Here is a 44,855-nt window from a genome sequence, read left to right as displayed (position 1 = left end):
CCGCTCCTACAGCGGCCCCCGGATCGAACCCACCCCCAAGCAACCCAAAGGCCGCTTCATCATTCCGGCAGTCGCTGGACTGGTCGCAGGCTTGCTTGTTTTCGGTACGGGGGGCTGGTTCCTAGGTCGCGCCACCGCTCCTGACAGGGGCACCACCCCGGTAGCCGCGCTCGCTACATCAGCGGCTCCCGAGCCCAGTGCCTCGGCCGGTGCCTACGAGAGCAACCAGATCGCGCTCAACAAGCCGAAGTTCACCGGCCCCCTGAGCACGGTGAGTGAAGGCTGGCTGTCGCGGCTGTCCGGGTGCTCGAAGAATGGGGAAAAGAGCGGTCCCGCGCTGAACAAGGGCGAGAAGGTCCGGGTGCGCTGCGAGATGGACGCGATGAGTGTGATCTTCGTCCAGTACGCCAGCACTGCCGACCGGGACAAGGCCCGGGTTACCACGCTCGGTCAGAACGTTGACGCGCGCAAGTTGACTCCGGGTGTCGGCGCCGTGGCGGAGCGGCCTGCGCCCTCGAGGCGTACTACCGGTAACTACGTGGAGTATGCGTACCAGGTTTCGGGCCGGACGGTAGCCGGAATCTGGTGGGATGACTCGGCCACTCCGGTCGCGGCGTATGTGCTCGCGTACTGGAGAGAGGGTATCGGCCAGAAGTGGGATCCGTTGCGCGAGGTCTGGGCCGACTACGCCTGAAATGCCCGGCACCGGTCTGAGCAGGGCGTGAGCATGTCTGTGCCGTACGTCCCATCCCCCGCCGAATCATGAGTCCTTGACCGAAGCGGCACTCGCGACCTAGCCTCGCGTTACCAAGGTTTGTACGACCATTGCAGGCTAAGCGCACAACATAGATCTCATTACTTTTCAGCATCACTTCCGGTTCCGGACGGTGAGCCCGGCGACACCATCGCCGTCAGCAAACCGCCCCCCGGCGGATCATCCGCCACCGAGGGTAGCGCCCAGCAAGGGCGTCACCGCGATGGCGGCGACCCACCCCAGGCCCAGCCACCCCGGCGAAGCCACGACTCAGCCACCCGGCGAAGCCGCAGCCGAGCCACACCACCGCCAGCACTAACGTCTACCCGCCAGTAATCAGGGCCCGCAGGGGAGGGGGCCAGGTAAGTCCGTGCCGCAGAAGGGCCCCAAACTCCGAACCGGCCGGCCGAACCAGCACCCCAAGGCAGACAGCGGCGGACAAAAGCACCGAAGCGCGGCCCCGGACAACGTAGTCAGGATCGCCGCACCAGCGACAGCGCTCGCCGACCGCACGAGCGCTGGACGAAGCAACGACAAGCACCACCCAGTGGTCCTCCGCCGGCAACGATGCCCCCCGCGCCACTCCCAGCGGCGCCGGGTAGTCGAGCCGTCGGTCGACGGCCCCCGCGGTCAGCCGCCTTTGGTCGGGCATCCCTTACCCGCGTCCAGCGCGGTCCTGCACCAAGCAGGCCCACGCAAAGTGCGAACCTGCAGTCCTGCCAGCCCCGGAGAACCGGGACCGGGCCGGCAGCCAACAGGTACGCGCGGACCCTGCACCAATCGCAGGGTCACAACGACCGGCCGCAACCCCTGCGGCGCGGCGAAGGGAGAGACGGCGAGATGACGGCCCTCATCTGGGTGCTCGTGGTGGCGATCGTCGTTCTTGCCGCTTTTGTGGCGGCCGGGCTGGTTCTGGGGTTCCGGGCTTTGCGGCGGATCCAATCGTCGCGTAGTACCGAGGAGCAGACCCGGGAGCAGGCCAAGGCCAAGGTTGATGACGCGAACGCGAAAGCCGCGAGCGTACGGGCTGAAGCTGCCGCAGCTAAGGCTGAAGCCAGCGCCGCCCGGGCCGAGGCGAAGCGGGTTTTGGAGTCGGCGCATGAGGAAGCCGACACGGTCCTCGAGCATGCCCACCGGCAGGCCGAGTCCGATGCCGAGCAGGTCCGATCCGCCGCACGCCGCAGTGGTGAGCGCGAAGTGGCCTTGCTGAACACGACCGTTAAGGAACAGGCTGCCGAGGTTGAGCGCCGGGCTGCCCGCATCGATGAGCGGGAGCGGCTGCACGCCGAGGAAGTCGAGCGGCTGGTCGATCGGGAGCGCCGGCTGGCGAAGCGGGACGCCGAACTCGCCGACCGGGAAACGAAGCTGGCCGAGAAGGAAATCCAGAACGAAGAGGCCGGCCAGCAGCACAAGAAGGAACTCGAACGCGTAGCGAACCTCACCGCGGAGCAGGCCCGCACCGAGCTGGTCGAGGCCATCGAAAGCCAGGCCAAGCGGGAAGCCGCGATCCTGGTGCGCGACATCGAGGGTGAGGCGAAGAGCACCGCCGACACCCGGGCCCGGCACATCGTGGTCGACGCCATCCAGCGCATCGCCAGCGAGCAGACGGCCGAGAGCGTGGTCAGCGTTCTGCACCTGCCCAGCGATGAAATGAAGGGCCGCATCATCGGCCGCGAGGGCCGCAACATCCGGGCGTTCGAGTCGACCACCGGGGTCAACTTGATCATCGATGACACGCCCGAGGCGGTTCTGCTGTCGTGTTTTGATCCGGTACGCCGGGAGGTCGGCCGGCTCACCCTCGAGAAGCTGGTGCTCGACGGGCGGATCCACCCGCACCGCATCGAGGAAGTGTTCGAGAGTGCCAAGAACGAGGTCGACAAGCTGTGCGAGCGGGCTGCCGAGGAGGCTCTGGTCGACGTCGGCATCACCGATCTGCATCCGGAACTGGTCACGCTCGTGGGCCGGTTGCGCTACCGCACGAGTTACGGTCAGAACGTTCTCAAACACCTTGTCGAGACCGCCCACATCGCCGGGATCATGGCCGCCGAGCTCGGCTTGGACGTCGCCACGATGAAGCGCAGCGCGTTCCTGCACGACATCGGCAAGGCGCTGACCCACGAGGTCGAGGGCAGTCACGCTCTGATCGGCGCCGACTTGGCCCGCAAGTACGGCGAGTCCGATGATGTTGTCCATGCCATTGAGGCCCACCACAACGAGGTCCAGCCGCAAACCATCGAGGCCGTCCTGACCCAGGCCGCGGACGCCTGCTCCGGTGGCCGTCCGGGTGCGCGTCGCGAGAGCCTCGAAGCCTACGTCAAGCGGCTCGAGCGCATCGAAGAGATCGCCGGCGGCAAGGTGGGCGTCGAAAAAGTCTTCGCCATGCAGGCCGGCCGCGAAATCCGCGTCATGGTCCGCCCCGACGACGTGGACGACATCGGCGCTGCGGTCCTGGCCCGCGATGTCGCCAAGCAAATCGAAGAAGAACTCACCTACCCCGGCCAGATCCGCGTGACAGTAGTGCGCGAATCCAGGGTGACGGAGCTAGCAAGATAAGAATCAAGGGCTGGCTGTCGTAGCGGGGTGGGGGGTACAGATCGCTGCTCCCGCCGAGGCCGGGCACGGGCGCCCGAGGAGCTGGCGCTCCAGAACAGCCACCCGCACCCTGCAACGTGCGTAAGCGGTCCCGCTCAGAAGGTCCAAGGAGCCCGAGGACCAGAAGCACAACGCCCGGCCCGAGCCGAAGCCCGAACCGGTCGCCGAAGTGGTGCTCAGGCGATGCCGCCGCCACCGCTCAAACCGCCACCCGGGGCAACCACGGGCGTAGCCTCCTCGGTCGGACCGGCTGCCGCACCCACGCGCGGGGCCTTGCCGGTGCGGCGACTGCGACGTTCCAGGTATCCGGCGAAGAACGTCAGCGACGCGTTCAGCGCGATGTAGATGACCGCCGCCACGAGGGCCGCCGCCACGATATTGCCGAAGTTCGCGCCCACCGTGTTGACGCCGTCCTGCAGCAGCTCGGTGTAGCCGATGATGTAGCCCAGCGCCGTGTCCTTCACCAGCACCACGAGCTGGCTCACGATTACCGGCAGCATGGCCCGCGCCGCCTGCGGGATCAGGATCTCCCGCATCACCAGGCTCTTGCGCATGCCGATCGCGTACCCGGCTTCGCTCTGCCCGCGCGGCACCGAGTTGATCCCGGCCCGGAACGCCTCGGCCAGCACCGACCCGTTGTACAGCGTCAGGCCGATCACCACCGCCCAGAACGGCGGCATGGGCTGCTCGGTCAAAAACGGGATGCCGAAGAAGATGAAGAACATCATCAGCAGCAGCGGTACGGCCCGGAAGAACTCGACGATCGCCCCGGCGGGGATGCGGATCCACCAGTGGTCCGAGAGCCGGCCCACCGAGAAGATGATGCCGAAGACCAGCGACAGCACCATCGCCACCGCTGCTGCTTTGATCGTCGACCACAGGCCCGGCAGGATGTACGAGGTCCAGGTCTCGCCCTCGAGGAACGGCTTCCACAGCGGCGCCGCCCACTGGCCCTTCTCGTCGAACTTGCTGTAGATCCACCACAGCAGCGCGACCAGGGCAATCCCGAACAGGATCGTGAGGATCAGGTTACGGGCCTTGGCCCTGGGTCCCGGATGGTCGTAGAGGACCGCGTCGGTGTTGGCGCTCACCGCTTCACCGCCAGACGGTTGGCCAGCCACCCGAACAGGTAACCGGTCGGGATCAGGACCACTGCGAACGTACCGGCAAAGACCAGGAAGATCGGGATCACCGCGTCACCGTTGGCGTTGATCAGTTCTTTCATCGCCGACGAGGATTCCATCAGCCCGATCGTGCCCACGATGGTGGCGTTCTTTGCCAGCGCGATGAAGATGCTGCCCAGCGGCGCGACCACCGCGCGGCCGGCCTGCGGCAGGATGATGATCCGCAGCGTCTGCAGGAACGACATGCCGATCGCGCGCGCCGCCTCGGCCTGCCCGACCGGCACCGTGTTGATGCCCGAGCGGATCGCCTCGCACACGAACGCGGCGGTGTAGACCGAGAGCCCGACCACACCCAGCCAGTAGTTGTTGGTGTCGATGTCGTCCGACAGTTCGAACCCGAGCGCCGAGTACAGGCCGAAGTAGCAGAAGAATACGATCAGCGTGAGCGGCGTGTTCCGGAAGATGTTCACCCACGCCGTGCCAACGCCGCGCAGCACCGGCACGGGGGAGACCCGCATCCCGGCGAGCAGCACGCCCAGCACCAGCGCGCCTACGGCACCGGCGGCGGTGAGTTTCAGGATCCAAAGAAACCCGGTGACGTACGTGTCGATGTTTGCTGAATCGGAGAAGACGTCCATCGCCCTCGCTTCCTCGCTCCTGAAAACTTGTGATGCGCGGGGCGGGACCGGCGTGTGCCGGGCCCCCCCCCCTTGCAGTGGATGATCAGCTGCTGTTGGTGAGCTTGGTGACGTCCAGGGGGGGCGCCGCCGCGCCGGTTTTTGGTGAAGGGGAAGAGGCCCCCCCCCCCCCCCTTCCCCCCCCCCCGAAACTTGTGATGCGCGGGGGGGGACCGGGGGGGGCGCGCCCCGCCCCGCTTGCAGTGGATGATCAGCTGCAGTTGGTGAGCTTGGTGACGTCCAGGGTGGGCGCCGCCGTGCCGCTCTTGCCAAGCGTGTTGTCCCACGCCGCCTTGTACGAGCCGTCGCTCGCCGACGCCTTCAGGATCTCGTTGATCTTGTTGCAGCCCTCGGAGTCGGACTTCTTCACGCCGATGCCGTACGGCTCGTCGCTGAACTTCTTGCCGACCACCTTGAACTGACCCGCGTACTGGTCCTGAGCGGCGTAACCGGCCAGGATGATGTCGTCGGTCGTAACCGCGTCCACCGTCTTGTTGGCCAGCGCCTGCACGCACTTGGAGTACGAGTCGAACTGCTGCAGCGACGCGTCCTTGTAGTCGGTCTGGATGCGCTTGGCCGGCGTGGAGCCGGACACCGAGCAGACCTTCTTGCCGGCCAGGCCCTCGGGACCGGCGATCGTCGAGTCGGTGCGCACCAGCAGGTCCTGACCCGCGATGTAGTACGGACCGCCGAAGTTGACGACCTTCTTGCGCTCGTCGTTGATCGTGTAGGTCGCGATGACCAGGTCGACCTGACCCTGCTGGATGAACGGCTCACGGTTGGCCGACACCGTGGTCTTGTACTCGATGCCGGACTCCGGCACGCCGAGCCCCTTCGCGATGATCTTCGCGATCTCGATGTCGAAGCCGGTGTAGGTGCCGCCGGTCTGCAGGCCCAGGCCGGGCTGGTCGGCCTTGACGCCGAACACCAGCTTCTTGTCCTTGCTGGCCTTGCCGACGATGCCGCTGGCCGAACCCGACCCGCTGTCGTCGCCGCCACATGCTGCCGCGGCCATCGCCAGGGCGAAGGCCCCAACTACCGCCGTCAAACGGGTGATGCGCATCGTCACGCTCCTCGTGTTTCAAGAATTGCAAACAAACTGACAGTGCACGACCTTTGCGAAGGCCCTGCAAGGTATTTGTCGGAACTACGAAGCTCCGACGTGGAGAGTCAGTGGGTGAGGATCTTCGACAGGAAGTCGCGGGCTCGCTCGGACTTCGGGCTGGCGAAGAACTCCTCCGGCTCGGCCTGCTCGACGAGCTGACCGTCGGCCATGAAGACCACCCGGTTGGCGGCGTGGCGGGCGAAACCCATCTCGTGGGTGACCACGACCATGGTCATGCCTTCGCGGGCCAGCGACGTCATGACGTCGAGCACCTCGCCGACCATCTCCGGGTCGAGCGCGCTGGTGGGCTCGTCGAACAGCAGCGCCTTGGGCTGCATGGCCAGCGCCCGCGCGATGGCGACACGCTGCTGCTGACCGCCGGACAGCTGCGCCGGGTACTTCTCCGCCTGGCTGGCGATCCCGACGCGTTCGAGCAGGCTCATCGCGCGGTCTCGTACCGCTGCGGCTTTTTCTCCCCGGACTTTCACCGGACCCAGCATCACGTTCTGCAGGATGGTCTTGTGCGCGAACAGGTTGAACGACTGGAAGACCATGCCAACCTCGCTGCGCAGCTGAGCGAGGGCCTTACCCTCGGCCGGCAGCGGGCGGCCGTCGAACGTGATGGTGCCGGAATTGATCGGCTCGAGGCGGTTGATCGCGCGGCACAGCGTCGACTTACCCGACCCGGAAGGTCCGATCACGACGACCACCTCGCCGCGGTCCACGGACAGGCTGACATCCTGCAGGACGTGCAGCGGGCCGAAATACTTGTTGACGCCTTCGAGGACGATGAGAGGCTCGCTCGTCGTCACCGTCTGACCACCGTCCTGTCTATGGAACTCACTCGGATGGGGCCACTCTATGGGCGCGGTTGTATCGGAACGCGCCGAGAATGGTCACGGAGCAGTAACACCGCGGATGCGGACCGGAAGGGATGTCCACGATGAGCGGTATGGGTACCGGTGACCCCACCGACGGGCTCTGGAGCTGGAGTTTCGCTGAGAACCTCGAGGTGACAGCCGTATGCGGCGCGGTTTCGACGGTGGTGCAGCGACCCGTCGCCACGCTTGGCGCGCCGGTTGAAGGGGCAATCTTGTGCGATGTGTGGCACACCGGCGGCGACTTCCCGACAAACCTGGAATGTTTCCTCGCCCCCTCGGATCTGCCCGAAGACGCAGTTGCCGGTGCCGTAGCGACCCGCCTGGGCGTCGCCGTCCTGTTTCCCGACGACACCCTCAACCCCTCGCGCTACGTCCGTGCCAGCCCCGACGGAACGCTGCGGGCAGTGCACGTCGACGAGCAAGAGACCGATGACGGTACGGAGAAGCGCCACGCCCGCCCCTGCACCGGCGCCGACCCGGCCTGCGCGGTGGCCCCCGGCTGCACCACCTCACGCTGGAAACCGGACCCCACGCCGGAGACACCCGCGCCGGTGTAGGGACTACCCTGGTCAATTGCCATGACTGAGTTGATTCCGCAGAGCAGCCCCGCCCGCACCTACGATGTGCGCACGTACGGCTGTCAGATGAACGTGCACGACAGCGAGCGCATCTCCGGGCTGATGGAGGACGCCGGCTACACCCGGGCCACCGACGCCGACGAGGCCGACGTCGTGGTCTTCAACACGTGCGCGGTGCGTGAGAACGCGGACAACCGCCTCTACGGCAACCTGGGTCACCTGCGCCCCACCAAGCTCAAGAACCCCGGCATGCAGATCGCGGTCGGCGGTTGCCTGGCCCAGAAGGACCGCGGCGACATCGTCAAGCGCGCCCCCTGGGTGGACGTGGTGTTCGGCACCCACAACATCGGCTCGCTGCCGGCGCTGCTCGAACGCGCCCGGCACAATCAGGAAGCCGAAGTCGAGATCCTCGAGGCGCTCGAGGTCTTCCCGTCCACGCTGCCGACCAAGCGCGAATCCACGTACGCGGGCTGGGTCTCCATCTCGGTGGGCTGCAACAACACCTGCACCTTCTGCATCGTCCCGTCGTTGCGCGGCAAGGAGAAGGACCGGCGGCCGGGCGAGATCCTGGCCGAGGTCGAGGCGCTGGCCAAGGAAGGCGTTCTCGAGGTCACCCTGCTGGGTCAGAACGTCAACTCGTACGGCGTGGAGTTCGGCGACCGCCTGGCCTTCGGCAAGCTCCTGCGTTCAACCGGCGCGATCGAGGGCCTGGAAAGGGTGCGCTTCACCAGCCCGCACCCCAAGGACTTCACCGATGACGTGATCGCCGCGATGGCCGAGACCCCGAACGTGTGCCACTCGCTGCACATGCCCCTGCAGTCCGGCTCCGACCGCGTCCTCAAGGCGATGCGCCGCAGCTACCGCTCCGAGAAATACCTCGGCATCATCGACAAGGTCCGCGCCGCCATGCCGGACGCCGCGATCACCACCGACATCATCGTCGGCTTCCCCGGCGAAACCGAGGAGGACTTCCAGCAAACCCTCGACGTGGTACGGCGAGCCCGCTTCTCCAGCGCCTTCACCTTCCAGTACTCCAAGCGCCCCGGCACCCCGGCGGCGACCATGGAGGAGCAGCTCCCCAAGCAGGTGGTCCAGGAGCGCTACGAACGCCTCATCGCCACGCTCGAAGAGATCACCTGGGCGGAGAACAAGCGCCTCGAAGGTGCCAAGGTCGAGGTGCTGGTGGCTGTCGGCGAAGGCCGCAAGGATGAGCGCACCGGCCGGATGAGCGGGCGTGCCCGGGACGGCCGGCTCGTCCACTTCGCGACCGGCGATCTGTCCCCGCGTCCGGGGGATGTGATCGAGACCGTGGTGACGTACGCGGCCCCTCATCACCTCAACGCAGACGGTGATCCGCTGTCGTACCGGCGTACTCGGGCCGGTGATGCCTTCGAGGCCGGGCGGACTCCCAAGTTGCCTGGGGTTTCTCTTGGGCTCCCCACTCTTGGGGTTCCTGCTCCGCTGCCTGCTGCCGAAGGGTGTGCTCTTTAGCCTGTATCCGGGCTTCTTGCGGTTGACGGCTGAGGGCCGGGGTGGTCGTCATAGGTTTTTACGCCTATGACGACCACCCCGGCCCTCAGCCTTGCGTGGGAGCTGGCTGCGGCTGAGTTTGGTGGTCGAGGGCTGGTGGGTGCATGAGAGGGCAAGGGGGCCACTCCTCGCTGGGTGGTCGGGCTTCCGCGCTGTGGGGATTGTGGGGGAGTGGGGGTACGCAGGCCGGCCTTGGTTGGGGCTGAGGTGCTACCCCTCCCGGCTGGCGTCACCTTTGTTAGCCCCGTGCACTGGCGCCGATAGGTTTGTTGTGCAAACGTGTTGGCATGAACAGTGAACCTGTGACTGCGGGTGGGGATCCTCGCCAGCTTCTGTCGGAGGTGCGTGCTTTGACGCGCCGGGTCCGGCTGGACCAGCGACTGACCTGGGTCACGCTGCTGGTGCTGGCCGTGGTGACGTACCTGGGGATCGTTTCTGACGTGCTCTTGATGTCGGTGGACTGCACGACCGCGGATGTCTGCCGGTTCTCGCGCCAAGGCGTGTTGTTCTACTGGCCGCCGGTCTTCCTGCTGACCTACGCGGGCATCGCTTACGCGTACGTGCGGGTCGCCCGGGCGCGCGGGGTTGGCACGCGGGTCATGCCGTACGCGATTGCCGGCGCCGTGACAACCCTGCTGTTCACCGCGGCGTGGGTGGCGGTGCGGATCTACTGGGCCGGCCGCCCGCTGCCGGAGAACCCTCAGCCGACGTCGCCCTGGCTGCTGCTGCTCGACCGCCTGATCGGACCGTGGGGCATGATCGGTATCGCGCTGCTGGTACTGGCCCGCATCGAGCGCAATCTCGCGTTGTTCGCCTTCACCGTGGGCTACCTGGCCGTCGTGCTGGTGCCGATCAACTTCGGCTGGGTCGGCAATGGCAGCAACGTGCGCACGGCGTGGGTGCCGGACCAGGTCATCAGCGGAACCGTGCTGCTGCTGGGCGCCATCGGGTTCGCCCTGGCTCAACGGCGGCAGCGGTGACCACTTCCGAGGAGGACCACCCCGCCCTGGGCCTGGACGACGTCGTTCACCAGCGCGTACGGCTCGGCATCCTCACCATCACCCACGAAGCCCGCCGCGTCGAGTTCGGCTACCTGCGCACCCAGCTGGAGCTGACGGCCGGCAACCTGTCGAAGCACCTGAGCGTGCTCGAAGAAGCTGCCCTGATCGAGATCGAAAAGGGCTACGAGGGCCGCCGGGGCCGCACCTGGGTCACCCTGACCCCCGCCGGCACCACAGCCCTCACCGAAGAAATAACCCGCCTGAAACAACTGATCGCCCGAGTGCAACCCACCAACCCCGCCCCCTAGGCGGACCGAGCGACACTGTTGAGCCGGAGCGGTATGCCATACCTCTTCGGCTCAGCATGTCCGGCTTGTTGGGCATCGGCCCGCCTGAGGGTGGATTTGAGCCCAAGCCTCCATCTGATCTCGCGGTGCAGTTGCATCTGCTGATCACTGTCAAGGCTGCGGGCTCAACAACAAAGCTCGGTCCGATCCGAACGCGCAGGGCCTCGCCCGGCCCTGCACCGTCCAGGGTGAGAGAAAACCTCAGTGAGCCTGCTCAGCCAACGCCAAGAACTGCTTCTTGGAAGCCAACCCCTGCTCAGCCTCCTTGATCCGCCGTTTGTCGCCAGCAGCCTGAGCCCGAGCCAGCTTGTCCTCAGCCTCAGCCACCTGCTCCCGCATCTGCAGTAGCAGCGGATTGTCCTGCGGAGCCGTCTTGCGCCAAGCCGAGTCCATCGCCACCCGGATGCGCTCCTCGGCGGCGCGCCAGCGCCGGTCGAGGGAGGCCGACGATTCGCGGGGCACCCGGCCCGCGTCGTGCCAGGCGGCCTGGGCGTCGCGGAGCTTGTTCTGGGCTCCACGGGGGTCGGCGTCGATGTCGAGGGCTTCGACCTCGGCCAGGATGGCCTGCTTCTTCTCGAGGTTGCCCTTGTACTCGGCGTCGCGGGCGGAGAAGACCTCGCTGCGGCGGCTGAAGAACGCGTCCTGGGCGGCCCGGAAGCGTTCCCAGAGGCGCTGTTCGGCCTCCTTGGCCGCTCGGGGGGCGGCCTTCCAGTCGTTCATCAGCTCCTTGAGGCGGTTGGCCGTGGGACCCCATTCGGTGGATTCCGACAGGCTTTCCGCCTCCTTGACCAGCTCCTCCTTGGCCGTCTGCGCTTGCTTGCGCTGACCGTCGAGGGTGGCGAAGTGGGCGCCGCGGCGGCGGGTGAAGCCGTCGCGGGCGGCCGCGAAGCGTTTCCAGAGCTCGCCGTCGGTCTTCTTGTCGACGCCGCGGATGGTTTTCCACTCGTCGAGGATTTCTTTGAGCCGGTCGCCCGCGCTCTTCCAGCCGGTCGCCTCGGCCGCGAGGGTCTCGGCCTCCTCGACCAGTGCGGTCTTGCGCGCTACCGCCTCGGTGCGGGCCACCTCGCGGGCGGCCTTGGCCTCGTCGGCCTTGGTGTCGGCGAGCTCGGTCAGCTTGTCGAGCCGGGCGGCGAGCCCGTCGATGTCGCCGACGACGTGAGCTTCGGTGAGTTCGGTGCGCAGGCGCTTGACGCTGCTCAGCGAGTGCGACGCGTCGGCGGCGCCGGACTTGAGCCGGGCCTCCACCAGGTCGACCTCGGTGACCAGGTCCGCGAAGCGCCGGGCGAAGTGGGCAAGGCCCTCTTCCGGCGTGCCGGCCTGCCACGAGCCGACCACCCGGTCGCCCTCGGCGGTCTTCACGTACACCGTGCCATCGGCATCAACGCGCCCGAAGGTCGTCCAGTCCATCATGAGCCCATCCTCGTTCTCCCGGCGTCTCGGGCTTCGTCGCCCGGGAGCGCCGCCATGGCGCAGTCAGATGCCATCATTCCATCGGCATTCTCGTCCGCGCATTGTCACAGGTCCAACCGGGTTCGGGGGAAGCGCCCACGAACGACCGTGACCAGCCCGTTACGGTGGCTGGCGTGCCGTTGCTCCCACCGCCCGGAGTCGTCGCCGTCGTCGGCCCGACCGCTACCGGGAAGTCCGCGCTCAGCCTGGCCCTTGCCCATGAACTTGGCGGCGAGGTGGTCAACGCCGATTCGATGCAGCTCTACCGGGGCCTGGACATCGGCACCGCGAAACTGACCTCCGACGAGCGCGAAGGCGTTGCGCATCACGTCCTGGACCTGTGGGACGTGACGATGACAGCGAGTGTCGCCGAGTATCAGAAGGCGGCCCGGGCGGCGGTCGACGACATCGTGGCGCGGGGTCGGGTGCCCCTCCTGGTCGGCGGCTCAGGTCTGTACGTACGCGCGGTTCTCGAAGAATTTGATTTTCCCGGCACGAATCCCGCTATTCGGGAACGTCTGGAGGCTGAGCTCGCCGAGACGGGCCCGGCACCGCTGTATGAGCGGCTGCGCGCGGCCGACCCGGAAGCCGCCGCGAAGATCCTTGCGTCGAACGGACGGCGGATCGTGCGGGCGTTGGAAGTGATCGAAATGACCGGTTCGACGTTCACCGCGCATTTACCTGAGCCCACGCCGTACTACCCGGCGGTGCAGATCGGTGTGGACCGCGTCACTGCCGCACTTGATGAGCGCATCGCCGAACGGGTGGACCTGATGTGGCAGCAGGGTCTGCTCGATGAGGTGCGCATGCTCGACGCTCAGGGCCTGCGGGAGGGACGCACGGCCAGTCGCGCCCTGGGTTACCAGCAGGCCCTGGCCGAGCTGGACGGCTCGATGACCGGCCCGCAAGCCCGGGAGGACACCACGAGGGCAACCCGTCGTTTCGTACGGCGGCAGCGCTCCTGGTTCAAGCGCGACCCCCGCATCAGCTGGCTCGATGGCGCCGACCCGGATCTGACGCGTGCCGCATTGGCAGTGGCTCGTGGGGCTGCGCGATGATGGACCGCGTGTTTTTCACAAAGGGTCACGGCACCGGCAACGACTTCGTCATCCTGGCCGACCCAGACGGCGCCCTCGACCTGACGCCTGAGCTGGTCAGCGCGCTCTGCGACCGCCACAAGGGGATCGGCGCAGACGGCGTGCTGCGCGTCGTGCGCAGCGCCAAGCACCCCGAGGGCGCGGGTTTCGCGGGCGACGCCGAGTGGTTCATGGACTACTGGAACGCCGACGGGTCGCTGGCCGAGATGTGCGGCAACGGCGTGCGCGTCTTCTCGCATTACCTGCTCACCCAGGGACTCGCCGAGGCCGGCCCCGAGGGGCTTCCGGTGGCCACGCGAGCCGGCGTCGTGCGCGCGGTGGTGGAAAGCGACGAGCGCATTGCGGTGCACATGCGGACCCCGGAGGTGTACGCCGCCAGCACCGCCACCGTCGGCCCGCTGACCGTCGCGGGTATGGCGGTCAACTGCGGCAACCCGCACCTGGTGGCCGCGCTGCCCGATGGTGTCCGGCTGCCGGCCCTCGACCTGCACGTGGCTCCCGGCTTTGACCCGGCCATGTTCACCGAGGGCGTCAACGTCGAGTTCACCACCCTCGGCGCCCCCGTCGACGGCGCCGACCTGCACCTGCACATGCGGGTGTACGAACGTGGCTCGGCCGAGACCCTGTCCTGTGGCTCCGGTGCCCTGGCCGTGGGTGCCGTGGCGTTGCGCGAGGCCGGCAAGTCCGAGGGCACCGTTGCCGTGGACGTACCGGGCGGCCGCCTCTGGGTCACCGCCGACGCCGAGGGTCGCTGGTGGCTGGCCGGCCCGGCCGTGCTCGTCGCCACCGGCGAAGTCGACCTGGCCGCCCTGACCGGCCCGCCGACCGCTGGCGGAGACGCTGCGCCGGCCGGAGCCGCCGCTGGGACGGGCGGGGCCGCTGGCCGGGGTCAGTCGGGGGCGCCTGCCTGATGGCGCAGCTGCACCGCGTGGCGCACCGCGGGTATTCGGCCGTCGCGCCCGAGAACACGCTGCCCGCGCTGGCCGCAGGGGTGCTGGCCGGGGCCACGTTCATCGAGTTTGACGTGCGCACCACGGCCGATGGGGTGCCCGTGGTGATCCATGACCGCACGGTTGACCGCACGACCAGCGGCTCCGGCAAGGTCTGGGAGCTGACCTGCGACGAGGTGGCGGGGCTCGACGCGGGATCGTGGTTCTCCCCGGCGTACACGGGGATCGGGGTCCCGAGGTTGACTCAGGTCCTGGATCTGCTGGCGCCCAGCGAGCAGGTCGAGCTGCTGCTGGAGATCAAGCCGCCGGCGACGCTGGAGCAGGTGAAGAACATCATCGGCCAGGTCACCGACGCCGGGCTGCCGGCGCGCACGGTGGTGCAGAGCTTCGACCCGGCGATCGTGCGGCTCGCCGGCGAGGTGGCGCCCGACGTGCGCCGCGGGCTGCTGCGCGACCCGTTCGACGACGAGCAGGTTGCCGTGGCTCAGGAGCTGGGCATCACCTACTGCAACCCGTCGATGAACGCGGTGCTCGGCTCGCCTGCGACGGTGGCGGCGCTGGCCGGGATCGGCGTGTCGGTGATGCCGTGGACGGCAAACGACATGCTGCTCTGGCCCGACCTGGCGGCGGCCGGTGTGGCCGGCTTGATCACCGACCACACCGGGGAGCTCACCGGGTGGGCTCAGAACGTTTCTTCGGGGGCCTGCGCCAGCTCCGGTTGAGGCGTGGCGGCCTGGTTCTGCGGGGCCGGGGTGCCCTTGACGGTGGCCCGGATCGCCGCTGCCACCGCCGGGGTCACCCGCGCGTCGAACACGCTGGGGATGATCACCGTCGGATTGATCTTGTCCTCGCCGACCACGTTGGCGATCGCCATCGCCGCGGCCAGCGCCATCTCCTCGGTGAACTCCTCGGCGCTCACGTCAAGCATGCCGCGGAACACGCCGGGGAAAGCCAGCACGTTGTTGATCTGGTTGGGCTGGTCCGAGCGCCCGGTGGCCACCACGGCGGCGTGCTTGCGGGCTTCCCGCGGGTCCACCTCGGGGTCCGGGTTGGCCAGCGCGAACACGATCGACTTGTCCGCCATCTTGGCGATGTCGTCGCCGCTGAGCAGGTTGGGTGCGCTCACGCCGATGAAGACATCCGCGCCGGCGATCGCGCCCGGCAGGTCGCCGGAGTAGTTGTCACGGTTGGTGTTCTCGGTCAGCCACTGCCAGGTCGGGTTCAGGTCCGGCATGCCGCGGTGCAGGGCGCCGCTGCGGTCGTACGCGATGATGTCACCCACGCCCTGACGCAGCAGCAACTTCATGATCGCCGTGCCTGCCGCCCCGGCGCCCGACACCACCACCTTGACGTCCGCCAGATTCTTGCCCACCACGCGCAAGGCGTTGGTCAGCGCGGCCAGCACGCAGATCGCGGTGCCGTGCTGGTCGTCGTGGAACACCGGGATGTCGAGCAACTCGCGCAGCCGCATCTCGATCTCGAAGCACCGCGGCGCCGCGATGTCCTCCAGGTTGATGCCGCCGTACGCCGGAGCGATCGCCTTGACGATGGTGACGATCTCGTCGGTGTCCTGGGTGTCGAGCACCACCGGCCAGGCATCCACCCCGCCGAAGCGCTTGAACAGCGCCGCCTTGCCCTCCATCACCGGCATCGCGGCGGCCGGACCGATGTTGCCCAGACCCAGCACTGCCGAGCCGTCGCTCACCACGGCCACGGTGTTGCGCTTGATGGTCAGGCGCCGGGCGTCGGCCGGGTTCTCCGCGATGGCCATGCAGACCCGCGCCACGCCCGGGGTGTACGCCCGGGACAACTCGTCACGGTTGCGCAAAGCGACCTTGGAGGACACCTCGATCTTGCCGCCGAGGTGCAGCAGGAACGTGCGGTCGGAGACCTTGCGGACATCGACGCCGTCCTGCTCCTCCAGGTTCTTGACGACCTGATCGGCATGCGCGGCGTCGGCGGTGTCGCAGGTCAGGTCGACCAGGACGCGGCTGGGATCGGAGTCCACCACGTCGAGTGCTGTCACGATCGCACCCGCCTCACCGACGCAGGTGGTGAGCCGCCCGATGGAAGAGGCGTCGGCCGTAACAGCGATACGGACAGTGATCGAGAATCCTGCGCTGGGCAGGCGGGTGGTCACCACGGATTTCCCTCCGTCGTTGGCGGGTGCGTCCCAGCATTCTCGCCCCTGCGGAATAGCGGCATCCACCGCGGTGGTTACAGATGAGTCAGACACTTACGCGACAACGCCCAGCCAGGTTATGTGGATGCGCCGAAACTCCGGACGTGCCACGATCGGGCTGAGGAGGTTCCCTTTTGCGAACTGAGCTTTTCGAACCCGACGTCACCACCGGTGAGCTGGAACTCGAGGAACGACACTCGCTGCGGCGGGTGGCCGGGCTGTCGACCGAGCTCACGGACATCACCGAGGTCGAGTACAGGCAGCTGCGGCTCGAGCGAGTAGTCCTGGTCGGCGTCTGGACCGAGGGCAGCATCGCCGACGCGGAGAACTCGCTCACCGAGCTCGCGGCGCTCGCCGAGACCGCCGGCTCGGAGGTGCTCGAAGGCCTCATCCAGCGTCGCAGCCGCCCCGACCCGGCCACCTTCATCGGCCGGGGCAAGGTCGACGAGCTGCGTGACGTGGTCATCGCCAGCGGCGCCGACACGGTCATCTGCGACGGCGAGCTGTCGCCGTCGCAGTTGCGCAACCTCGAGCAACAGACCAAAGTCAAGGTCGTCGACCGCACGGCGCTGATCCTGGACATCTTCGCCCAGCATGCGAAGAGCAAGGAAGGTAAGGCCCAGGTCGAGCTGGCCCAGTTGCAGTACCTGCTGCCGCGGCTGCGAGGCTGGGGTGAGTCGCTGTCCCGTCAGGGCGGTGGTGCCGGTGGCGGTGCCGGCGGCGGCGTGGGAACACGTGGTCCCGGTGAGACCAAGATCGAGACCGACCGGCGACGGATCAACCAGCGCATTGCGAAACTGCGGCGCGAGATCAAAGCCATGCGGACGGTACGGCAGACAAAGCGCTCACGCCGTACGTCAAACGGTGTGCCCGCCGTCGCGATCGCCGGATACACCAACGCGGGCAAGTCCAGCCTGCTCAACCGGCTGACCAAGGCCGGCGTGCTGGTGGAGGACGCGCTGTTCGCCACGCTCGACCCGACCACCCGGCGCACGGCGGCCGAGGACGGGCGCGTGTTCACGCTCTCCGACACGGTCGGCTTTGTCCGGCACCTGCCCCACCAGATCGTCGAGGCGTTCCGCTCGACCCTGGAGGAGGTGGCGTACGCGGACCTCGTGGTGCACGTGGTCGACGGTGCGCACCCCGACCCCGAGGGTCAGGTGGCGGCGGTCCGCGAGGTGCTGAGCGAGGTCGGCGCGGACCGGATTCCCGAGCTGCTCGTCGTCAACAAGATCGACGCGGCCGACGAGGAAACCATGCTGCGGCTCAAGCGGGCCTGGCCGGACGCGGTCTTCGCCTCGGCCCGCAGCGGTCAGGGCATCGACGACGTGCACGCGGCCATCGCGCAACGCCTGCCGCGCCCGGCTGTCGATCTGCGCGTGCTGCTGCCGTACGACCGGGGGGACCTGGTGGCTCGGATCCACCGGCGTGGCCAGGTGCTCGACACCCGGCACACCGATGAGGGATCGGAACTGCGGGTCCGGGTCGACCAGCAGCTCGCGGCCGAGCTCGAACCGTTCAAGGCCTGACGGTGTGGCCAGGCTTGATCCACGCGTAACACCGATACGAGACGCCGCATGCGACACTGATCGGATGCGGCGTCTCGTGTTCCCAGCCATCCTTGCCTGCGGGCTCGTGATGGCAGGTGCCGTGCCCGCCTCCGCCACCCCGGCCGCGACGGCGACCACGGCGAAGGCTGCGGCCGGCAAGAAGGTGTGCAAGGTCACCGATCCGCTCCTCAAGGAGCTCTCGGGCATCGTGGCCACCGACAAGGGCTACGTCGTGATCAACGATGGCACCGACGACCCGGCCAAGAAGAAGGTCTTCTTCCTGGACGACTCGTGCAAGATCACGAAGAAGGTCGCCTACAGCGGCAACGGTCCCCTCGACACCGAGGACATGATCGCCGACCCGGACGGCAAGACCATCTGGATCGCCGACACCGGCGACAACGGCGTGCGCGCCAACCCGCCCACGCACCGTGAGCGCGGCATCGCCCTCTGGAGCATGCCGGTGGACGGTTCCGAGGAGCCCAAGCTGCACCGCCTGACCTACCCGTCGGGCGACTACCACGACGCCGAAGCCGTCCTGATCGACGGCGATGGTCTGCCGATCATCGTTACCAAGGAGGTCACCGGCGCGGCCCAGCTCTACAAGCCCAACGGCAAGCTGAAGTCCGGCAGTGGGAGCGCCGGCGTCCCGCTGAGGAAAGTCGGCGAGTTAGCCCTCCCCAAGACCGACACAGCGGGCACGATGTTCGCGCGCCTGGCGCAGGGTGTGGTGACCGGTGGCGCCATGTCCCCCGATGGCAAGAAGGTAACGCTCCGCACGTACCTCGATGCCTTCGAATGGGACATCACAAACGGCAACGTGGTGGCCTCGCTCAAAGCCAAGCCGAAAGCGACAGGCCTGCCCAACGAGCCCTTCGGCGAGGCGATCAGCTACACCCCGGACGGCAAGTCCTTCGCCACGGTCTCCGACTTCGGCGACATCGACGACGACACGGTCAACTACATCCGCACCTACACCCCGGCCACGACGGTGGTGCAGGCCAAGACCGAGTCGGCGAACACCACAAAGGACAGCAGCCCCGGCTGGTTCTCCGACCTCAGCCTCTCCGACATCACCTACCTGGTAGCCGGCGTAGGCATCATCGGTCTGATCCTGGTCGGAGCCGGCGTCTTCGGCATCATGAAGGCCCGCAAGAAGCGCGCCCTCGACCCGCCCGCTGACGACGAACCCGACGACCTGCTGAGTCCGAAGCCGAGCGACGCCAAGACGGAGCTGCTGACGGTTGGCGGTCCGGCTCGGCCGGCTGCTGCGGCTTCGTCTGCGGCTTCCGGGCCGGTTTATGGCGCTAAGAAGGCCGGTGCGGCGGCTTCGGCTGCTGGTGCTGGGGTTTATGGCGGCGGTGGCCGGCCTGGTGGGGGTGCTGCTCCGGCTGGGCGGCCGGGTGGCAATGCTCAGCCGGGACGGCCGGGTGGCAATGCTCAGCCGGGACGGCCGGGTGGGGGACCGCAGGGGCGGCCTGCTGGTGGTCAGCCTGGGCGGCCCGGGGGTGCGCCTTCTGGGCGGCCTACCGGGGGTCAGCCTGGCCGGCCCGGTGGGAGTCAGCCTGGCCGACCCGGTGTGGCTCAGCCCGGTGGGGCGGCACAGCCTTCCCGGCCGGTGCAGGGCGGCGGCCCGGCTCAGCCTTCTCGTGGTGGTGCTCAGCCGCCTCGTGGTGGTGCTCAGCCGCCTCGTGGTGGTGCTCAGCCGCCTCGTGGTGGTGCTCAGCCGCCTCGTGGTGGTGCTCAGCCGCCTAGGGGTGGTTCGCAGCCTCCTCGGGGTGGGGAGCCTTCTCGCGGTAGTCAGGGTCCTCGCGGCGGTCAGGGCCCGCAGGGAGCCCAGCCGCCGCGGGGCGGCCAATCTCCGCGGGGTGCCCAGGGCGGCCAATCTCCGCGGGGTGCCCAAGGCGGTCAGCCTCCTCGGGGGGCCCAGCCCTCACGGGGTGCGCAGCCGCCGCGTGGTGCTCAGCCCCCTCGCGGCACCGGCCAGTCCCCGGCATCCCAGCCCGGCGGCGCCCGCCCAGCACGGGGCGGCGTCTACGGCGGCGGCGCGCAGGCCCCGCAGGCAGGCAACCGCGAGAACCCGGGCTACGACGGCGATCGCTGACCCGAACTGACATACGAAACGGCGAAGGCTGGACTTTGACGTCCGGCCTTCGCCGTTTGTTGTGAGCCAGAAGGATTGGTCTCGTCCCTCGACGCAGCCGGTGCCGTTCGCAGTGTGGGCGCTGCGCCCCTTGTTCTACGCTCGCCCGTGCCACTCAGCGCCCGTTCAATGGGTTCAGCGCGTCAACCGGCATGTCGCTGCTCTCCGGCCCTCAATTCCCCGGCTCAGGCGCGATTTCGCCCTACCGAACAAGGCATTGTCAGGCCCAGCCCAGCCGGGCGGCCTCGCGTTTCCAGGCCCCGCACCACCCCGAACAGCCAGCACCACCCCGAACAGCCGGCACCACCCCGAAAAGGCGGACGCTCTTCCCGGCAGCGGACCCACATTCAACCGCGCGGCGAACGGACGGCTCGGCAAACCAACCGCCGGAACCGTCCGTCCTCAGCGTCAGACGCGCCGCAGGACCGCCACCACGCGACCCATGACCACAGCGTCATCGCCCGGGATGGGATCGAACGCGGGGTTCGCCGGCATCAGCCAGACATGGCCGTCGCGCTGGCGGTAGCTCTTCACCGTGGCTTCGCCGTCGATCATGGCTGCGACGATGTCGCCGACGTTGGCTGTGGGTTGCTGGCGGACCACTACCCAGTCGCCGTTGCAGATAGCTGCGTCGATCATCGAGTCGCCCTTGACCTCGAGCATGAAGACTTCGCCCTCGCCGACCAGTTCCCGGGGGAGCGGGAAGAAGTCTTCGACGGCCTGCTCGGCCAGGATCGGGCCACCGGCGGCGATGCGACCGACCAGGGGGACGTAGGCCGGGGCGGGACGCGCCGAGCGCAGCGCCTCGTCGTCGACCATCTCGTTGGGGGAGCGGACATCTACTGCGCGGGGGCGGTTGGGGTCGCGGCGCAGGAAGCCCTTCTTCTCGAGCTCCTTCAGTTGGTACGCCACGCTGGACGGCGACACCAGGCCGACCGCCTCGCCGATTTCGCGGACGCTCGGGGGGTAGCCGTAGCGTTCCACCCAGTCCTTGATGAAGTCCAGGATGCGGCGCTGGCGGGCCGTGAGGTCGGCCGTCACCACGTCCGGGAACTGGCTGACCACCGGCGTGACCGCACGTAGCTGCGGCGCGTCAGCGCTGCGGGCCCGGGCCGGGGTCCGGCGGCGCATTCCCGCTCTGGTGGTCGCTTCGGGCTTCGATTCCTTCTCTTGCTTCTGCCGGCTCGTCCGGTCGTCGGTCGACACGTCGGCCCTCCCTGTCGGCCAGTGCCACCCGGGCACGTGGTGCGTTCGCGGAAGCCGGACATCCGCCGTGGGGATGACGTTTGGCCGGCTGACCCCTCTTGAAGCAAAACCGTAGTAGTGCGCTGCGACATATTCAAACATCTGTACGAGATTCTCTCGGCGTGTCGCTCGGAAGTGCTCGACTTCCGTACGCGTGTTCTGATAGACCGTCGTACGGGCGTTCGATCGAACGCCCGTACGAGGGATGTCTGCGTGGAGAGGAATATGCCGTGGTAGCGACCGGTGTGCGTCCGTCCCGGCCCGCCCCCTTGCGCCTCACGAGGCGGGGCCGGGCAGTCGTTCTCGGCTTCTTCATTCTCATGGCATCCCTCGCGAGCGCCGTGTTGTGGACCACAGCTTCTCGCGCCGACGACACGCCGTATCGGCCGGCGCCTACCGTCGTCGTGCAGCCTGGGGACACGCTCTGGTCGATCGCGGCACGCGTGGCGCCTGGCCGCTCACCTCAGGACGTGCTGCCCGAGATCCGGCGTCTGAACGGCATCCGGGGCACCGGCATCTATGCCGGGCAGACATTGACCTTGCCCCGCTGAGAGGGCTGACTACCAGAACTTGGCGGCCGGCGGGCCGGAACGGCGAAGGACAACACCGGTAAGGCGTACGTCACGGCATCCATGGGTCTGTGGGTTGGAGCGTGACGAAACGGGCGCCGGAAGATGTCTTGATCAACTGGTTTAGGTGCTGGCCGTGACCGGTGCGGTACCCGTCGTGTTGAGGTAGAAAATACCGCGCGTCGTCGCGCCGGTTGACTTGCGCCGGGGTTCGCAGCGGCATAACGTCGACCCCAACATCTAGTAGTTACAGGGGTGTAAGTCATCCATAGGTTGGGGTTTCGCCCCTACGGTTCTCGGGTTTGCACCACAGCTTCGCGGCGGAAAGTGATCAGCTCGGGGCTGCGGTTTTGCGTGCCCGGAGGTCGGTTCGGGTCCGGGGCAACTGCCGTTGGTGATCAGGTGGTCGACGTTCCTGCGACAGGAGGATTACGGTGCGGTGCCCGTACTGCCGGCACGCGGATTCTCGGGTCGTTGACTCGCGGGAGGCCGACGACGGCCAGCTGATCCGCCGCCGCCGCTCGTGTCCCGAGTGCGGCAAGCGGTTCACGACCGTCGAGGAGGCGGTGCTCGCCGTCGTCAAGCGCAGCGGCGTGACCGAGCCTTTCAGCCGGATCAAGATCATGAGCGGGGTGCGCAAGGCGTGCCAGGGCCGCCCTGTGGATGAGGACTCGATCGCCCTGCTGGCCCAGAAGGTCGAAGAGACGGTACGAGCGAAGGGCGCGGCCGAGGTGCCCAGCCACGACGTCGGGCTGGCGATTCTGAGCCCGCTGCGCGAGCTGGACCAGGTTGCATACCTGCGCTTCGCCAGCGTGTACAAGGCGTTCGACTCGATCGACGCGTTCGAGCGCGAGATCACCGAGCTGCGAGCCGCCGCAACAAGTAGCGCAGCGCTCAGCGACCCGGGCGAGACCGAGCGGGAAACCGCCGCGCGGCACGTGGTGGCCACCCGGCCACCAGGCGGCCGGGCACCGAAGATCAGCGATCGGTCCCCATAACCAACGCGAAGGTCGGCGCGTCAAAGACAAGGCCAGCCGAGGCCGCCTGACAGAGCCATAGCCAGGGCGGCAGCAATAGCAAGACATCGCAATACCGGCGCGAGTACTGCACCGCCGCCACGGGGCGCCGCGCGTACCGGTTCGCTGCGCTATGGGCGTACCGGATAAGGGGTCTTGACCCGAAGGCAGTCGGAAAGTGGATCGCGGTGGGCAAGCCGCGATCGTTCGAGGGGGAGCATCACATGGCCGGTGACGGCATCACAGCAGGTCGGCAACGTAGTCGCGCTGGTAACGGGGGCGCCGCGGTCGGGGGGCTGCGGGTCGAGCGGGTGTGGACCACCGAGGGTGTCCACCCCTACGACGAGGTCGAGTGGGAGCGCCGCGACGTCGTCATGACGAACTGGCGGGACGGTTCGATCAACTTCGAGCAGCGGGGCGTGGAGTACCCGCAGTTCTGGAGCGTCAACGCCGCGAACATCGTCACCACCAAGTACTTCCGGGGTGCGGTCGGCACGCCGGAGCGGGAATGGTCGCTCAAGCAGCTCATCGACCGGGTCGTGAAGACCTACCGCAAGGCCGGCGAGGACCACAGCTACTTCGCGACGCCCGCCGACGCCGAGCTGTTCGAGCACGAGCTGACCTGGATGCTGCTGCACCAGGTGTTCAGCTTCAACTCGCCGGTCTGGTTCAACGTCGGCACGACCTCTCCGCAGCAGGTCAGCGCGTGCTTCATCCTGTCGGTGGACGACTCGATGGACTCGATTCTGGACTGGTATAAGGAAGAGGGCCTGATCTTCAAGGGTGGCTCCGGTTCCGGCGTCAACCTCTCCCGCATCCGCTCCTCGCGCGAGCTTCTGTCCTCCGGTGGCACCGCCAGCGGCCCGGTGAGCTTCATGCGCGGTGCCGACGCCAGCGCCGGGACGATCAAGTCCGGTGGCGCCACCCGTCGTGCGGCCAAGATGGTCATCCTGGACGTCGACCACCCCGACATCGAGGAGTTCGTCTTCACCAAGGCGCGCGAGGAGAACAAGATTCGCGCGCTGCGGGACGCCGGGTTCGACATGGACCTCGGTGGCTCCGACATCGTGAGCGTGCAATACCAGAACGCCAACAATTCGGTACGAGTGAGCGATGAGTTCATGCGCGCCGTTGAGGAAGGCACCACGTTCGACCTGCGGGGCCGCCTGCACGGTGAGGTCATCGACAGCATCGACGCCAAGAAGCTGTTCCGTGACATCGCCCAGGCCGCGTGGGAGTGCGCCGACCCGGGTCTGCAGTACGACGACACGATCAACGACTGGCACACCAACCCCGAGACCGGCCGGATCACCGCGTCCAACCCGTGCTCGGAGTACATGTCGCTGGACGACTCGTCCTGCAACCTGGCCTCGCTCAACCTGCTGAAGTTCCTCAACCCCGACGGCAGCTTCGAGGTCCAGAAGTTCGTCAAGAGCGTCGAGTTCATCATCACCGCGATGGAGATCTCGATCGCGTTCGCCGACTTCCCGACCGAGAAGATCGGCGAGACCACCCGCGCCTACCGCCAGCTCGGCATCGGGTACGCCAACCTGGGCGCCCTGCTGATGGCGTCCGGCCTGCCGTACGACTCCGAGGGTGGCCGCAGCGTGGCCGCCGGTATCACCTCGCTGATGACCGGCACCGCCTACCGCCGCTCGGCCGAGATCGCCGGTGTCGTGGGCCCGTACGACGGTTACGCCCGCAACGCCGAGGCCCACAAGCGGGTCATGCGCAAGCACGCCGCCGCTAACGACGTGATCCGCCCGACCAGCCCGGTCGCCACCGCGTTGGTCAAGGAGGCCACGAAGCAGTGGCAGAACGGCCTCAAGATCGGTGAGAAGAACGGCTGGCGCAACGCCCAGGCCTCCGTGCTCGCGCCGACCGGCACCATCGGCCTGATGATGGACTGCGACACCACCGGCGTCGAGCCCGACCTGGCGCTGGTCAAGTTCAAGAAGCTCGTCGGCGGCGGCTCGATGCAGATCGTCAACCAGACGGTCCCGCGTGCGCTGCGCAGCCTCGGCTACCTCGAGGAGCAGGTCGAGGCGATCGTCGAGCACATCTCCGACCACGGCAACGTGATCGACGCCCCCGGCCTCAAGCCCGAGCACTACGCGGTCTTCGACTGCGCCATGGGCGAGCGCACCATCGCGCCGATGGGCCACGTGCGGATGATGGCAGCGGTGCAGCCGTTCATCTCCGGCGCCATCTCCAAGACGATCAACATGCCGGAGTCGGCGACCATCGAGGAGATCGAGGACGTCCACTTCCAGGGTTGGAAGCTCGGCCTCAAGGCCCTCGCGATCTACCGTGACAACTGCAAGGTCGGCCAGCCGCTCTCGGTGGCCAAGCCGAACAAGGCAGCGGTCGAGCAGGTTGCCGAGGCCGTGGCGGAGAAGGTCGTCGAGAAGGTCGTCGAGTACCGCCCGGTCCGCAAGCGCCTGCCCAAGAAGCGCCCGTCGGAGACGGTGTCCTTCTCGGTCGGCGGCGCCGAGGGTTACCTGACCGCGTCGTCCTACCCCGACGACGGCCTCGGCGAGGTCTTCCTCAAGATGTCGAAGCAGGGCTCCACCCTGGCCGGCGTGATGGATGCCTTCTCGGTGGCCATCTCGATAGGCCTGCAGTACGGCGTCCCGCTCGAGACGTACGTCAGCAAGTTCACGAACATGCGCTTCGAGCCGGCCGGCATGACCGACGACCCGGACGTCCGCATGGCCGCCTCGGTGATGGACTACATCTTCCGTCGCCTGGCGCTGGACTTCCTGCCGTACGACACCCGCGCCGAACTCGGCATCTTCACCGCCAAGGAACGTGCCGCCCAGGTCCAAGCCGAAGCAGCAGCCGAGGCCGCCGGAATCGACCTGGAAGGCATGGCAGCCTCCGCCCCGGTCTCGGCCCCGGTGGGTGCGGCGACGTCCCCGACCGCCGACATCCCGGTAGCAGTGGCGGCCGAGGTGGAGAAGGCAGTCCGCTCCTCGACGGAACTGCTGGAAATCGTGCTCGGCACTTCCGCGGACGCGCCGCTGTGCTTCACCTGCGGCACGAAGATGCGCCCGGCGGGTAGCTGCTACGTGTGCGAGGGCTGCGGCTCGACGTCCGGCTGTAGCTGACATCGAGTCGCGTTGCCTTGATGCAACGCCGAGTTCGTCGATGACGCGGCCCACGGCTGGTGATCGGTGACCTTGACGGTTGCGGAGCCAACCGGCGGCTGAAAGACAGCGACCGCCCGAACCTCCAGGGTAAGGGCGGTCGCTGCGCGTCTGAACCAGGCGGACAATGAAAGCGGCTCGCGCAGACCGCGGTCTTGCCGATCCGCGGGGAGCACGGCATCATCGCAAGCCGCTTACGGCGTGATGCGCTCCGGCTCTCCGGCCGGCGTCGGCAACGGTCGTGCCGCCCCCGAGCCGATCAGCCCCAGCCCGATAGCCACAATCACCACGAGCAACGCCCGCAGCACCCCGAAGTGCTCAGCCAGCAGCCCGATCAACGGCGGCCCGGCCAGAAAAGCGCCGTACCCCACCGACCCGGCCACCGACACCCGGATAGCCGCGCGCACCGGATCGTCCGCCGCCGCGCTCATGCCGACCGGGAAGCCGAGTGAAGCTCCCGCGCCCCAGAACAGCGCCCCGATCAGCACCATCGGCACGCCCAGCCCGGACACCGCGAGCAGCAACCCGACCAGCGCCGACGCGGCCGTCACGCGCAAAGCGACCACCCGCCCCCAGCGTTCGATCAGGGTGCCGCCGAACAGCCGGCCCAGGGTCATGGCCGTGACGAAGAAGCCGAAGCCGATCGCGCCGATGGCTTCCGTGGCGTGGTAGCCGTCGACCAGGCTGATGGCCAGCCAGTCGTTGGCTGCGCCCTCGGTGAAGCCGAAGCCCAGCATGATCACGCCGATCAGCAGGGTGCGGGGTTCGCGCCACGCGTCGCGGACGCGGCCGCCGGTGGCTTCCTCGGGGGTGGGTTCCGCCGGGAGGTAGCGGCGGACCGTGAAGATCATGACTGCGGCGGCCACGACGGCGGTGGCATAGACCTGGGCGGTTGCGGAGATTCCCAGGTACGCCGCCAGCGCGCTGATGCCCGCACCGCCGACCGTCCCCAGGCTGAAGGCGGCGTGGAAGCGCGGCATGACGGTGCGGCCGAGGTGGCGTTCCACGGCCGCACCCTCGACGTTCATCGCGACGTCCCACAGGCTGTTGCCCAAGCCCAGCAGCACCAGGCCGAACCCGGCCACCGGCACCGAGCCCAGCGCGGCCCCGGTGCCCAACCCGATCAGCCCGGCGACCACCGACATGCTGCCCACCAGCACCGCGCGGCTGGCTCCGAAGCGTTGCACCAGCGGGCCGGCGAGCGGGATGGCGGCCACGGCTGCTCCGGACAGGCACAGCAGGAGCAGGCCGAGGCCGGCCGGGGAAAGTCCGAGATCATCGCGTACGGCAGGAGCACGCGCCAGCCACCCCGCGAAGCTGATGCCGTTGATGGCGAAGGTCAGTGCCACGGCCACCTTCGCGGTTTGTACTTGCTCCGTCACCGAGCCAACTTAACCGTTAAAGCGGTCCACTACCACAGTGCCGTTGCGCACCTGGATCGTGTGGTCGTAGCCGGGTCCGGGCTGCCACACGCGGTAGCGCTCGGTCGACACCCCGGTGGCGTGGCGCTGGTCGCGGGGCACGTTGAGCAGGTATGACGCCTGCCCCTGGTACGTGTCGAGCACCCGCCGTCCCGGGCTCACCGCGCTGTCCTCCAGCTTGATCGTGGTGCTGAGCCGGTTGTCGGCCGAGATGGAAATCGCGCCGTTCAGGCCGTACCGGAAACTGGTCTTGATGGTGGTGGGTCTGGCCCGGCCTTTCTTGATCGTGACCCGGGAATTGTCGGTCCATCGGGCGCGCAGGGCGTCCTCGGTCTCGTCGGCGTTCCAGGTGTGGCTGCTGGTGCTGGCCAGGGTGCGGCTGACCGTCGTGGTGACGCGGCCGTGCGAGGTGTCGAGGTAGCCGCTGGTTGTGAGGCTGTGCCCGCCGGTGGTCGTGAGCGTGGGTGCCGTGTAGACCGACGTGTTGCGCAGCGGGGTTTGCGTGGTGCTCAGCAGGCGGCCGGTCACTTGGGTGGCTTGCTTGTCCCGCCACGCGAGCAACAAGGTCGGCACGTCCCAGCCGGACTGGCCCTCGGGCACGCCGGCTACCCCAACGGTGATGTCGTGGACCTTGCCGTCGGTGAGCAGCCCGGCGAACGGGGTGAGGTCGTACCGGATGGGCTGGATGTCGAAGGCGCGCGGGGCCGGCAGGACGTACCAGAGGAAGGGGTTGGACCATCCACCGGTATATATGTGCGGATAAGGTGCGGCAATGCCAGCGACTCGCCCGTCGATAGTGATCTGGACTTCGCGGTACGGCCCGTTGCCGGCCGGGCAGGAATAGGGGACGCCGGTGGGCGTGGTCAGATACCAGAATTCCTCGCAGCCACCGCCCGAGCCGGTCGCGTACACGTCGGCAAGAAGCTTTTCGGTGTTGCGCGGGATGGCTTGCGAGGTCGGCAGAATGTCCGGCCGCTCGGCTGCCTGGCCGCGATAGAAAGTGAGTTCGACGGTGACATCGAGAACGCCGGTGTACGTGTCGTCGACGACGTTGCCGATCAGCATCTCGACCGGCTGCGCGCTGGTCAGCAGCGATGCGTACTCGGTGACGTCCTTCTCGACGGACCAGGTGATGCCGTCCGGGCTGGGCTCGGGCGTCGAGGTCTTGAAGACCGTGACACCGCCGATCTTGAGATAGCCGAGCCGGTCGTACTGCCGCCCCTGAACCGCACCATCGAGGCGCAACACAACCTTTTGCCAAGGCCCACGGCAGGACGGCCGGTAATTCGAGGTGTACGGCGTGAAGTCGCGGAACTCGGTGTCCACGATGGTCGTTGCACAACTCGGCGCATGCGGGGCGGCCACCGGCGGCGCGGCGGTCCGCGGATCGGCCCAGTCACTGCCAAACTCGGCGGGCGGAGTAGGTCCACTGATCAGCGTAAGAACCGCCGCGGCGGCTGCGAGGATCTGCACACATTCATCATGGCAAATACGTGATCCGAAGAGGGTGTTCGCACATGCACAATCACGAACTGATGGCGCTGGCCCTGGGGCCCACAACCGCCGTGGTCCGGGCCATAACGCCCGCCCAGCAGGATCTTTCCACCCCCTGCGACGCTTTCACGGTACGAGACCTGCTCGCCCACTTCCACGAAAGCTCAGCCTTCCTGATCGCCGCAGCCGGCGCTGGCGAACCTCCGGCCGGCCTGCTCGACCGCCTGGCCGTGGTGGGCGCGGCCTACGCCAAGCCGTCGGCCTGGGAGGGTGAGGTGACGCTGCCCTCCGGCCCGATGCCCGCCGCCATGATCGCCGGCATGGCGGTCGCCGAGGTGGTCGTGCATGGCTGGGATCTGGCCGCAGCGATCGGCCAGCACCCGCAGTGGGATCCCGAGCTGATCGAGTTCCTGTACTCCGACGTGGCGAAAACGGCCGAACTGGGCCGGCAGATGGGCGCGTACGGGCCGGCGGTGGAGGTGCCCGGGGATGCGCCGCTGCTCGACCGGATGCTGGGGTTGACCGGGCGCTCGCCGAGGTTCTCCGGGGCCGCCGCGTAAGGACGTGAGGTAGAGCGTCATCCGGTTGGCCGCTGACACGTCGTACCTTCTCGCTCTGGAAAGGCCGCACGGCGACGCGCAGATACCGGCTAGCTCAAAAAGTCGGCAACCGCCCGAGCCAGTAGCTCCTCGCTCGCATCTTCCAGCGTCAGGAACCGCACCTGCGGGTTGGTCTTGGCCGCCGCAGCCACCTGGTCGCCGAACGGGCTTCCCGGCCGCAGCACCGCCAGCGTGGGCGCCTGCCCGGCGGCGAGGTCCAGCTCGACCTCGGCCAGCATCGAGCGCAGCGTTGCCGCCGTTTGCGCGGAGGGCCGGATCTCGGTCGTGCCGTCCTTGCTCACCACGTTGCGGCGGAACGCCTCGATCCACAGCTTCTCGTTGGCCCCCGCCGCTTGGGCGGCCAAGCGCTGCTGCGTGACCACGTCGGGCAGCTCGGCGGTGGGGAACGCGCGTCCCGCCTCGAGGCCGGTCTGAACAGGCGATTCAAGGCTGACCACGCCCGGCGCTTCGGGATGCCGCTGGCCCCACAGCACGGCCAGCACTCCGCCCAGCCCGACGCCCACGACGGCGGGTGGCTGGGGCAGCTCCATCTGCACCGTCACCGCTGCGATGTCGCCCAGGCCAGCGTCCCAGTTCCACGCCCCGTCGCCCGAGCGGCCATGGCCACGCAGGTCCATGGCGATGACGCGGTGGGCCGGGCGCAGGGCCCGGGCCAGCGTGGTCAGCTGGGCGAGGTTGCCGTTCTCGGCGTGCAACAGGAGCAGGGGTGGCTGGTCGCCGCCGAAGTCGCGGATGGCCAGCGGCAGGTCGCCCGCGTCGACCAAGCGGTCGTTGATCATGGTTGGTCCCCGATAGAGTTCAGGCGGTGGAGCCGCACCCGAGCCGGTTGGCGCTGGATCATCCGCACCGGGCCGAGATTCTGGCCGCGCACCGGGCCGCGGTGCAGGCGGGGGAGGCCGGCTATCTGGATCCTGACACGCAACTGTTCGTGCTGACCGCCGCCTTTCTCAGCAAGCGGGGCACGTGTTGCGGCCGGGGCTGCCGGCACTGTCCCTATATCGAGTGACTCAGTGGGCGTCGACGAAGACCCGCGAGGCCACCTCGCGGGGGAGGCGGATCTTGTCGCCGCCGGTGCGGTCGATGGTCACGCCGTCGCGCTCCTGGGCCACGGTCACCGTTGCGCCCGGGTCGATGCCGGCCGCATGTAGCTGGCGCAGCACGCCGGCGTTGGTCTGCACGCTCTCGCAGATGCGGCGTACGATCACGCTGCCGCTGAGCCCTGGGAACGCCAGGTTGCGCTCGCCCGCGCTGACCTGAGCGGCACTGCTCTTGACCGGCTCTCCGGCCGGGATGCCCAGATCTTCAAGACCGGGGATCGGATTGCCGTACGGCGACCGCGTCGGCCGGTTGAGCAGCTCGTAGACGCGCTTCTCGACGTCGTCGCTCATCACGTGCTCCCACCGGCAGGCCTCCTCGTGGGCCTCCTCGTACGGCATGCCGATGACGTTGACCAGCAGCAGCTCGGCGAGGCGGTGCTTGCGCATGACGGCGACCGCGGAGATGCGCCCGTCCTCGGTGAGCACGAGGTGGCGGTCGTTCTCGACGGTGAGCAGCCCGTCGCGTTCCATCCGGGCGACCGTCTGGCTGACCGTGGGACCGCTCTGGTGCAGCCGCTCGGCGATGCGGGCCCGCAGCGGTGGCACGCCTTCCTCTTCCAGCTCGAGGATGGTGCGCAGATACATCTCGGTGGTGTCGACGAGATCATGCTTGTGCGAGTGCGTGTGACTGCCCGTGTTATGTGTCCTGATCGCCATCGATCTCAACCCTTCGAAGCTGCGCGGTGCCTGTCAAGCCTAAACGAGCCTGCATCTACCGCCGATTCCCGCCGGACAGCGTGGATCTGACGTGATCGGCGTCGCAACCCGGCGCGGCGGAGTGCCGGAGACCTGCGCGTAGAAGGAGTACGCGGCAATCGTACAGGCAGTCGTTACCGGGTCTAACAGGGTGATCTTGGGGTACTTGGTGGAAAGTGAAGAAACCTCAGGCCGATCCTCCTACGCTCGCTAGCGGGTGAAAAGCCCGTTATGCCAGCTTGGTGGAGGTGCGCGTTGCGCAGGCGGAAAGTTGCCCTGAGGTCAGCCATGGCCCTGACGCTGGGATTGACGTGGTCGGCTTTCGCAGGCCCCGCGCTGGCTGACAGTATCTCGCCGCCACCGCCGCTCTACTCGCTGGACTACTACGCCGGCAACGGCACCGGCGAACCGGCGCTGCAGTCGCCGCTGGCTCAGCCGATGGGCACCGCGACGGACAGCCAGGCAAACCGGTACATCGTCACCTACGGTGGCTGTCACCTGCTGAAAGTGACACCGGCGGCGGGGCGGTTGTCGGTCCTGGCCGGCAACCCGGCCGCGCCGGCTGAGGTGACGCTGCTGGAGGGCAACGAACGGCTGAAGATCACGTTCCTGCCGGGCAGTGCCAACGGCGATCCGGTCACGCATTACGAGGTGTCCGCCAACGACGGTGACACCTGGCAGACGTTCGCCACCACGGCCGGGGAGAACGGCACCCGCAGCGGCACGCTCTCCCACCTGGTCAACGGCACCAACTACCCGGTCCGGGTCCGGGCCGTGAACTCGGTGGGCGCCGGTGCGGCCAGCCCCGGCAAGCACGGCATCCCCAAGCTGAGTGGCCCGACAGCCCCGGAGTCGCTGACCGCCATCGCCGGGGACCGCAGCGCCACCCTCTCGTTCTCCGCACCGACCGACGATGGCGGCAGCGCGATCACGGAGTGGGAGGTCTCGGTCAACGGCGGCGAGACGTGGCGCCCGGTCACGCCGGTTACCTCCGGCCAGCACTTCAAAGTCAACCTCACGGACCTCACCAACGCCATCTCGTACGAGATGAAGCTGCGCGCCCTCAACACCACCGGCCACGGTCTCGCAGCCTCGGTAACCGTCGTCCCGGTCACCCCTCCGCCGGTCTACGTGCCGCCGGTGCCCGTGCCGCCGCCGCCCGCCTCCCGTTCCCGCGGCTCCGGAGCCGACCCCCGCGCCGACCGGTGCTGAAAATCGGCACCAAGATCCGCGTGGGCGGTACGAACCGGGCGCCAAGAACCAGAAACTGAACCGCCGCGTGGTCAGCACCGTGGCGCTTCTAGCTGTCGCGGGTCCGTGGCAGAGTGGCTGCCATGGCGGACGCGACGACTGCGGTGGTGTGGGACGAGGCGCTGCTCGCCTACGACATGGGTGATCATCCGCTCAACCCGGTGCGGGTGGAACTGACCGTCGCCCTCGCCCGGGAGCTGGGCGTGCTGGACCGGCCCGGGGTGCGGATGATCAGCCCCTCCCCGGCCGGCGAGGCGGCGCTGACCCGCATCCACAGCGCCGGCTACCTCGACGCGGTCCGGCATGCCCCGCTCGACCCGTTCTTCCGGGGCTGGGGGCTCAACACCGTCGACAACCCGGTGTTCGACAACATGCACGAGGCCTCGGCCTGGATCTGCGGGGCCTCGATCGCCGCGGCCGAAGCCGTCTGGTCGGGTGCGTCCACCCGCGCGGTGAACATCTCCGGCGGTCTGCACCACGCCATGGCCGAGCGCGCCGCCGGGTTCTGCGTCTACAACGACCCGGCCGTGGCCATCGCCCAACTGCTCGACCAGGGTGCCGAGCGCATCGCGTACATCGACATCGACGTGCACCACGGCGACGGTGTGCAGGCCGCGTTCTACAACGACCCGCGGGTGCTGACCGTGAGCCTGCACGAGTCGCCGCTGACGCTGTTCCCGGGCACCGGCTACCCCGAGGAAACCGGCGGCTCCGGGGCCGAGGGCTCGGCGGTCAACGTGGCCCTGCCCCCGTCGACCGGCGACGCCGGCTGGCTGCGGGCCTTCCACGCGGTCGTGCCGTCGGTGGTGCGCGCGTTCCAGCCGCAGATCCTGTTCACCCAGTGCGGCGCCGACTCGCACCGGCTCGATCCGCTGGCCGATCTCAAGCTGTCGGTCGACGGTCAGCGCGCGGCGTACATCGCCTTGCGGGACCTCGCCGACGACCTGTGCGACGGTAAGTGGGTGGCTCTGGGCGGCGGGGGATACGCGCTGGTGGAGGTCGTGCCGCGGGCGTGGACGCACCTGCTGGCGGTGGCGACCGGCGAGCCGCTGGACCCGGCGACCCCGACCCCGCCCGGGTGGCGCCGGCTCGCCGCGCAACGCCGGCCGCAGACCTACATTCCGCAGACCTTGACCGACGGCACCGCGCCCCCGGTCGAGCGCTGGGCTCCGGGCACCACGCCGGACGACGTTGACAAGGCCATCCTCGCCACGCGCATGGCCGCCTTCCCGCTGTTCGGCCTCGACCCGCACGACGGCCGGGACTGATCATGGCCGGCCGGGAAGCCGATGTGCTGCTGTCCGACGGCAGCGCCGTGCACCTGCGCCAGATCGAGCCCGAGGACGCGGCCGCCATCGTCGACTTCCACTCGCGGATGAGCGACCGCACCCGCTACCTGCGCTACTTCTCGCCCTACCCGCGCATCCCGGAACGCGACCTGGAACGCTTCGTCAACGTCGACCACCATGACCGCGAGGCGTTCGTCATCGTGTCCGGCCCCCGGATCATGGCGGTCGGGCGCTACGAGCGGCTCGGCCCCGGCTCCTCCGAGGCCGAGGTGGCGTTCGTGGTGGAGGACGCCCATCAGGGCCGCGGCATCGGTTCGGTGCTGCTGGAGCATCTCGCTGACGCCGCCCAGGGCCACGGGATCACCCGGTTCGTCGCCGAGGTGCTGCCGCAGAACAGCGGGATGCTGCGCGTCTTCAGCGACTTCGGCTACCAGGTGCAGCGCCAGTATGCCGACGGCGTGGTGCACCTGGAGTTCCCGATCGCCCCCACCGAGAAGTCGCGTGAGGTGCAGGAGAGCCGGGAGCAGCGCACCGAAGCCCGCTCGATCGCCCGGCTGCTGCACCCGCGCGGGGTCGCGGTTTACGGCGCCAGCGCCAGCGGCCAGGGCATCGGCGCGGCGATGCTGGGCCACCTGCGCGACGGCGGGTACACCGGCACGATCATTCCCGTGCACCGCCGCGCCGACCGGGTGGCGGGACTGCCGGCCTACCGGTCCGCCGTGGACGCCGGGGTTGCGGTGGATGTCGCGCTGATCGCCGTACCGCCGGAGGGGGTGGCCAAGGCTGTCACCGACGCGGCCGCAGCGGGCGCCGGAGGTCTGGTCGTCGTGTCCGCCGGTTTTGCCGAAGCCGGCGGCGAGGGCACGCTCGCTCAGCGCGCGCTGATGGACGCGGCCCGCGCGGCGGGTCTGCGCGTGATCGGCCCCAACTGCCTGGGGGTGGCGAACACCGATCCAGCGGTACGGTTGAACGCCACGCTCGCGCCGCGCTTGCCCACCGCCGGTCGGGTCGGGTTCTTCAGCCAGTCCGGTGCGCTCGGAGTCGCGCTGCTGGCCGAAGCGGAACGGCGTGGCCTGGGCTTGTCCAGCTTCGTGTCCGCCGGCAACCGAGCCGACGTCAGCGGCAACGACCTGCTGCAGTACTGGCAGGACGACCCGGGCACCGACGCCGTGCTGCTCTACTTGGAAACGTTCGGCAACCCCCGCAAGTTCGCCCGCCTGGCCCGCCGGATGAGCCGCGTCAAGCCCGTCGTCGCCGTCGCCTCGGCCACCCGCCCCCCTGGCCTGGCCGGTGACCTTCCCGGCCCCGACACCCGGGCGGTGACCGCGCTGTTCGCCCGCTCCGGGGTCATCCGCGTCGACACCGTGGCCGAGCTGTTCGATGTCGGCATCCTGCTCGCTCACCAGCCGCTGCCCGCCGGCCGCCGGGTTGCCGTGGTCGGCAACTCCTCGGCGTTGTCCGGGCTGGCCCTGGCCGCCTGCCGGGCCAACGGCCTGACCGTGGCCGAGGGCTACCCGCACGACCTCAGTCCCCAGGCCAGCGCGCACGACTTCGCCGACGCGCTCGCCGACGCCGCCGTCGACGACCGGGTGGACGCGCTCGTGGTGGTGTTCGCCCCGCCCCTGCCCGGCCAGTTGCCCGACGAGGACGCCGACTTCGCCGCGGCGCTGAGCAGCGTGGCGCTGGCGGGGGAGAAGCCGACCGTGGCGATGTTCCTGCTCGGACAGTTGCCCTCGACCGTGCCGTCGTACCCGTCGGTCGAAGAGGCGGTCCGAGCCCTGGGCCGGGTGGCTACCTACGCCGAATGGCTGCGGCGGCCGCCGGGTGCCTTGCCGGTGTTGTCCGGCGTGGACCCCGGCGCGGCGGATCTCGACGGGCCGCCGACCGAGCTGCTGGCGGCGTACGGCATCACCGTCGAACCCTCCACCTCAGCCAGGTCGGCCGTCGAAGCAGTGGCCGCCGCGGACGCCTTGGGTTACCCGGTGGCGTTGAAGGCGGCGGGTGGAGCGCTGCGCCACCGCATCGACCTGGGGGCGGTCCGGCTGGCCCTGGCCCACCAGGACGACGTCCGCACCGCGTATGCCGAGCTGGCCGGCGCGTTCGGCCCCCACGTGCTGGTGCAGTCCATGGTCGCCCCCGGCGTTGCGTGCACGGTCGACGTGGTCGAGGACCCGGCCTTCGGACCGGTGGTGGGCTTCGGCCTCGGCGGCGTAGCCAGCGAACTTCTCGGCGACCGCGCCTGGCGGGCCGCGCCCCTGACCGACCGCGCTGCCGCCGCCCTGGTTGACGAGCCTCGCGCGGCACCGCTGTTGCACGGCTACCGGGGATCCGAGCCGGTCGACCGCGACGCCTTGATCGACCTCCTGCTGCGCGTGGGCCGCCTCGCCGACGAGCACCCCCGCATCCGGGCGCTGTCGCTGAACCCGGTGCTGGCCCGCCCGGACGGCTACGCGGTCCTGCACGCCTCCATCGAAACCGGTGAAGCCGGCACCCGCCCCGACACCGGCCCCCGCCGCCTCAACACCGCCTGATCAGGTTCTGTCAGAGGTCCTCGGTCATAAGGCGGCGCACGGCGAGGATCTTGCCAGTGCGGCGCCGGTCGCGCTCCCCGTGCGACCGGCACCCGTCGAGCAGGACCTCAGCCGGCGTAGGCCTCGAGGCGCGAGGCGCGCTGCGGGTCGCGCAGCTTGGACATCGTGACCTTCTCGATCTGGCGGATGCGCTCACGGCTCAGGCCGAACTCGCGGCCGACCTCGTCGAGGGTGCGCTGGCGGCCGTCGTCCAAGCCGAAGCGCAGCCGGATCACCGCGGACTCGCGCTCGCTCAGCGTGGCCAGCACGATCTCGACCTCGCTGCGCAGCTCGCCCTGGCTGACCGTGGCGCCCGGCTCGGCGTTGGGGTCGACCGCTGCCACGAAGTCGCCCAGCGCGCTCTCGCCATCCTCGCCGACGGCCTGGTCCAGGCTGACCGGCTCGCGGTCGTACGAGATGAGCTCGATGATCTGGAACTCGGGCACGCCCATGGCCTTGGCGATCTCGGCGACACTCGGCTCGCGGCCCAGCGAGGTGGCGAGGTCGCGGCGCGCCCGGACCATCCGGTTGACCTGCTCGACCATGTGCACCGGGATGCGGATGGTGCGGGCCTGGTCGGCCATGGCGCGGGTGATGGCTTGGCGGATCCACCAGGTGGCGTAGGTGGAGAACTTGTAGCCCTTGGTGTAGTCGAATTTCTCGACGGCGCGGATGAGGCCGAGGTTGCCTTCCTGGATGAGGTCCAGGAACGCCATGCCGCGACCGGTGTAGCGCTTCGCGATGCTCACCACGAGCCGCAGGTTGGCCTCGAGCAGGTGGTTCTTCGCGGTGCGGCCCTCGGCCACGATGATTTTGAGTAGCGGGGCCAGGTCGTCGCCGGCCTCCGGCAGCTTCTCCTCGGCGTAGAGGCCCGCCTCGATCCGCTTGGAGAGGGTCACCTCTTCGACCGCCGTCAGCAGCCGGGTGCGGCCGATGCCGTTGAGGTAGGCCCGCACCAGGTCGGCGGAGACACCCCGCTCGTCCGTGGCGTCCAGGTCGGCCAGAGGCTCGACACCGTCAGCCATGATGCTCTCGGCGGGCACAACCGCCGTGGACTCCGTCGCCTTCATCTGCAGGACCACCTTTCAGTCCCCTCCCCGCGTCAACCGATGTCGTGCTTGCCAGCCGCTGTTTCGCGGTTGTGATCAAAAGTTTGGACCGGGGGGCGTTAAGCGGAGGTGAGGCAGCCGCTCACGTGGCATGAATCAGGGAGAACCCCGAGACGCAATGCCCGGTACGCGGCGACTTTTCGGATATCGCGGCGGCGAGTTGGCTTGTTCCAGCCGGGTAATCTGCGAGAAGACTGGCGTAAGGAGGAGGTCGGGTGGTCTTCAAACGGCTGATGCAGGCGATGGGTGTGGGCGGTCCGTCGGTGGAGACGGTGCTGGCGAATCCCAACTGCCGCCCCGGCGGTTACCTCGAGGGCCAGGTGCACGTGACCGGCGGCGAGCACCCCGTCGACATCGAGTATGTGTCGGTCGGTCTGCTCACCCGGGTCGAGGTGGAGAGCGGCGACAGCGAGTACAACACCGACCAGGAGTTCCACCGTCAGCGGCTGACCGGGTCGTTCAAGCTCGATGCCGGGGCGCGCTACGACGTACCGTTCCGCTTCGACGTGCCCTGGGAAACCCCGATCACCGAGGTGTACGGCCAGCACCTGCACGGCATGACGATGGGTCTGCGCACCGAACTCGAGGTGGCCCGGGCGGTCGACAAGGGTGACCTGGACGCGGTGGCGGTGCATCCGCTGCCCGCGCAGGAGCGCATCCTCGACGCCTTCCTGCGACTGGGTTTCCGGTTCAGCCGGGCCGACGTGGAACGCGGCCGCGTTTACGGCGTGCAGCAGCACCTTCCGTTCTACCAGGAGATCGAGTTCTACCCGCCGTCGCAGTACGCGCACGGCATCAACCAGCTCGAGGTGACGTTCCTGCCCACCCCGCACCAGCTACAGGTGGTGCTGGAGATCGACAAGCGCGGCGGGTTGTTCACCGAGGGCCACGACGCGTTCGGCCGCTTCGACGTGGACTACCACTCCGTCGACCAGCTCGACTGGACCTCGCAGCTCGACAACTGGCTGCAACAGTCCGCCCGCCGCCGCGGGTTCTTCTGAGAATCTTTCGTTCACAGGTCCAGTACGACGGTTCGCGGGCCCACGTTCACGCTCTCCACGAGCATGTGGGTCCGGAACCGGCCGGTCTCCACGTGTGCGCCGCGCGCTCGCAACGCCTCGACGAACGCGGTGACCAGGGGCTCGGCAACCTCGGCGGGCGCGGCAGCCGACCAGGTGGGCCGGCGGCCCTTGCGCGCGTCGCCGTACAGGGTGAACTGGCTGACCACCAGCAGCGGCGCCCCGGCGTCGGAGGCCGAGCGCTCCTCATCAAGGATCCGCAGCTCGTGCACCTTGCGGGCCATGGTCTGCGCCAGCGCTTCGGTATCGGAATGGGTGATCCCGAGCAGCACCAGCAGGCCGTCCTCGATCTTGCCGGCCACCTCGTCGTCAACGGTGACGCTGGCCCGGCTCACGGTCTGGATCAAAGCTCTCATCGGCGCACCAGCCTACTGCCCGCCCCTCTTCGTGGAGCGGGCAGCCGCAATTGATCAGTCGATCGCGTTGCTGGTGGCGTCGCTCGTGGCGCCGTCGGTGGGGGAGTCCATCGAGCCGGTGGTGGCGTCGCCAGTGGTGGTGGGCGCGACGCCGGGGCCGTGCCGGGCCGGCTGGCGGAAGCTGTTGGGTCCTGCGGTGCCGCCGGTGGTGGTCATGATGCCGTGCTCGGGGCGCGGACCGCCGTTGAGCAGCTCCTCCGGGTCGGTGCCGGCTTCATACGTGCTCGACAGGCCCGGGTCGTCCTCGCCCTTGTCCGGACGGTAGGTGCTGGGCACCTCCGTCGCGCCCGCGCCGTACTCGCCGTGACCGATCTCGTCGTTAATGTCGCTCATAGTGGCAGTGGTTGCCCGTCGAGCGGGGCGGCAAACCCGCGCAACTCGGTGGCTGGCTGCGGACGCGCGTACAGGTAGCCCTGACCGGTGTGGCAGCCGAGCGCACGCAGCTCACGAGCCTGGGCCGACGTCTCGATACCCTCCGCAATCGTGGTCAGGTGCAGAGCGTGACTGAGCCGCAGCACCGCCTCGGTCACCGCAGCACCCTCCGGCGTACCGTTCAGCTCGTTGACGAAGCTCCGGTCGATCTTCAGGATGTCCACCGGCATGCGGGTCAGATAGTGCAACGACGAATAGCCGGTGCCAAAATCATCAATCGCGATCCTGATTCCGTACGCTCGCAGCTCCCGCAACGCCGGAATGCCAGCGGTCTCGTCCACCATGACCGACTCGGTAACCTCAAGCACCAGCTTCGCCGGGGCCAGCCCCGTACGCCGCAGCACCTCGAGCACCTCGCCCACGATCGCCGGCTCCTGCAACTGGCGCGGCGACATGTTCACGCTGACGTAGCGCACGTCCCATTGCAGAGCTTGCCGGCATGCCTGTTCCAGCACCCACAACCCGATCGCGTTGATCGACCCGTTGCGCTCGGCCAGCGCGATGAACCGGTCCGGCGGCACCAGGCCGTGCCGGGGGTGCTCCCAGCGCAGCAGCGTCTCGGCCGCCACCGGGGAGCCGTCGCCCAGGTCGACGATGGGCTGGTAGACCACGCGCAACTCGTCGCGTTCCAGGGCCACCAGGATGTCATCGGCCAGCGCGGCGTCCGCAGTGCGCCGGTCCACCATCGCCGGGTCGTGCACCGCCAGGTTGTGCGAGCCGGTGCGCTTGGCGTGGTACATCGCCACGTCGGCGCGGCGCTGCACCTCCTTCGGCGTGTCACCGGGTTGGGCGATGGTCACCCCGATGCTGGCCCGGATCGGCACGGTGTCCTCGTCCACCCGCACCGGACCGGCCGCCGCCGCGTCGAGGATGCGCTGCGCCACCATCACCGCGTGCGCCTCGTCCGGCACCTCGGCCAGCAGTACCACGAACTCGTCGCCGCCGATGCGGGCCACCACGTCATGGGCGCGCACACTGTCCACGAGCAGCCGGCTGAACTCGGCGAGCACCAGGTCACCGGCCGCGTGGCCGTACATGTCATTGATCGGTTTGAAGCCGTTGAGGTCGATCAGCAGCAGCCCGATGCGGGCCTGCTCACGCAGTGCGGCCTCCAGTTGTCCCTCCAGCGCGGCGCGGTTGGCCAGCCCGGTCAGCGAGTCGTGCAGAGCGAGCCGGCGCAACTCGTCCTCGCGTTCACGCAACGTCCGCTCGATCACCTTGCGCCGCTTCAGGTCGCTGCGCAGGGCCGCGGTGGCCTCCTCGACGCGGGCCAGGGCTCGGTTCCGCCCTCCGATCAGCAAGGCGACCAGCGCGGCCACCAGCAGCGTGACCACGGACCCACCGGCGAGCGCGATCGTGCCCATCCGCCGGTCCGAGGCGCTCAGCAACCGGGCCGTCGGGCGGATCGTCAGCCGCCACTCCCGCTGGGCAATGGTCACCGTGCGTTCACGAACCAGCGGCAAGCTCGCGTCGGGGTCACCCACCGTGACAATGGGAAAGGTAGTGGCCCCCCGTCGTTCGGCCAGGGCCACGCTGACGGCGCTGTTGGTCTGCTCGGCGATGCTGGCCCGCAGGAAGTCGGTGCCGTGCACGGCCAGCACCACCCAGCCCCGTAACGAGCCGTCCCCCGGCGCGTACACCGGCATGGCGATCACGAACGAGAGTTGCTGCTGGTCCCTCGGCAGGTCACGGTCCTTGACCAGAACGTACGCCTGACTCATGGTCGCCTGCCCGGTCCGCTCAGCGGTCGCCAACGCCTCCGCCGGGGCGTTGATCGGGGACAGGTCCACGCCGATGGGAACGGGCACCGAGTCCAGGGTGCGGCCGTACACCACGAAGGAATGCTCGCCGGTGTCGCTGTGCGCGGGCGCGAGCCGCAGGTTTACCGCACCTTGGCGGCGCCAGTAGACCTGGGTTGCCGGGATGGCCGCGGTGGTCGCCGGCGCAACGAAGGAAAGGGAGGTGGCGCCCGGCAACCGTGCTTTGGTGACGGCGCTGGTGGCGGTGAAGAAGTCGGCCCGGGTCAGGTTGGCCTGGGTGTTCAGCCCGGCGGCGACATCTCGTACGGCATCGGAGTAGTGCTGCGCCTCGGCCAGCAGGGCCCGTACCACCAGCGTGGTGTTCTCCTCCATGGCCCGCTCGGCATTGCGCTGCTCGGCCCGCTGCACCGTCAGGGTGGCGAAGGCCGTGCTCCCACCGCCGGCCAGCAGCACAAACACAACGAGGGCCAACCCAGCCCACCGCCGTCGCCGCCCCGCATCCGCCACGATTTCCCGATCGGTTCAGCAGGCCACGACCTGATGTTTTCCGGTCTCGCGGGACTCCTGCGCCGATCGGACAAAGCTCTCGAACATCCGCAGCAGAGGATTGTTGTCCCCGTGCAATGCGGCGGCCGGTGCGGGTTCCGCAGCGAGCTTCCGGAAGATGCCCGCCAAATACGACTCGATGAACGGGGCGTTGGAGCACTGCCCGTGCGGAGGTCGTAGCCACCAGCCACCGGGTAAATGGAGAAACTAGTTCACGCCCGGCAAAAGGCCGCGCTCGGCGAGTCTCTCAGCTGCTAGGGCAACGTGCCTCGCTGTGAACAGCCAAGCCTTGCGCAGGCTCCAGGACGCAACTCGATCAGCAAGAGTCGCCGTGTCATCGGTTTTCGGTGAGTGACCCGACGCGAAGTGCACCGTTGCCAGTAGCTCAAGGCTGTACGGAGTCTCGAAGCCTTCGACAAGATCGAGCAGGGTCGTCAGGCGCTGCAGATCAGCAGGATGCTCGGCCAGCAGACGTTCGGCAGCATCGACGCTTTCCGCAACTGGATTTATCGGAGCAAACTCTGTCACTTTGGCTGATCGGTCGCCGAGCCCGCTCAGATGGTGACCCTCGAGGGAATTCAAGACATGCCCGAGTTGAGGGGCGTACGGGCCGTAGGTCCCGCGAACGAAGTTCAGGGTCAGTGGAGCGCCCAGGACTTGGAGGAAGTAGGCGAGCTTCTGGACCTCCAATTCGCTGATGCCTTCGCGGACCTCCTGAAGTCTTGCGCGGACCAGATATTGGTTGATGGTTGCCAGCAGTAACGCACGATGATGAGTAAGGGGTGGGCGCTGGGTGGCGTTCGGCATCGCAGTTGGCGAGGGAGCACCCTCAGGCGGATAGACGACTGCTCGCACGTCGGGCATGCGCCTGCAAGCCGCTTCAATAAGGGGGCGAACTTGATTCCAGTTCAATCCTCCGTTGCCGCACCCGAGCGCGGGTATGGCTACCGAGGTGATTCCGAGTTCGCCGATGATCGTTACCAGGGAGTCCAGGCCGGTGGAGATGTCGGTCAGCCGCGAATCGCTGCGCCAGTGGTTCTTTGTCGGGAAGTTGAGGACATAACGCCGAGCGCCGATCACGCCTGTGTCAAACGCCCAAACTCGGCCCAGCTGTACCTCACCGCGGGCGCAGGCTGCCCGGTATGCACGAAAGTTTGCTGGGAAGGCTCGCTTGAACTGGAGGGCGATGCCTTTCCCCATGACGCCCACGGTGTTGACGGTGTTGACGAGAGCCTCCGTGTCGGCCGTAAGGAGGTTCCCGCGGGCTTCTTCGATCATGTTCGTCACCTCCGTTCGAATCCGTAGTACCAGTCGGGTCTGACGATAATCCGCCGACCAAGGTGATGATCAACAAAAACTTATCGACCCGAGACCTGTAGTAGTCGTTGTGCACGCCGATCCACCGGACAAGGTCGAGCGGCAGCCGGCGGTGGACGAGAAACTCGGCTTGGCGTCGACGCTGCCGATCCGGGTCATCTGGCGTGTTGTTCCAGCGCTCGCTCGTCATGAGCGGCTAGTCGACGATGCGGGGCATAGCCTGCAAATCTGTGGTGAAGTCGGACGTGGCCGTTGCTGCGTTGCCGTCTGTGGCGATCCACGTCAACCCAGCGTCAACAACTGCTCGAACGGTCGTGAGCAGATACGCCAGCGGCTTGTCGCCACCTTGATAGCGATCGGGAACACTGTCCCGATGCTCGCAGGAGATCCGGTACATCATCGGCGACCGGGGCGCGAAATAGAACGGTACGTAATCCCCGACGTGGCCGCCCGGCTCGACGGGGATCGCCCGCTGTCGTCTGGACTCCTTGATGTCTCTGGCGCCTATCCTCCGTACGGGTCAGTCCTTCTCGCGCGACCACGTCGCAGCTCAGGCTTCCGGCGGCCCGGATGGCAGCGAGGTTGTCGACATGCGTGAAGTGGTAGAGCCACTGAATGCCGGCGGCTGGAACATCTGAGTCAGTCATGCTGTAGTCGGTCCCCGCATCCTCGCCGGCGGCTCGGTCCGTCGCGGGAGTCAGGATGTCATCGACCGATCGCATTGCCCTGGTGACACGTCGAGGCTCACATGGAAGTTGAGTGGAACATGGTTGTTGCTCTACCGATCGTGCCCGAAGCAAACGAACTTCTTAACCGGGATCCGCTGGCCCTGACGCTTGGCATGGTGCTGGATCAGCAGATCCCGTTGGAGAAGGCGTTCAGTTCGCCGTACGTTCTCGCTCAGCGCCTCGGCCACGAACCCACCGCAGACGAACTCGCAGCCTTCGACCCCGATGCCCTTGTCGAGATCTTCGCCGAGCCGCCCGCCCTGCACCGCTTCCCGAAGGCGATGGCCGGCCGCGTCCAGGAGGTCTGCCGCGCGCTCGTCGGCACCTACGACGGTGATGCCGTGAACCTGTGGCGCGATGCCGAGGATGGCAAGGAGCTGGTCAAGCGGATCGCTGCTCTGCCCGGGTTCGGTAAGCAGAAGTCGCAGATCTTCGCCGCGCTGCTCGGTAAGCGGTACGGGGTGCAGCCGCCGGGGTGGCGGGAGGCCGCTGGTGCCTACGGTGAGCAGGGGTCTTACCGGAGCGTGGCCGACATCGTGGACGCCGAATCGCTGAGCAAGGTGAGGGCGTTCAAGAAGGAGATGAAAGCGGCCGCGAAGGGTGCGTGAACTGTAGTGGTCGCAGCCGGGTCGCAGTGCAAGTATGAGGGTTGTGAAGAAGCAGCCGGAGCGGCCCGTCCTGATCACCAATGCCGCCCGCAGCCCCGGCGATCAGCTGCGCAGCCGGAAAATTCGATACGTCTCGATGATGGGCCTTCGTTCCTTGTGCCTGATTGTGGGCGCGATTCTGATCAGCGTCAAGCCGCCGCTACTGCCGGTGTGGCTCATCATGTGCGCCGCGGGCATGGTGCTGCTGCCCTGGATGGCCGTCCTCATCGCCAACGACCGCCCGCCGAAGAGTCAGGCCAATCCGGCCGCGCCGCAGCCTCGCCCGCAGCGGGTCCTGGAGCAGGAGAGCGCCGAGGACCTCAAGGCCCGCACCATCGACGTCGAACCCTAGACGAGTAAGTCCTAACTACCCCTGAGTCGTGGGCATGACGAAGGGTGTCGATGATCCGTTTGTGACGACAGACATCAACACCCTTCTGACCG

At 68.2% G+C, this 44,855-nt stretch carries 37 protein-coding genes and 2 pseudogenes; 22 read left to right on the top strand and 17 right to left on the bottom strand.

From position 1 onward, the window contains the following. Positions 1-694, top strand: a pseudogene (locus TFC3_RS25690) (hypothetical protein); the annotation flags it as partial. A 900-nt stretch (positions 695-1,594) separates the two neighbouring features. Then, positions 1,595-3,307 (top strand): ribonuclease Y, encoded by a 1,713-nt coding sequence (gene rny, locus TFC3_RS25685; RefSeq protein WP_067504969.1) that lies wholly within the window; start codon positions 1,595-1,597, stop codon positions 3,305-3,307. A 215-nt stretch (positions 3,308-3,522) separates the two neighbouring features. Here the strand turns inward: rny and TFC3_RS25680 are convergent, their stop codons facing one another. From TFC3_RS25680 to TFC3_RS25665, 4 genes are all read right to left on the bottom strand, one after another. Next, positions 3,523-4,437, bottom strand: coding sequence for an amino acid ABC transporter permease (locus TFC3_RS25680; protein ID WP_067504967.1), 915 nt, complete (start codon positions 4,435-4,437; stop codon positions 3,523-3,525). Further along, positions 4,434-5,108: an amino acid ABC transporter permease gene (locus TFC3_RS25675; protein WP_067504963.1), complete on the bottom strand. Its 675-nt coding sequence runs from the start codon at positions 5,106-5,108 to the stop codon at positions 4,434-4,436. The genes TFC3_RS25680 and TFC3_RS25675 overlap by 4 nt, the downstream gene beginning before the upstream one ends. A gap of 250 nt (positions 5,109-5,358) precedes the next feature. Continuing rightward, entirely contained in the window at positions 5,359-6,210 is an 852-nt protein-coding gene (locus TFC3_RS25670; RefSeq protein ID WP_067504960.1) for a glutamate ABC transporter substrate-binding protein, read from the bottom strand. A 107-nt stretch (positions 6,211-6,317) separates the two neighbouring features. After that, the gene (locus TFC3_RS25665; RefSeq protein WP_067504957.1) at positions 6,318-7,064 is read right to left on the bottom strand and encodes an amino acid ABC transporter ATP-binding protein; all 747 of its coding nucleotides are present in this window, start codon (positions 7,062-7,064) and stop codon (positions 6,318-6,320) included. A gap of 140 nt (positions 7,065-7,204) precedes the next feature. On the opposite strand from TFC3_RS25665, the gene TFC3_RS25660 reads away from it, so the two are divergent. From TFC3_RS25660 to TFC3_RS25645, 4 genes are all read left to right on the top strand, one after another. Next, positions 7,205-7,690 carry a hypothetical protein gene (locus TFC3_RS25660; protein ID WP_236718317.1) on the top strand — a complete coding sequence of 162 codons (486 nt, stop codon included), beginning with the start codon at positions 7,205-7,207 and terminating at the stop codon, positions 7,688-7,690. 21 nt (positions 7,691-7,711) lie between these two features. Further along, on the top strand, positions 7,712-9,202 hold the full coding sequence (miaB, locus tag TFC3_RS25655; RefSeq protein WP_067504950.1) for a tRNA (N6-isopentenyl adenosine(37)-C2)-methylthiotransferase MiaB: 1,491 nt from the start codon (positions 7,712-7,714) through the stop codon (positions 9,200-9,202). A gap of 326 nt (positions 9,203-9,528) precedes the next feature. Further along, a complete protein-coding gene (locus TFC3_RS25650) occupies positions 9,529-10,221 on the top strand; it encodes a hypothetical protein (RefSeq protein WP_067504947.1) in 693 nt (230 codons plus the stop codon). Continuing rightward, the gene (locus TFC3_RS25645; RefSeq protein WP_067504944.1) at positions 10,218-10,550 is read left to right on the top strand and encodes a transcriptional regulator; all 333 of its coding nucleotides are present in this window, start codon (positions 10,218-10,220) and stop codon (positions 10,548-10,550) included. The genes TFC3_RS25650 and TFC3_RS25645 overlap by 4 nt, the downstream gene beginning before the upstream one ends. A gap of 240 nt (positions 10,551-10,790) precedes the next feature. On the opposite strand, the gene TFC3_RS25640 is transcribed toward TFC3_RS25645, so the two are convergent. Continuing rightward, positions 10,791-11,999: a DUF349 domain-containing protein gene (locus TFC3_RS25640; RefSeq protein ID WP_067504942.1), complete on the bottom strand. Its 1,209-nt coding sequence runs from the start codon at positions 11,997-11,999 to the stop codon at positions 10,791-10,793. A gap of 164 nt (positions 12,000-12,163) precedes the next feature. Between TFC3_RS25640 and miaA the strand changes: the two genes are divergently transcribed. Genes miaA through TFC3_RS25625 form a run of 3 tightly spaced genes read left to right on the top strand, consistent with a single transcriptional unit; the run spans position 12,164 to position 14,807 of the window. Continuing rightward, positions 12,164-13,096 carry a tRNA (adenosine(37)-N6)-dimethylallyltransferase MiaA gene (gene miaA / locus TFC3_RS25635; protein WP_067504940.1) on the top strand — a complete coding sequence of 311 codons (933 nt, stop codon included), beginning with the start codon at positions 12,164-12,166 and terminating at the stop codon, positions 13,094-13,096. Between the two features lie 8 nt (positions 13,097-13,104). After that, positions 13,105-14,046 (top strand): diaminopimelate epimerase, encoded by a 942-nt coding sequence (gene dapF / locus TFC3_RS25630; RefSeq protein WP_082772530.1) that lies wholly within the window; start codon positions 13,105-13,107, stop codon positions 14,044-14,046. Beyond that, positions 14,046-14,807, top strand: a complete 762-nt coding sequence (locus TFC3_RS25625) for a glycerophosphodiester phosphodiesterase family protein (protein ID WP_067504938.1) — start codon at positions 14,046-14,048, stop codon at positions 14,805-14,807. The genes dapF and TFC3_RS25625 overlap by 1 nt, the downstream gene beginning before the upstream one ends. On the opposite strand, the gene TFC3_RS25620 is transcribed toward TFC3_RS25625, so the two are convergent. Beyond that, complete coding sequence (locus TFC3_RS25620; RefSeq protein WP_067504935.1) at positions 14,768-16,228, bottom strand: NAD-dependent malic enzyme; 1,461 nt, start codon at positions 16,226-16,228, stop codon at positions 14,768-14,770. The two genes, TFC3_RS25625 and TFC3_RS25620, sit on opposite strands and share 40 nt — an antisense overlap. Positions 16,229-16,401: 173 nt before the next feature. On the opposite strand from TFC3_RS25620, the gene hflX reads away from it, so the two are divergent. Next, on the top strand, positions 16,402-17,796 hold the full coding sequence (gene hflX / locus TFC3_RS25615; RefSeq protein WP_067504932.1) for a GTPase HflX: 1,395 nt from the start codon (positions 16,402-16,404) through the stop codon (positions 17,794-17,796). 64 nt (positions 17,797-17,860) lie between these two features. Further along, a complete protein-coding gene (locus TFC3_RS25610) occupies positions 17,861-19,921 on the top strand; it encodes a hypothetical protein (protein ID WP_067504929.1) in 2,061 nt (686 codons plus the stop codon). A gap of 447 nt (positions 19,922-20,368) precedes the next feature. On the opposite strand, the gene lexA is transcribed toward TFC3_RS25610, so the two are convergent. Further along, positions 20,369-21,166, bottom strand: coding sequence for a transcriptional repressor LexA (lexA, locus tag TFC3_RS25605; protein ID WP_067504926.1), 798 nt, complete (start codon positions 21,164-21,166; stop codon positions 20,369-20,371). Positions 21,167-21,525: 359 nt separating this feature from the next. Here lexA and TFC3_RS25600 point away from each other — a divergent pair, with 359 nt between their 5' ends. The 3 genes from TFC3_RS25600 to TFC3_RS25590 all read left to right on the top strand — a co-directional run bounded on the left by TFC3_RS25600 (position 21,526) and on the right by TFC3_RS25590 (position 25,900). After that, a complete protein-coding gene (locus TFC3_RS25600) occupies positions 21,526-21,756 on the top strand; it encodes a LysM peptidoglycan-binding domain-containing protein (protein WP_082772529.1) in 231 nt (76 codons plus the stop codon). A 452-nt stretch (positions 21,757-22,208) separates the two neighbouring features. Beyond that, positions 22,209-22,772, top strand: a complete 564-nt coding sequence (gene nrdR, locus TFC3_RS25595; protein WP_067504921.1) for a transcriptional regulator NrdR — start codon at positions 22,209-22,211, stop codon at positions 22,770-22,772. A 242-nt stretch (positions 22,773-23,014) separates the two neighbouring features. Then, complete coding sequence (locus TFC3_RS25590) at positions 23,015-25,900, top strand: vitamin B12-dependent ribonucleotide reductase (protein WP_067507564.1); 2,886 nt, start codon at positions 23,015-23,017, stop codon at positions 25,898-25,900. A 233-nt stretch (positions 25,901-26,133) separates the two neighbouring features. Here the strand turns inward: TFC3_RS25590 and TFC3_RS25585 are convergent, their stop codons facing one another. Beyond that, a complete protein-coding gene (locus tag TFC3_RS25585; protein ID WP_067504912.1) occupies positions 26,134-27,321 on the bottom strand; it encodes an MFS transporter in 1,188 nt (395 codons plus the stop codon). 9 nt (positions 27,322-27,330) lie between these two features. Beyond that, positions 27,331-28,833 (bottom strand): peptide-N4-asparagine amidase, encoded by a 1,503-nt coding sequence (locus TFC3_RS25580; RefSeq protein WP_067504910.1) that lies wholly within the window; start codon positions 28,831-28,833, stop codon positions 27,331-27,333. A 44-nt stretch (positions 28,834-28,877) separates the two neighbouring features. On the opposite strand from TFC3_RS25580, the gene TFC3_RS25575 reads away from it, so the two are divergent. Then, on the top strand, positions 28,878-29,414 hold the full coding sequence (locus tag TFC3_RS25575) for a TIGR03086 family metal-binding protein (RefSeq protein ID WP_067504907.1): 537 nt from the start codon (positions 28,878-28,880) through the stop codon (positions 29,412-29,414). 89 nt (positions 29,415-29,503) lie between these two features. Here the strand turns inward: TFC3_RS25575 and TFC3_RS25570 are convergent, their stop codons facing one another. Next, a complete protein-coding gene (locus TFC3_RS25570) occupies positions 29,504-30,253 on the bottom strand; it encodes an alpha/beta fold hydrolase (RefSeq protein WP_067504904.1) in 750 nt (249 codons plus the stop codon). Between the two features lie 26 nt (positions 30,254-30,279). Here TFC3_RS25570 and TFC3_RS25565 point away from each other — a divergent pair, with 26 nt between their 5' ends. Beyond that, positions 30,280-30,480, top strand: a complete 201-nt coding sequence (locus tag TFC3_RS25565; RefSeq protein WP_369819653.1) for a DUF5522 domain-containing protein — start codon at positions 30,280-30,282, stop codon at positions 30,478-30,480. 1 nt (position 30,481) lies between these two features. Here the strand turns inward: TFC3_RS25565 and TFC3_RS25560 are convergent, their stop codons facing one another. Next, complete coding sequence (locus tag TFC3_RS25560) at positions 30,482-31,228, bottom strand: metal-dependent transcriptional regulator (protein WP_067504899.1); 747 nt, start codon at positions 31,226-31,228, stop codon at positions 30,482-30,484. 327 nt (positions 31,229-31,555) lie between these two features. On the opposite strand from TFC3_RS25560, the gene TFC3_RS25555 reads away from it, so the two are divergent. The 3 genes from TFC3_RS25555 to TFC3_RS25545 all read left to right on the top strand — a co-directional run bounded on the left by TFC3_RS25555 (position 31,556) and on the right by TFC3_RS25545 (position 36,338). Continuing rightward, positions 31,556-32,479: a fibronectin type III domain-containing protein gene (locus TFC3_RS25555; RefSeq protein WP_067504896.1), complete on the top strand. Its 924-nt coding sequence runs from the start codon at positions 31,556-31,558 to the stop codon at positions 32,477-32,479. A 122-nt stretch (positions 32,480-32,601) separates the two neighbouring features. After that, complete coding sequence (locus TFC3_RS25550) at positions 32,602-33,786, top strand: acetoin utilization protein AcuC (RefSeq protein WP_067504893.1); 1,185 nt, start codon at positions 32,602-32,604, stop codon at positions 33,784-33,786. Positions 33,787-33,788: 2 nt separating this feature from the next. Then, positions 33,789-36,338 carry a bifunctional GNAT family N-acetyltransferase/acetate--CoA ligase family protein gene (locus tag TFC3_RS25545; RefSeq protein ID WP_067504890.1) on the top strand — a complete coding sequence of 850 codons (2,550 nt, stop codon included), beginning with the start codon at positions 33,789-33,791 and terminating at the stop codon, positions 36,336-36,338. Positions 36,339-36,445: 107 nt separating this feature from the next. Here the strand turns inward: TFC3_RS25545 and sigB are convergent, their stop codons facing one another. After that, positions 36,446-37,402, bottom strand: coding sequence for an RNA polymerase sigma factor SigB (gene sigB, locus TFC3_RS25540; RefSeq protein WP_067507561.1), 957 nt, complete (start codon positions 37,400-37,402; stop codon positions 36,446-36,448). Positions 37,403-37,701: 299 nt separating this feature from the next. On the opposite strand from sigB, the gene TFC3_RS25535 reads away from it, so the two are divergent. Beyond that, a complete protein-coding gene (locus tag TFC3_RS25535) occupies positions 37,702-38,487 on the top strand; it encodes a sporulation protein (RefSeq protein WP_067504887.1) in 786 nt (261 codons plus the stop codon). A gap of 11 nt (positions 38,488-38,498) precedes the next feature. Here TFC3_RS25535 and dtd read toward each other — a convergent pair whose 3' ends face one another. From dtd to TFC3_RS40550, 5 genes and pseudogenes are all read right to left on the bottom strand, one after another. Further along, positions 38,499-38,921, bottom strand: a complete 423-nt coding sequence (dtd, locus tag TFC3_RS25530) for a D-aminoacyl-tRNA deacylase (RefSeq protein WP_067504879.1) — start codon at positions 38,919-38,921, stop codon at positions 38,499-38,501. Positions 38,922-38,975: 54 nt separating this feature from the next. Continuing rightward, a complete protein-coding gene (locus TFC3_RS25525) occupies positions 38,976-39,314 on the bottom strand; it encodes a hypothetical protein (protein WP_067504876.1) in 339 nt (112 codons plus the stop codon). Further along, positions 39,311-41,644 carry a bifunctional diguanylate cyclase/phosphodiesterase gene (locus TFC3_RS25520; protein ID WP_067504872.1) on the bottom strand — a complete coding sequence of 778 codons (2,334 nt, stop codon included), beginning with the start codon at positions 41,642-41,644 and terminating at the stop codon, positions 39,311-39,313. Before TFC3_RS25520 ends, TFC3_RS25525 begins: the two co-directional genes overlap by 4 nt. Positions 41,645-41,926: 282 nt before the next feature. Continuing rightward, positions 41,927-42,997, bottom strand: a complete 1,071-nt coding sequence (locus TFC3_RS36255; protein WP_082772300.1) for a macro domain-containing protein — start codon at positions 42,995-42,997, stop codon at positions 41,927-41,929. Positions 42,998-43,085: 88 nt separating this feature from the next. Then, positions 43,086-43,544, bottom strand: a pseudogene (locus tag TFC3_RS40550) (DUF4433 domain-containing protein); the annotation flags it as partial. Positions 43,545-43,802: 258 nt separating this feature from the next. Here TFC3_RS40550 and TFC3_RS25505 point away from each other — a divergent pair. Both TFC3_RS25505 and TFC3_RS25500 read left to right on the top strand, forming a co-directional pair. Next, positions 43,803-44,372, top strand: coding sequence for an HhH-GPD-type base excision DNA repair protein (locus tag TFC3_RS25505; protein WP_067504862.1), 570 nt, complete (start codon positions 43,803-43,805; stop codon positions 44,370-44,372). A gap of 43 nt (positions 44,373-44,415) precedes the next feature. Further along, complete coding sequence (locus TFC3_RS25500; protein ID WP_067504859.1) at positions 44,416-44,763, top strand: DUF3099 domain-containing protein; 348 nt, start codon at positions 44,416-44,418, stop codon at positions 44,761-44,763. The last annotated feature ends 92 nt before the right edge of the window (positions 44,764-44,855 follow it).

It is taken from the genome of Actinoplanes sp. TFC3 (assembly GCF_001553785.1).
In the GTDB taxonomy this organism is placed as follows: Bacteria; Actinomycetota; Actinomycetes; order Mycobacteriales; family Micromonosporaceae; genus Actinoplanes.
This window is presented reverse-complemented; position numbering and strand designations above follow the sequence as displayed.

What these genes read in the sequence shown, in the direction of transcription:
- TFC3_RS25650 (WP_067504947.1), top strand. Translation starts at nt 9,529, where the DNA reads ATGAACAGTGAACCTGTGACTGCGGGTGGGGATCCTCGCCAGCTTCTG.
- TFC3_RS25560 (WP_067504899.1), bottom strand. Translation starts at nt 31,228, where the DNA reads ATGGCGATCAGGACACATAACACGGGCAGTCACACGCACTCGCACAAG.
- TFC3_RS25610 (WP_067504929.1), top strand. Translation starts at nt 17,861, where the DNA reads ATGCGGCGTCTCGTGTTCCCAGCCATCCTTGCCTGCGGGCTCGTGATG.
- TFC3_RS25545 (WP_067504890.1), top strand. Translation starts at nt 33,789, where the DNA reads ATGGCCGGCCGGGAAGCCGATGTGCTGCTGTCCGACGGCAGCGCCGTG.
- TFC3_RS25660 (WP_236718317.1), top strand. Translation starts at nt 7,205, where the DNA reads ATGGGTACCGGTGACCCCACCGACGGGCTCTGGAGCTGGAGTTTCGCT.
- TFC3_RS25625 (WP_067504938.1), top strand. Translation starts at nt 14,046, where the DNA reads ATGGCGCAGCTGCACCGCGTGGCGCACCGCGGGTATTCGGCCGTCGCG.
- TFC3_RS25640 (WP_067504942.1), bottom strand. Translation starts at nt 11,999, where the DNA reads ATGATGGACTGGACGACCTTCGGGCGCGTTGATGCCGATGGCACGGTG.
- TFC3_RS25590 (WP_067507564.1), top strand. Translation starts at nt 23,015, where the DNA reads ATGGCCGGTGACGGCATCACAGCAGGTCGGCAACGTAGTCGCGCTGGT.
- TFC3_RS25570 (WP_067504904.1), bottom strand. Translation starts at nt 30,253, where the DNA reads ATGATCAACGACCGCTTGGTCGACGCGGGCGACCTGCCGCTGGCCATC.
- TFC3_RS25575 (WP_067504907.1), top strand. Translation starts at nt 28,878, where the DNA reads ATGCACAATCACGAACTGATGGCGCTGGCCCTGGGGCCCACAACCGCC.
- TFC3_RS25600 (WP_082772529.1), top strand. Translation starts at nt 21,526, where the DNA reads ATGGCATCCCTCGCGAGCGCCGTGTTGTGGACCACAGCTTCTCGCGCC.
- rny (WP_067504969.1), top strand. Translation starts at nt 1,595, where the DNA reads ATGACGGCCCTCATCTGGGTGCTCGTGGTGGCGATCGTCGTTCTTGCC.
- sigB (WP_067507561.1), bottom strand. Translation starts at nt 37,402, where the DNA reads ATGGCTGACGGTGTCGAGCCTCTGGCCGACCTGGACGCCACGGACGAG.
- TFC3_RS25550 (WP_067504893.1), top strand. Translation starts at nt 32,602, where the DNA reads ATGGCGGACGCGACGACTGCGGTGGTGTGGGACGAGGCGCTGCTCGCC.
- TFC3_RS25675 (WP_067504963.1), bottom strand. Translation starts at nt 5,108, where the DNA reads ATGGACGTCTTCTCCGATTCAGCAAACATCGACACGTACGTCACCGGG.
- TFC3_RS25670 (WP_067504960.1), bottom strand. Translation starts at nt 6,210, where the DNA reads ATGCGCATCACCCGTTTGACGGCGGTAGTTGGGGCCTTCGCCCTGGCG.
- TFC3_RS25525 (WP_067504876.1), bottom strand. Translation starts at nt 39,314, where the DNA reads ATGAGCGACATTAACGACGAGATCGGTCACGGCGAGTACGGCGCGGGC.
- miaB (WP_067504950.1), top strand. Translation starts at nt 7,712, where the DNA reads ATGACTGAGTTGATTCCGCAGAGCAGCCCCGCCCGCACCTACGATGTG.
- dtd (WP_067504879.1), bottom strand. Translation starts at nt 38,921, where the DNA reads ATGAGAGCTTTGATCCAGACCGTGAGCCGGGCCAGCGTCACCGTTGAC.
- TFC3_RS25505 (WP_067504862.1), top strand. Translation starts at nt 43,803, where the DNA reads ATGGTTGTTGCTCTACCGATCGTGCCCGAAGCAAACGAACTTCTTAAC.
- TFC3_RS36255 (WP_082772300.1), bottom strand. Translation starts at nt 42,997, where the DNA reads ATGATCGAAGAAGCCCGCGGGAACCTCCTTACGGCCGACACGGAGGCT.
- TFC3_RS25555 (WP_067504896.1), top strand. Translation starts at nt 31,556, where the DNA reads ATGGCCCTGACGCTGGGATTGACGTGGTCGGCTTTCGCAGGCCCCGCG.